Origin of the sequence: Pseudomonas sp. NY15435 (assembly GCF_048068295.1) — a bacterium.
GTDB lineage: Bacteria > Pseudomonadota > Gammaproteobacteria > Pseudomonadales > Pseudomonadaceae > Pseudomonas.
On the sequence record NZ_JBLUQA010000003.1, the window covers coordinates 113,455 to 167,905 of the forward strand.

The 54,451-nt window shown below is 64.7% G+C and carries 54 protein-coding genes and 5 tRNA genes (2 of these 59 running past the window's edge); 22 read left to right on the forward strand and 37 right to left on the reverse strand.

Annotation, left to right across the window (positions count from 1 at the left end; translation table 11 throughout):
- Nucleotides 1-2,863, forward strand: partial view of an EAL and GGDEF domain-containing protein gene (locus tag ACNFH5_RS07710; protein WP_416745051.1) — the 3' portion only. Its footprint begins 14 nt before the window's first position; the window shows 2,863 of its 2,877 coding nt (coding positions 15-2,877); its start codon lies beyond the left edge, outside the window; the stop codon is at nucleotides 2,861-2,863.
- A gap of 6 nt (nucleotides 2,864-2,869) precedes the next feature.
- On the opposite strand, the gene ACNFH5_RS07715 is transcribed toward ACNFH5_RS07710, so the two are convergent.
- Entirely contained in the window at nucleotides 2,870-3,493 is a 624-nt protein-coding gene (locus tag ACNFH5_RS07715) for a helix-turn-helix domain-containing protein (RefSeq protein ID WP_416745052.1), read from the reverse strand.
- Nucleotides 3,494-3,604: 111 nt separating this feature from the next.
- Between ACNFH5_RS07715 and ACNFH5_RS07720 the strand changes: the two genes are divergently transcribed.
- Genes ACNFH5_RS07720 through ACNFH5_RS07730 form a run of 3 tightly spaced genes read left to right on the forward strand, consistent with a single transcriptional unit; the run spans nucleotide 3,605 to nucleotide 6,231 of the window.
- Nucleotides 3,605-4,717 (forward strand): NAD(P)/FAD-dependent oxidoreductase, encoded by a 1,113-nt coding sequence (locus ACNFH5_RS07720; protein WP_416745053.1) that lies wholly within the window; start codon nucleotides 3,605-3,607, stop codon nucleotides 4,715-4,717.
- Between the two features lie 20 nt (nucleotides 4,718-4,737).
- Nucleotides 4,738-5,112, forward strand: coding sequence for a RidA family protein (locus ACNFH5_RS07725; RefSeq protein ID WP_416745054.1), 375 nt, complete (start codon nucleotides 4,738-4,740; stop codon nucleotides 5,110-5,112).
- 57 nt (nucleotides 5,113-5,169) lie between these two features.
- A complete protein-coding gene (locus ACNFH5_RS07730) occupies nucleotides 5,170-6,231 on the forward strand; it encodes a hypothetical protein (RefSeq protein ID WP_416745055.1) in 1,062 nt (353 codons plus the stop codon).
- Between the two features lie 89 nt (nucleotides 6,232-6,320).
- Here the strand turns inward: ACNFH5_RS07730 and ACNFH5_RS07735 are convergent, their stop codons facing one another.
- The gene (locus ACNFH5_RS07735) at nucleotides 6,321-6,767 is read right to left on the reverse strand and encodes an Hsp20 family protein (RefSeq protein WP_024766905.1); all 447 of its coding nucleotides are present in this window, start codon (nucleotides 6,765-6,767) and stop codon (nucleotides 6,321-6,323) included.
- 147 nt (nucleotides 6,768-6,914) lie between these two features.
- On the opposite strand from ACNFH5_RS07735, the gene ACNFH5_RS07740 reads away from it, so the two are divergent.
- A complete protein-coding gene (locus ACNFH5_RS07740; RefSeq protein WP_416745056.1) occupies nucleotides 6,915-7,661 on the forward strand; it encodes an SDR family oxidoreductase in 747 nt (248 codons plus the stop codon).
- A 122-nt stretch (nucleotides 7,662-7,783) separates the two neighbouring features.
- Here ACNFH5_RS07740 and ACNFH5_RS07745 read toward each other — a convergent pair whose 3' ends face one another.
- From ACNFH5_RS07745 to ACNFH5_RS07795, 11 genes are all read right to left on the reverse strand, one after another.
- Nucleotides 7,784-8,743 (reverse strand): tRNA dihydrouridine synthase, encoded by a 960-nt coding sequence (locus ACNFH5_RS07745; protein ID WP_416745057.1) that lies wholly within the window; start codon nucleotides 8,741-8,743, stop codon nucleotides 7,784-7,786.
- A gap of 76 nt (nucleotides 8,744-8,819) precedes the next feature.
- Nucleotides 8,820-9,275, reverse strand: coding sequence for an acyl-CoA thioesterase (locus ACNFH5_RS07750; protein WP_416745058.1), 456 nt, complete (start codon nucleotides 9,273-9,275; stop codon nucleotides 8,820-8,822).
- The gene (locus ACNFH5_RS07755) at nucleotides 9,272-9,922 is read right to left on the reverse strand and encodes a bifunctional 4-hydroxy-2-oxoglutarate aldolase/2-dehydro-3-deoxy-phosphogluconate aldolase (protein WP_416745059.1); all 651 of its coding nucleotides are present in this window, start codon (nucleotides 9,920-9,922) and stop codon (nucleotides 9,272-9,274) included. The genes ACNFH5_RS07750 and ACNFH5_RS07755 overlap by 4 nt, the downstream gene beginning before the upstream one ends.
- 167 nt (nucleotides 9,923-10,089) lie before the next feature.
- Nucleotides 10,090-10,929: an alpha/beta fold hydrolase gene (locus ACNFH5_RS07760; protein WP_416745060.1), complete on the reverse strand. Its 840-nt coding sequence runs from the start codon at nucleotides 10,927-10,929 to the stop codon at nucleotides 10,090-10,092.
- 13 nt (nucleotides 10,930-10,942) lie between these two features.
- On the reverse strand, nucleotides 10,943-11,482 hold the full coding sequence (locus tag ACNFH5_RS07765; RefSeq protein ID WP_416745061.1) for a TetR/AcrR family transcriptional regulator: 540 nt from the start codon (nucleotides 11,480-11,482) through the stop codon (nucleotides 10,943-10,945).
- 167 nt (nucleotides 11,483-11,649) lie between these two features.
- Nucleotides 11,650-11,725 (reverse strand) — tRNA-Glu (locus tag ACNFH5_RS07770).
- 58 nt (nucleotides 11,726-11,783) lie between these two features.
- A tRNA-Ala gene (locus ACNFH5_RS07775) sits at nucleotides 11,784-11,859 on the reverse strand.
- 44 nt (nucleotides 11,860-11,903) lie between these two features.
- A tRNA-Glu gene (locus ACNFH5_RS07780) sits at nucleotides 11,904-11,979 on the reverse strand.
- 53 nt (nucleotides 11,980-12,032) lie between these two features.
- A tRNA-Ala gene (locus ACNFH5_RS07785) sits at nucleotides 12,033-12,108 on the reverse strand.
- Between the two features lie 281 nt (nucleotides 12,109-12,389).
- Nucleotides 12,390-13,874, reverse strand: coding sequence for a glutamate--tRNA ligase (gltX, locus tag ACNFH5_RS07790; RefSeq protein ID WP_416745062.1), 1,485 nt, complete (start codon nucleotides 13,872-13,874; stop codon nucleotides 12,390-12,392).
- Nucleotides 13,875-13,937: 63 nt separating this feature from the next.
- Complete coding sequence (locus ACNFH5_RS07795; protein ID WP_416745063.1) at nucleotides 13,938-14,858, reverse strand: LysR family transcriptional regulator; 921 nt, start codon at nucleotides 14,856-14,858, stop codon at nucleotides 13,938-13,940.
- 109 nt (nucleotides 14,859-14,967) lie between these two features.
- On the opposite strand from ACNFH5_RS07795, the gene ACNFH5_RS07800 reads away from it, so the two are divergent.
- On the forward strand, nucleotides 14,968-16,002 hold the full coding sequence (locus ACNFH5_RS07800) for an HlyD family secretion protein (RefSeq protein ID WP_416745064.1): 1,035 nt from the start codon (nucleotides 14,968-14,970) through the stop codon (nucleotides 16,000-16,002).
- Between the two features lie 49 nt (nucleotides 16,003-16,051).
- Nucleotides 16,052-17,551, forward strand: coding sequence for an MDR family MFS transporter (locus ACNFH5_RS07805; protein ID WP_416745630.1), 1,500 nt, complete (start codon nucleotides 16,052-16,054; stop codon nucleotides 17,549-17,551).
- A gap of 117 nt (nucleotides 17,552-17,668) precedes the next feature.
- On the opposite strand, the gene uvrB is transcribed toward ACNFH5_RS07805, so the two are convergent.
- On the reverse strand, nucleotides 17,669-19,684 hold the full coding sequence (gene uvrB / locus ACNFH5_RS07810; protein WP_416745065.1) for an excinuclease ABC subunit UvrB: 2,016 nt from the start codon (nucleotides 19,682-19,684) through the stop codon (nucleotides 17,669-17,671).
- A 184-nt stretch (nucleotides 19,685-19,868) separates the two neighbouring features.
- Between uvrB and ACNFH5_RS07815 the strand changes: the two genes are divergently transcribed.
- Nucleotides 19,869-21,065, forward strand: coding sequence for an amino acid aminotransferase (locus ACNFH5_RS07815; protein WP_416745066.1), 1,197 nt, complete (start codon nucleotides 19,869-19,871; stop codon nucleotides 21,063-21,065).
- Between the two features lie 69 nt (nucleotides 21,066-21,134).
- A tRNA-Asn gene (locus ACNFH5_RS07820) sits at nucleotides 21,135-21,210 on the forward strand.
- Nucleotides 21,211-21,602: 392 nt separating this feature from the next.
- On the opposite strand, the gene ACNFH5_RS07825 is transcribed toward ACNFH5_RS07820, so the two are convergent.
- The 9 genes from ACNFH5_RS07825 to ACNFH5_RS07865 all read right to left on the reverse strand — a co-directional run bounded on the left by ACNFH5_RS07825 (nucleotide 21,603) and on the right by ACNFH5_RS07865 (nucleotide 29,270).
- Nucleotides 21,603-21,950, reverse strand: a complete 348-nt coding sequence (locus tag ACNFH5_RS07825) for a ComEA family DNA-binding protein (RefSeq protein WP_416745067.1) — start codon at nucleotides 21,948-21,950, stop codon at nucleotides 21,603-21,605.
- A 192-nt stretch (nucleotides 21,951-22,142) separates the two neighbouring features.
- Nucleotides 22,143-24,131 carry a polysaccharide biosynthesis protein gene (locus tag ACNFH5_RS07830; RefSeq protein ID WP_416745068.1) on the reverse strand — a complete coding sequence of 663 codons (1,989 nt, stop codon included), beginning with the start codon at nucleotides 24,129-24,131 and terminating at the stop codon, nucleotides 22,143-22,145.
- Nucleotides 24,132-24,202: 71 nt separating this feature from the next.
- Complete coding sequence (locus ACNFH5_RS07835; protein WP_416745069.1) at nucleotides 24,203-25,228, reverse strand: MraY family glycosyltransferase; 1,026 nt, start codon at nucleotides 25,226-25,228, stop codon at nucleotides 24,203-24,205.
- Nucleotides 25,225-26,187: a UDP-glucose 4-epimerase family protein gene (locus ACNFH5_RS07840; RefSeq protein ID WP_416745070.1), complete on the reverse strand. Its 963-nt coding sequence runs from the start codon at nucleotides 26,185-26,187 to the stop codon at nucleotides 25,225-25,227. The genes ACNFH5_RS07835 and ACNFH5_RS07840 overlap by 4 nt, the downstream gene beginning before the upstream one ends.
- Nucleotides 26,188-26,242: 55 nt before the next feature.
- A complete protein-coding gene (locus tag ACNFH5_RS07845; RefSeq protein ID WP_416745071.1) occupies nucleotides 26,243-27,337 on the reverse strand; it encodes a hypothetical protein in 1,095 nt (364 codons plus the stop codon).
- Between the two features lie 49 nt (nucleotides 27,338-27,386).
- Nucleotides 27,387-27,692, reverse strand: coding sequence for a lipopolysaccharide assembly protein LapA domain-containing protein (locus tag ACNFH5_RS07850; RefSeq protein WP_416745072.1), 306 nt, complete (start codon nucleotides 27,690-27,692; stop codon nucleotides 27,387-27,389).
- 33 nt (nucleotides 27,693-27,725) lie between these two features.
- Entirely contained in the window at nucleotides 27,726-28,010 is a 285-nt protein-coding gene (ihfB, locus tag ACNFH5_RS07855) for an integration host factor subunit beta (protein WP_015478091.1), read from the reverse strand.
- A 198-nt stretch (nucleotides 28,011-28,208) separates the two neighbouring features.
- Nucleotides 28,209-28,808, reverse strand: coding sequence for an FMN-dependent NADH-azoreductase (locus ACNFH5_RS07860; RefSeq protein WP_416745073.1), 600 nt, complete (start codon nucleotides 28,806-28,808; stop codon nucleotides 28,209-28,211).
- A 147-nt stretch (nucleotides 28,809-28,955) separates the two neighbouring features.
- Complete coding sequence (locus tag ACNFH5_RS07865) at nucleotides 28,956-29,270, reverse strand: 3-phosphoglycerate kinase (RefSeq protein WP_416745074.1); 315 nt, start codon at nucleotides 29,268-29,270, stop codon at nucleotides 28,956-28,958.
- Nucleotides 29,271-29,325: 55 nt separating this feature from the next.
- On the opposite strand from ACNFH5_RS07865, the gene ACNFH5_RS07870 reads away from it, so the two are divergent.
- From ACNFH5_RS07870 to ACNFH5_RS07885, 4 genes are all read left to right on the forward strand, one after another.
- On the forward strand, nucleotides 29,326-30,252 hold the full coding sequence (locus ACNFH5_RS07870) for a LysR family transcriptional regulator (protein ID WP_236198533.1): 927 nt from the start codon (nucleotides 29,326-29,328) through the stop codon (nucleotides 30,250-30,252).
- A gap of 29 nt (nucleotides 30,253-30,281) precedes the next feature.
- Nucleotides 30,282-31,073: an alpha/beta fold hydrolase gene (locus tag ACNFH5_RS07875; RefSeq protein ID WP_416745075.1), complete on the forward strand. Its 792-nt coding sequence runs from the start codon at nucleotides 30,282-30,284 to the stop codon at nucleotides 31,071-31,073.
- Between the two features lie 29 nt (nucleotides 31,074-31,102).
- Nucleotides 31,103-31,663 carry a peptidylprolyl isomerase gene (locus ACNFH5_RS07880; RefSeq protein ID WP_416745632.1) on the forward strand — a complete coding sequence of 187 codons (561 nt, stop codon included), beginning with the start codon at nucleotides 31,103-31,105 and terminating at the stop codon, nucleotides 31,661-31,663.
- A 77-nt stretch (nucleotides 31,664-31,740) separates the two neighbouring features.
- Complete coding sequence (locus ACNFH5_RS07885) at nucleotides 31,741-33,573, forward strand: ABC transporter ATP-binding protein (protein WP_416745076.1); 1,833 nt, start codon at nucleotides 31,741-31,743, stop codon at nucleotides 33,571-33,573.
- Nucleotides 33,574-33,798: 225 nt separating this feature from the next.
- Here ACNFH5_RS07885 and ACNFH5_RS07890 read toward each other — a convergent pair whose 3' ends face one another.
- The 3 genes from ACNFH5_RS07890 to zwf are packed head-to-tail and all read right to left on the reverse strand — an operon-like array spanning nucleotide 33,799 to nucleotide 36,636.
- Nucleotides 33,799-34,446, reverse strand: a complete 648-nt coding sequence (locus tag ACNFH5_RS07890) for a bifunctional 4-hydroxy-2-oxoglutarate aldolase/2-dehydro-3-deoxy-phosphogluconate aldolase (RefSeq protein WP_416745077.1) — start codon at nucleotides 34,444-34,446, stop codon at nucleotides 33,799-33,801.
- A 17-nt stretch (nucleotides 34,447-34,463) separates the two neighbouring features.
- Nucleotides 34,464-35,180, reverse strand: coding sequence for a 6-phosphogluconolactonase (gene pgl, locus ACNFH5_RS07895; RefSeq protein WP_416745078.1), 717 nt, complete (start codon nucleotides 35,178-35,180; stop codon nucleotides 34,464-34,466).
- Nucleotides 35,167-36,636: a glucose-6-phosphate dehydrogenase gene (zwf, locus tag ACNFH5_RS07900; RefSeq protein WP_416745079.1), complete on the reverse strand. Its 1,470-nt coding sequence runs from the start codon at nucleotides 36,634-36,636 to the stop codon at nucleotides 35,167-35,169. The genes pgl and zwf overlap by 14 nt, the downstream gene beginning before the upstream one ends.
- Before the next feature lie 186 nt (nucleotides 36,637-36,822).
- Between zwf and ACNFH5_RS07905 the strand changes: the two genes are divergently transcribed.
- Nucleotides 36,823-37,680: a MurR/RpiR family transcriptional regulator gene (locus ACNFH5_RS07905; protein ID WP_416745080.1), complete on the forward strand. Its 858-nt coding sequence runs from the start codon at nucleotides 36,823-36,825 to the stop codon at nucleotides 37,678-37,680.
- 166 nt (nucleotides 37,681-37,846) lie between these two features.
- Here ACNFH5_RS07905 and def read toward each other — a convergent pair whose 3' ends face one another.
- Nucleotides 37,847-38,386, reverse strand: a complete 540-nt coding sequence (def, locus tag ACNFH5_RS07910; RefSeq protein ID WP_416745081.1) for a peptide deformylase — start codon at nucleotides 38,384-38,386, stop codon at nucleotides 37,847-37,849.
- A 237-nt stretch (nucleotides 38,387-38,623) separates the two neighbouring features.
- Between def and ACNFH5_RS07915 the strand changes: the two genes are divergently transcribed.
- Complete coding sequence (locus ACNFH5_RS07915; protein ID WP_416745082.1) at nucleotides 38,624-39,178, forward strand: magnesium transporter; 555 nt, start codon at nucleotides 38,624-38,626, stop codon at nucleotides 39,176-39,178.
- Nucleotides 39,179-39,467: 289 nt separating this feature from the next.
- Nucleotides 39,468-39,881 carry a DUF5064 family protein gene (locus tag ACNFH5_RS07920; protein ID WP_416745083.1) on the forward strand — a complete coding sequence of 138 codons (414 nt, stop codon included), beginning with the start codon at nucleotides 39,468-39,470 and terminating at the stop codon, nucleotides 39,879-39,881.
- A gap of 2 nt (nucleotides 39,882-39,883) precedes the next feature.
- On the opposite strand, the gene ACNFH5_RS07925 is transcribed toward ACNFH5_RS07920, so the two are convergent.
- Nucleotides 39,884-40,720, reverse strand: coding sequence for a S1 RNA-binding domain-containing protein (locus ACNFH5_RS07925; protein WP_416745084.1), 837 nt, complete (start codon nucleotides 40,718-40,720; stop codon nucleotides 39,884-39,886).
- 153 nt (nucleotides 40,721-40,873) lie between these two features.
- Entirely contained in the window at nucleotides 40,874-42,646 is a 1,773-nt protein-coding gene (locus ACNFH5_RS07930) for an ABC transporter transmembrane domain-containing protein (protein WP_416745085.1), read from the reverse strand.
- 157 nt (nucleotides 42,647-42,803) lie between these two features.
- Between ACNFH5_RS07930 and ACNFH5_RS07935 the strand changes: the two genes are divergently transcribed.
- From ACNFH5_RS07935 to ACNFH5_RS07945, 3 genes are all read left to right on the forward strand, one after another.
- The gene (locus tag ACNFH5_RS07935) at nucleotides 42,804-43,004 is read left to right on the forward strand and encodes a hypothetical protein (RefSeq protein ID WP_024765957.1); all 201 of its coding nucleotides are present in this window, start codon (nucleotides 42,804-42,806) and stop codon (nucleotides 43,002-43,004) included.
- A 199-nt stretch (nucleotides 43,005-43,203) separates the two neighbouring features.
- Nucleotides 43,204-44,301, forward strand: coding sequence for an AI-2E family transporter (locus ACNFH5_RS07940; protein ID WP_416745086.1), 1,098 nt, complete (start codon nucleotides 43,204-43,206; stop codon nucleotides 44,299-44,301).
- Nucleotides 44,302-44,360: 59 nt separating this feature from the next.
- Complete coding sequence (locus ACNFH5_RS07945; RefSeq protein ID WP_416745087.1) at nucleotides 44,361-44,969, forward strand: DUF4893 domain-containing protein; 609 nt, start codon at nucleotides 44,361-44,363, stop codon at nucleotides 44,967-44,969.
- Between the two features lie 9 nt (nucleotides 44,970-44,978).
- On the opposite strand, the gene ACNFH5_RS07950 is transcribed toward ACNFH5_RS07945, so the two are convergent.
- On the reverse strand, nucleotides 44,979-45,602 hold the full coding sequence (locus ACNFH5_RS07950) for a hypothetical protein (RefSeq protein WP_416745088.1): 624 nt from the start codon (nucleotides 45,600-45,602) through the stop codon (nucleotides 44,979-44,981).
- A gap of 104 nt (nucleotides 45,603-45,706) precedes the next feature.
- Here ACNFH5_RS07950 and ACNFH5_RS07955 point away from each other — a divergent pair, with 104 nt between their 5' ends.
- Both ACNFH5_RS07955 and ACNFH5_RS07960 read left to right on the forward strand, forming a co-directional pair.
- The gene (locus ACNFH5_RS07955; RefSeq protein WP_416745089.1) at nucleotides 45,707-46,429 is read left to right on the forward strand and encodes an RNA pseudouridine synthase; all 723 of its coding nucleotides are present in this window, start codon (nucleotides 45,707-45,709) and stop codon (nucleotides 46,427-46,429) included.
- A 469-nt stretch (nucleotides 46,430-46,898) separates the two neighbouring features.
- Entirely contained in the window at nucleotides 46,899-47,165 is a 267-nt protein-coding gene (locus ACNFH5_RS07960) for a hypothetical protein (RefSeq protein WP_138215053.1), read from the forward strand.
- A 1-nt stretch (nucleotide 47,166) separates the two neighbouring features.
- Here ACNFH5_RS07960 and ACNFH5_RS07965 read toward each other — a convergent pair whose 3' ends face one another.
- The 3 genes from ACNFH5_RS07965 to ACNFH5_RS07975 form a co-directional block, all read right to left on the reverse strand.
- Nucleotides 47,167-48,003 (reverse strand): enoyl-CoA hydratase/isomerase family protein, encoded by an 837-nt coding sequence (locus tag ACNFH5_RS07965; protein WP_416745090.1) that lies wholly within the window; start codon nucleotides 48,001-48,003, stop codon nucleotides 47,167-47,169.
- Nucleotides 48,004-48,086: 83 nt separating this feature from the next.
- Nucleotides 48,087-49,901, reverse strand: coding sequence for a monovalent cation:proton antiporter-2 (CPA2) family protein (locus ACNFH5_RS07970; protein ID WP_416745091.1), 1,815 nt, complete (start codon nucleotides 49,899-49,901; stop codon nucleotides 48,087-48,089).
- A 58-nt stretch (nucleotides 49,902-49,959) separates the two neighbouring features.
- Nucleotides 49,960-50,673: a lipoate--protein ligase family protein gene (locus ACNFH5_RS07975; RefSeq protein ID WP_416745092.1), complete on the reverse strand. Its 714-nt coding sequence runs from the start codon at nucleotides 50,671-50,673 to the stop codon at nucleotides 49,960-49,962.
- 240 nt (nucleotides 50,674-50,913) lie between these two features.
- Here ACNFH5_RS07975 and ACNFH5_RS07980 point away from each other — a divergent pair, with 240 nt between their 5' ends.
- Nucleotides 50,914-52,116 carry a GGDEF domain-containing protein gene (locus ACNFH5_RS07980; protein ID WP_416745093.1) on the forward strand — a complete coding sequence of 401 codons (1,203 nt, stop codon included), beginning with the start codon at nucleotides 50,914-50,916 and terminating at the stop codon, nucleotides 52,114-52,116.
- A 135-nt stretch (nucleotides 52,117-52,251) separates the two neighbouring features.
- Here the strand turns inward: ACNFH5_RS07980 and ACNFH5_RS07985 are convergent, their stop codons facing one another.
- The 4 genes in view from ACNFH5_RS07985 to dsbE are tightly spaced (at most 23 nt apart) and all read right to left on the reverse strand, a layout consistent with a single transcriptional unit that may run on beyond the window.
- Complete coding sequence (locus ACNFH5_RS07985) at nucleotides 52,252-52,656, reverse strand: hypothetical protein (protein WP_416745094.1); 405 nt, start codon at nucleotides 52,654-52,656, stop codon at nucleotides 52,252-52,254.
- 23 nt (nucleotides 52,657-52,679) lie between these two features.
- Nucleotides 52,680-53,891: a c-type cytochrome biogenesis protein CcmI gene (ccmI, locus tag ACNFH5_RS07990; protein ID WP_416745095.1), complete on the reverse strand. Its 1,212-nt coding sequence runs from the start codon at nucleotides 53,889-53,891 to the stop codon at nucleotides 52,680-52,682.
- Nucleotides 53,888-54,358, reverse strand: a complete 471-nt coding sequence (locus ACNFH5_RS07995; RefSeq protein WP_416745096.1) for a cytochrome c-type biogenesis protein — start codon at nucleotides 54,356-54,358, stop codon at nucleotides 53,888-53,890. Before ACNFH5_RS07995 ends, ccmI begins: the two co-directional genes overlap by 4 nt.
- On the reverse strand, nucleotides 54,355-54,451 hold the 3' end of the coding sequence (gene dsbE, locus ACNFH5_RS08000) for a thiol:disulfide interchange protein DsbE (protein WP_416745097.1). 446 nt of this gene lie beyond the right edge of the window; only the last 97 of its 543 coding nucleotides appear in the window; its start codon lies beyond the right edge, outside the window; it ends in the stop codon at nucleotides 54,355-54,357. The genes ACNFH5_RS07995 and dsbE overlap by 4 nt, the downstream gene beginning before the upstream one ends.

Sequence of the window (54,451 nt, forward strand, 5' to 3'; positions counted from 1 at the left end):
GCGCACGCCTCCGTTCGCTACCGACGGCCAGGACCAGTTCGCCAAGGCCTTTCATACCGCACCTGATGCCATGGTCATCACCGACCGGGACAGCGGAAAATTCCTCGAATTGAATGCCAGTTTCGTCGACCGCTTCGGTTGGAGCCGCGAGGAAGCGCTCGGCCGTACATCGGTGCAACTCGGCCTCTGGCGCAGCCTCGACGAGCGCCAGCGAATGCTCGACAGGATCGCCGCCGAGCAGCAACTCGACGGCTTCGAAGTCACCTTGCTGACCCGCACCGGTGAAATCCGCAGCGCTCGCGTCTATGGCTGCCAGATTGAACTGGACGAACAGCCCTGCCTGGTGCTGACGGTACGCGACATCACCCACGTCCGAGCCCAGGAGCAGGCCCTGCGCGACAGCCAGGAGCGTCTGGACCTGGCGCTGGATTCGGCACAACTGGGCATCTGGGACTGGCACATTCCCAGCGGCCTGCTCTACGGTTCGGCCCGCGCCGCCGTTCTGCACGAATTGCCTGACCGAGATTTCCACGGGCCTTTCGGTGAATTCTTCGCCTGCGTCGACAAGACCGATCGCCAGCGCATGCGCCAGGCCTACGCCCGACTGGCCCGAGGGCCGGAGAACGACTACCAGTTCACCTACCGCGCGCAGCTGGACTCCGGTGAAGTGCGCTACCTGGAAAGCCGGGCGCGTCTCTACCGCGATGCTCGCAGCAAGCCCCTGCGCATGGCGGGCACCCTGCTCGATATCACCGAACGCGTGCTCCGCGAGCGCAGCCTGCAGGCCTCGGAGGAAAAGTTCGCCAGCCTGTTCCAGGGCAGCCCGGACCCAATCTGCGTGTCACGAGTACGCGACGGCGAGTTCGTCGAGGTTAACCCGAGCTTCTGCAGCACCTTTGGCTGGCTCGCCGAGGACATAATCGGCCGTTCGTCCCACCAGGTGACCTTCTGGGCCGACCATCACCAACGCTCGCGGCTGTTCGAGCAACTGATGCGTGACCACTCGCTGCAGAACGTCGAAGTGCAGTTCCTCACCCGCGATGGGCGGACCATCACCTGCATGGTGGCCAGCCGACTGATCTGGGTCGACCGCCAGTTGTGCATCCTCTCCAGCTTCCGCGATGTCACCCGGCGCCTGCAGGCCGAGGAAGCGCTCAAGGCCAGCCAGGAGAAGTTCGCCAAGGCGTTCCACTCCAGCCCCGATGCCATCACCATCACCGAGCGCGAGTCGGGCCGCTACATCGAGGTCAACGAAGGCTTCCACCGCCTCACGGGTTTCCGCCCCGAGGAGGTTCTGGGACAAACCTCACTGGAGATGAACATCTGGGCCGACCCGGACGAGCGGCTGAACATGATCGCCGCGCTGAACCGCGACGGCTTCGTCCACCACCTGGAAATGCGCGGCCGCCACCGCGACGGCACGATCAAGACGGTGGACGTGTCGGTGGAGCCGATCGAACTGGGTGGCGTGGACTGTCTGCTGCTCACCGCCCGCGACACCAGCGAGCTGCGTGAGGCCGAGGCGCGCATCCAGCACCTCGCATACCACGATGCCCTGACCGACCTGCCCAACCGCGCGCTGCTGATGGACCGCCTCAAGCAGCAGATCGCCCTGCTGCAGCGCCACAGCCTGCGCGGCGCCCTGCTGTTCCTCGACCTCGACCACTTCAAGCACATCAACGATTCGCTCGGTCACTCGGTCGGCGATTCCATCCTGCAGATGGTCACCGCGCGCCTGGAGGCCAGCGTGCGCCAGGAAGATACCGTGGCGCGCCTGGGCGGCGACGAGTTCGTGGTGCTGATCACCGGCATCGAGGGTAGCCGCCTGGAAACCGCCCAGCAGGTGCGCCAACTGGCGGAAAAACTGCGCGACCTGCTGGCCGAACCGATGTTGCTGGACGGCCACCGCCTGCAGATCACCCCGAGCATCGGCATCGCGCTGATCCCCGATGACGGCGCGACCCCGGACGACCTGCTCAAGCGCGCCGACATCGCCATGTACCGCGCCAAGGACGCCGGGCGGAACACCGTGCAGTTGTTCCACGAATCCATGCAGCAGGCCGCCAGCGAGCGCCTGCGCCTGGAGAACGGCCTGCGCATGGCCCTCGCCCGCCGCGAATTCAACCTGCACTACCAGCCGCAGGTGGACGCCCGCGATTCGCGCATCGTCGGCGCCGAGGCGTTGCTGCGATGGCGCCATCCGACCCGCGGCCCGCAATCACCGGCCAGTTTCATCCGCGTGCTGGAGGACAGCGGTCTGATCGTCGAAGTCGGCCAATGGGTCATCGAGGAAGCCTGCCGCACCGGCGCGCAGCTCCTCGCCGAGGGTCGCATCGACATCGAGAACTTCAGCCTGAGCGTGAACATCAGCCCTCGGCAGTTCCGCCAGAGTGACTTCGTCGAGCGCCTGCTGGCGCTGCTGCACAAGACCAGATTGCCGCCCAGCCTGCTGAAACTGGAGATCACCGAGGGCATTGTGATCCAGCAACTGGACGACACCATCGCGCGCATGGAGCGCCTGCGTGAAGCCGGTGTGCAGTTCGCCATGGACGACTTCGGCACCGGCTACTCATCGCTGACCTACCTCAAGCGCCTGCCGGTGGACAGCCTGAAGATCGACCAAAGCTTCGTGCGCGATGCGCCCAACGACAGCAACGATGCGGAAATCGTCCGCGCCATCGTCGCCATGGGGCACAGCCTGGGGCTGGAACTGGTGGCCGAAGGGGTGGAAACCCCAGAACAGTTGGCGCTGCTGGCCGAGCAGGGTTGCCACCTGTACCAGGGCTACCTGTTCAGCCGCCCAGTGCCGCTGGACGACTTCATCGCACTGCTGCCGCGCCGCGATACCCAGCAGGCAACCTGAGGCCCGCTATTCGGCGGGCCGCAGCTCTGACATCACCACCATCACCTGCGCCTCGTCGTCCTCGCCGTCATTGAGGTACAGATGGCCGACGCTGCTGTCGAAATAGGCCGTCTCACGCGTGCCGATGCTCACTGACTCGCCCGTCTCGAACTGGATACGCACCCGGCCGGCCACCACCATGGCGAACTCCTGGCCGGGATGACGGACGAAATCATCGAACTCACCGACCTCGCGGGCGAAAATGCGCGCGTACAGCGGCGTCATGCTGCGTTGTGGGAAATCACCGGCAATGGGGTAGTACTCATAGCCGCCGGTGTCGTAACCCGCGGTGTCATCCACCTGGGTTTTCACGAAAGTCTTCAGCCCCGCGAGCGCCCCGACGGGCGGCAGCGGACGGAACAACTGGGCGATGTCCACCTGCAGGGCGCGGGCGGCAGCGGCCAGCTTGTCGTAGCTCACCGCAACCTGCGCCAGCTCCATCTTCGACAGGGTGGAAACCGCCACGCCAGACAGGTCCGAGAGCTGCTTCAGGGTCAGCTTCTGCTGCTTGCGAACAGCCCGCAGGCGCGCACCGACTTCGTCTCGATCCAGTTGCTGGGGCTTGGGTAGTACTTGGGCGGTTTCGCTCATGGGACATCTCGTGAGGGGGCCGACGAAAGTTTACCGGGCCTTGCCTTTGGCGCAAAAATTCTCATATCTTAGATTTCTCACATACGAGAAAATCTGCAGAAGGCCCTTGCAGTGAGCCATTTCGATTTCGTCATCATCGGCGCCGGTATTGCCGGCGCCTCCCTCGCCTACCGTCTGAGCGAGACTCACAAGGTGCTGGTCCTGGAGCGCGAAGAGCAGCCCGGCTACCACTCCACCGGGCGCTCCGCCGCCATGTTCATGGAGGCCTACGGCACACCGCAGATCCAGGCGCTGACCCGCGCCAGCCGCGCCTTCTACGAGAATCCGCCGGCCGGCTTCAGCGAGCACCCGATCCTCACCCCGCGCGGCTGCCTGTACGTCGGCGGTCCGGAACACGTCGAACTGCTCAAGCAGGCCGAAGCCACGCCCGGCGTCGAACGAATCAGCACCGAGCAGGCGCTGGAATTCCTCCCTGTCCTGCGCGCCGACGCCATCATCGGCGCGCTCTACGAGCCGGACGCCCGTGATCTCGACGTGCACGCCCTGCACCAGGGCTACCTGCGAGCGCTGCGCCAGCGCGGCGGCGAACTGCGCTGCAACCGCGAGCTGCAGTCGGCTGAATATGCGCAGGGTGAGTGGACGCTCGAACTCAGCCAGAGCGAAACCGTTCAAGCCGCACAACTGATCAACGCCGCCGGCGCCTGGGCCGATCACGTGGCCGAGCGCTGCGGCATCCGCCCGGTCGGCCTGCAACCCTGTCGCCGAACCGCCTTCACCTTCCCGGTGCCCGACGGCCTGGACATCAGCCGCTGGCCAACAGTGATCGGCATCGACGAGAGCTTCTACTTCAAGCCGGACGCCGGCCAACTGCTCGGCTCGCCCGCTAACGCCGATCCGGTGGAAGCCCAGGATGTGCAGCCCGAGGAACTCGACATCGCCCTGGGCGTGTACCACATCGAGGAGCACACCACCCTGGCGATCCGCCGACCGAACCACAGCTGGGCCGGCCTGCGCTCCTTCGTCGCCGACGGCGACCTGGTGATCGGCGCGGATGCGCAGAACCCGGCGTTTTTCTGGCTGGCCGCCCAGGGCGGCTACGGCATTCAGTCCGCCGACGGCGTGTCGCGCCTGGCCCAGTCGCTGCTGCTCGGCCAGCCGCTCCCCGAATCCCTGCGCCAGGAAGGCGTCGATCCCCAGCGCCTGAGCCCGGCGCGCCTGCGTTGAATTTCCCCGGAGACTTTAGAATGAGCGATATCCAGCGTTATCCCAGCACCCTGCCCTTCCCCTTCTCCCGCGCGGTGAAAGCCGGCGGCTTCCTGTTCCTCTCCGGACAGATCCCGATGACCGCAGACGGCCAGGTGGTCAAGGGCGACATCCAGACCCAGACCGAGGCGGTGATGACCCGCATTGCCGAGAGCCTGGAAGCCTGCGGCGCCGACTACTCCCAGGTGGTGAAAGCCACTGTGTGGCTGTCGGACATGTCCCACTTCGCCGGTTTCAACGAGGTGTACAAGCGCTACTTCGAGCAAGGGCTGCCGGTGCGCTCCTGCGTGGCGTCGGCACTGGCGCTGGGCGTGGACGTCGAGGTGGAAGTCCAGGCCTACGTCGGCCAGGCGTGACCTTTCCGGCCCCGCCACGAGCGGGGCCGCTCTCATAACAACAACAGAGTCTCGATCATGAAAACCAGTCTCAAGCTCGGCGGTGCGTACATCGGCCTGGTGGTGGGCGTCGGCTTCGCCTCGGGCCAGGAGATCCTCCAGTTCTTCGGCGGTTTCGGCATCATGGGCCTGGCCGGCGCGGTGGTGGCGCTGGCACTGTTTGCCTTCCTGCTGATGAACCTCTACCAGATCGGCAGCCGCCTGCAGACCCAGTCGCACAAGGAGGCCATGGAGTACATCTGTGGCAAACCGCTGGGCCGCGTCGTCGACCTGATGCTGACTTTCTTCCTGTTCGGCACCATGGTGGTGATGTTCGCCGGCGCCAACTCCTCCTTTGAGCAGCAACTGGGCATCGGCCATTCCATCGGCGGCATCGTTCTCGGCGTGATGACCATCATCACCGTGTGCCTGGGCCTGAAGCGAGTGATCACCCTGATGAGCCTGATCACTCCGGTACTCATGGTCATCGTGGCGATCATCGCCATCTACGCGCTGACGCATATTCACAAGCCGCTGGCGGAGCTGGAGCAGATCGCCCTGGCCGTGCCGCACCCGGCGCCCAACTGGCTGCTCGGCGCATTGCTCTACGTCTCCTACAACGTCGCCGCCACCGCAGCGGCCGTGGTGGTGATGGGCGGCAGCGTGTCCAATCTGCGCACCGCCGCATTGGGCGGCGTGTTCGGCGGCATCGGTGTTGGCGTGCTGATCCTCGCCATGGCCCTGGTGATGCTGGTACAGGTCGACGTGATCGGCGACAGCGCCATTCCCACCCTGCTGCTGAGCAACAACATCGCGCCCTGGTTCGGCGATGTGATGCTCGCCCTGCTGCTGGTGAAGCTGTACTGCACCACCAGCGGCTTCGCCTACACCCTGGCCGCACGCTGCGCTGCCTACGGCGTGCCCTTCCGCGTGGCAACCGTCGTTGCAGTAGTACTCGCCTTCATCGCCAGCCAGGTCGGCTTCGTCAAGCTGGTGGGCCTGGTCTACCCGGCCATGGGCTACCTGGGCTTCGTGCTGATGGCGGCGATCGTCATCGCCTGGTGGCGCAACCGCTCGGCACCGCTGGGCCAGAACGCCTGATCCAGGCCCTCTGAAAAAGAAAACGCCCGCCTCTTTCGAGGCGGGCGTTCTTGTTTGCGGCTACGCCCCGGCTAGCGCCGGGACACTGCTCAGCCTTCGATGGCCGGGCGCTGGCCGTTGATGGCGATCCGCTTGGGCTTGGCTTCTTCCGGAACGATACGCACCAGTTCGACACTCAGCAGGCCGTTCTTCAGCGACGCGCCCTGGACCTCGATGTGGTCGGCGAGGCGGAACGACAGCTTGAAGGCGCGCTGGGCGATGCCCTGGTGCAGGTAGGTGACACTCTCGGAAGCCTTTTCGCGCTTGCCGCCATTGACGGTCAGCACGCCGCGCTCCACTTGCAGTTCCAGGTCTTCCTCCTGCAGGCCGGCAGCGGCGATGACGATGCGGTACTGGTCGTCACCATGCTTCTCGACGTTGTAGGGCGGGTAGGAACTGCCGCTTTCACTGCGCAGGGCGGATTCGAACAGATCGTTGAAACGATCGAAGCCGACGGACTGGCGGAACAGCGGGGCGAGGGAAAGGACGTTGCTCATTGCGAATCTCCTGAAATTTTCAGCAAGGTATGATCGGGAGCCTGTCTTCAGAACTCCGGTGCGGGACCCGTCTTCGGCCTCCCGCAGGGACATAGATAGGGATGGCAAAACCCGTTTCAAGCCCCGTCTCGCAAAAAGGATTCGCCCATGCAACCCGTCATGCTCATCACCGGCGCCAGCCGCGGGATCGGCGCCGCCACTGCGCTGCTCGCCGCCGAACGCGGCTATGCCGTAGCGCTCAACTATCGTCGCGAACGTGAAGCGGCCGCGGCACTGGTAGCGAAGATCACCGCCGCCGGCGGCACTGCGCGCGCCTTTGCCGCCGATGTGGCGAATGAAGACGACGTGCTGCGCCTGTTCGGCGAAGTCGACGATGCCTTCGGCCGTCTCGACGTACTGGTGAACAACGCCGGCATCCTCGAGCGCCAGATGCGCCTGGAAGACATGGACGTCGCGCGCCTGCAACGGGTGTTCGCGGTAAACGTCACCGGCACCTTCCTCTGCTGCCGCGAGGCGGTGAAGCGCATGGCCCACAAACACGGCGGCGACGGCGGGAGCATCGTCAACGTCTCGTCCATGGCGTCACGACTGGGCTCGCCCAACGAGTACATCGACTACGCCGCCGCCAAGGGCGCGGTGGACAGCCTGACCATCGGCCTGGCCAAGGAAGTGGCGAGCGAAGGCATCCGCGTGAATGCCGTGCGACCTGGGCTGATCAGGACCGAGATTCACGCCAGCGGCGGCGAACCCGGGCGTGTGGAGCGCCTGCAATCGGCGATCCCCCTGGGCCGGGGCGGCGAGGCGGAAGAAGTGGCGCGGGCGATCCTGTTCCTCGCCTCGGACGAGTCCAGTTATTCCACCGGCAGCTTCGTCGACGTCAGCGGCGGGCGCTGATCCGGCGTTGCCGTGCTGCACGCTGTTGTAGGAGCGAGCTTGCTCGCGAACCACCCAACGCCAGCGCATCGGGACGAGCCGCGTTCGCGAGCAAGCTCGCTCCTACGAAGGGCAGCTCGCAGTCAGGCTGCGACGTTGATCTCGACCTGCAGCATCCGATCCAGCACCTCGCAATCGTTCTCGCGCCGCACCTGGGCGAACAGCTCCACGGCTTCCGGATAACTGCGGGTGAGCATCCCCAGCCACTGCTTCAACCGCCCCGGTGCATAGCGCGGCGCCAGCTTGCGACGCGCCTGGCGCCAGAAGTCATCGAGCAGCACGCGCACTTCCGACCAGGGCATCGGCACTACTTCGCGACCGTCACGCCACGCAGCGATCTGCCGAGCAAGATCCGGGCGGGAAACCAGCCCGCGCCCGAGCATGATGTCCGCCACGCCGCTGATAGAGCGGCAGCGGTGGTAATCCTCGAGCGTCCAGACTTCGCCATTGGCGAATACCGGCACCTTCACTGCGTCCGCTACTTTCGCCACCCACTCCCAATGTGCCGGCGGCTTGTAGCCATCGGCCTTGGTCCGCGCATGCACCACCACATGGGCGGAGCCGGCGTCAGCCAACGCACGGGCGCAATCGATAGCCCCATCCGGACTGTCGTAGCCCAGGCGCATCTTCGAGGTCACCGGAATGTGCGCGGGTACGGCGCGGCGCACCGCCTCGATGATGCTGAACATCAGCTCGGGCTCTTTCAGCAGCACGGCGCCGCCACGGGAACGGTTCACGGTCTTTGCCGGGCAGCCGAAGTTCAGATCGATCACCGGCGCACCCAGCTCGCAGGCCTGCACGGCGTTCTCCGCCAACAGTTGCGGGTCGGAACCGAGCAGTTGCACGCGCATCGGCACGCCTGCGCGAGTGCGGCTGCCATGCGCCAGTTCCGGGGCGAGCGCGAGGAAGGACGACGGCGGCAACAGCCGGTCGTTGATGCGGATGAATTCGGTGACGCACCAGTCGATGCCGCCGACGCGAGTCAGCACATCGCGAAGGATGTCATCTACCAGCCCCTCCATCGGGGCCAGGGCGATCTGCACGGGAGAATCTCGGGCAATAACGAAGGCCGCGGATTGTAGGGAATGCGCCGCGCCGGGAAAAGCGCGGCACGACGGATCACGCGCCGGCGGCCACGGTTTCCGCAGAGAGCAATGCCCGGCCATATCCCTCGATGAACTCCACCGGCATGCGCTTGGGTTTACCAGTGGACAATTCGATACAGACGAAGGTGGTCTGCGCGCGCAGCAAGGTCACGGCATCTGCCGGCCGCACCAGCTGAAAGTGACGGGTCATCTTCAAACGCTGGTCGGATTCGACGATCCAGGTCGCCAGCTGCAACTGCTCGCCCTCGTAGGCAGCAGCCAGGTAATCCACTTCATGGCGCACCACGGCCATGGCGCGATCCAGCCGCCGATACTCGGCCAGGTCCAGCCCCAGATTTTGCGAATGACGCCAGGCGCAGCGCTCCAGCCAACTGACATAGACGGCGTTGTTGGCATGGCCGAGTCCATCGATGTCCTCGGACTTGACCTCGATGTCGATGACGAAGGGGTCGGGCAACTGCCAACTCATGCGGAATGCTCCAGGCTTGCGGCCAACGCGCGGGCTTCGGCGGCCAATTGGGTGATCTGATCCCAGGCGCGGGCGCGCACCAGGCTGGGCGGCGCAATCCAGGTGCCGCCTACGCAGGCGACATTGGGCAGGCGCAGCACGTTGAGCAGGTTTTCCTGGGTGATACCGCCGGTCGGGCAGAAACGGATACCGGCAAAAGGTGCTTTCAGGCTCTTAAGCATCTTGATCGCGGCATTGCCGTCGGCCGGGAAGAGCTTCAGCGAGCGGTAACCGTATTCCAGCGCCACCAGCACTTCCGAAGGCGTCATCACACCCGGCAAAAATGGCAGCTTGGCATCGTCGGCAGCTGCCACCAGTCGCGGCGTACAGCCAGGGCTGACAGCGAACTGCGCGCCGGCATCGCGCGCTTCCTGGAACTGCTCGGTGTGGATCAGCGTACCCGCGCCGACAATCATCTCCGGCAGCTCGCGGCGGATCTGCGCGACGGCATCCAGCGCCTGCGGAGTGCGCAGCGTCACCTCGAGTACCCGCACGCCACCCTCATATAGCGCGCGGGCCAGATCACCGGCCAGCGCCACATCGTCGATCACCAACACCGGCATGACCGGGCGCGCCTGCTGCAGCACCCAATCCAGCGACAGATTCATGCATTCCCCCAGTCGGCCACCCGCGTGCGCAAGACCTCGCTCCCAGGCCGGGGCAGCCGGAAATACCCGAAAGTCTACGCCAGCGCGCCAGATGTGGCGACCTGCAACGGGCCATCATGGAACGAAAACGGCGGCCCGTAGCCGCCGTTATCAAGCGGGTGAATGACTCAGGAAACCAATGCCAGGGGCAGCGGCTCCTCGGCCTCTTCCAGGAGTTCCAGAATCGCATCGATGACGACCGGGTCCGCCAGCACCCGGTGATGCCCGCCATTGGCAAGGCGCAGCAACCGGCTCTGCGGCCAGGCCTCGTGAATGGCCGCCGCCTCGCTGACCTTCACGTACCGATCATCTTCGGCGTGTACCACCAGTCCGGGGAAGTCCAGCTCATAACGCGCCACATCCAGCTGTTTGGCCGCGATCCCCGAACGGCTTTCGATCATCCGGATGAAGCGCGACCGCGCCACCGGCGGCAAGCCGACTACCTTGGAGAAGCCCCGCAGGACACCGAGCACGTTGCTGGGCGCACCGATGGACACCAGTGTTTCGGTGCGCAACCCCATCTGGGTGGCCAGCAATGCGCTGGCGCCGCCCATGGAATGGCCAATCACGGCGCGCAGCGGCGGTAATTCCCCGGCCGCTTCCAGCAGGGCGCGGGCGAACAGCACGATGTCCGCCTCCTGGCCGGGCGAGCGGCCGTGCCCAGGGCCATCGAGTGCGATGACGCCATAACCGGCGCCTACCAGATGCTCAATCAGCGTGGCGAACTGGGTGGGCCGCCCTTCCCAGCCATGCATCAACAGTACGGCCGGACCTTCCCCCCAACGCAGCGCCGACAGACCGAAACGCAGGGTGACACGTTCGGAACTGGCCAGCAGCGGCAGCTCCCACTCCCGCGGCGCATGCGCGTTGGGCGTCACGAACAGTTGCTGCATACGTCCAGCCGCCCATTGCGGCGCGACGCGGCCCAGGGTGGCGTTGATTCCTCGAACCCAGCTCAGACTGCTCATTTTCCGCACCTCCTCAGTTCACCGCCTTCTTCGCGGCACGCAGGACACGATCGGACAGGTCACCCGTCCCCAGGGCACGGGCCAGCGCCAATCCGCCAATCATCAGGGCCATGTCGCTGAGCACGGTGTCGATTTCCTCGGGGCGGCCGGCCAGCGCCGCCACCATCAGCTCCACGTGCTCTTCCAGGGTCTGGCGAAACGCTTCCGGCAGATTGGCCACCTCGTTCAGCGAACTGGGGATCGGGCAGCCTTCTTCCTCGGTATCGCGATGTTTGCGCGACAAATAGAACTGCGCCGTCAGCGCCCGGCGCTCAGCGAAACTCAATTGCGGATCGAAGCGCTTGAGCCCTTCGCGGCGCTTGGCGAGCAACTGGCGGAAGGCTTCCAGCATCAGCGCGTCCTTGCTCTCGAAGTGTGCGTAGAAGCCGCCCACCGTCAGTCCCGCCGCCGACATGACCTCGCCCACGCTGGGCCCGACCGGCCCGCGCTGCAGCAACGCACTGGTGGCGGCGGAAAGGATGCGTTCGCGGGTCTGGGCTTTCTTGTCGCTCATGGCGGACCTCGGCTCGAGAAATATTATGGAGAGAATATTATTCTCATAATAAAAATCGGCAAGCGCAAAGCGCGACCACTGGTCGGAGGGAAATTTTTTGAGCGTAAAAAAACAAAAGGGCCACTGAAAGTCTCAGTGGCCCTATAGGCATCGCAGAGCGATAAAAATGGCGTCCCCTAGGGGACTCGAACCCCTGTTACCGCCGTGAAAGGGCGGTGTCCTAGGCCACTAGACGAAGGGGACATATCCTTCGAAGAAACCCACCAGGTGGTGGATTCTGGCTTCATCCCGTATGGGAATTTGGTGGAGCTAGACGGGATCGAACCGTCGACCTCTTGCATGCCATGCAAGCGCTCTCCCAGCTGAGCTATAGCCCCAGATGACTCTGGCTGACGATGCGAACGCATCGTCGCTGGATAAGTGGCGTCCCCTAGGGGACTCGAACCCCTGTTACCGCCGTGAAAGGGCGGTGTCCTAGGCCACTAGACGAAGGGGACGCAAAACCTTCGATTTCAGCCTTGTCCGGACCAGACAAGACCTACTGGTAATTTGGTGGAGCTAGACGGGATCGAACCGTCGACCTCTTGCATGCCATGCAAGCGCTCTCCCAGCTGAGCTATAGCCCCAAAGTACCGCTGGATCTACCGTTCCGCTTCGCCCTATCAGTTCAGTTCGTCGCTGGAACGGGGCGCATCTTAGGGGTGAGGCGAACCCCTGTCAACAACATTTTTTCAGAAATCTTATTTTTTTCTCCCATAGAACAATCACTTATGTGACCGCCCCGGTTTCCGGCCGGCGAAATCCGCGGCCCGCCTGTCCTCCCCCGGCTCGTCCGCAACCCACGCCGCCAGCATGAAAAAGGCCGGACGCTTCGCAGCGCCCGGCCTTTTTCAGTGTAGGAAAGAACTCACGAGCCGATTGCGTCGCGAATCTTTTCCCACTCCTTGGCTTCTTTCTTCGACGCACCGCCCAGCAACTCCAGGGCCTGGCGCAGGCGATAGCGCGACAGGTCGGCGCCGAGGATTTCCATGGCGTCGAGCACCGATACCGAGCTGGCCTGGCCGGTGATGGCCGGGAACATCAGCGGCATCACGTCACGCAGCTTGAGACCCAGGTGCTCGGCGACGGCCTGGATGGTCGCGGTGATGCGATCCTTTTCCCACTGGCGCAACGCTTCGAGCTTCCACAGCACCAGTTGCAGCACCTGGCGAACCTGGGTGGCATCGAGCTTCTTGTGCTCGAACAGCTTGGCGTCCAGTTGCACGCCGCCGCTGAAGAAGAAACCGGCCAGCGGGGCGATCTGGCTGAAGTTCTCCACTCGGCCTTGCACGTGCGGGGCGATCTTCATCAGGTACTCGGGGTTGAGCGCCCACTTCTGCACTTCCTTGGCGAAGTCCTCCACCGATAGCTCGCGAATCCACTGACCGTTCAGCCAGGAGAGCTTCTCGATGTCGAAGATCGGGCCGCCCAGCGAGACGCGGGACAGGTCGAAGTGCTCGATCATCTCCGCCAGGCTGAACTTCTCGCGCTCGTCAGGCATGGACCAGCCCATGCGCCCGAGGTAATTCAGCAGCGCTTGGGGCAGCAGGCCCATGCGCTCGTAGAAGGTAATGGATGTGGGGTTCTTGCGCTTGGACAGCTTGCTCTTGTCCGGATTACGCAGCAGCGGCATGTAGCAGAGCACCGGCTGCTCCCAGCCGAAGTACTCGTACAGCTTGATCAGCTTGGGCGCCGAGGGCAGCCACTCTTCGCCGCGCAGAACGTGGGTGATGCCCATCAGGTGATCGTCGACCACGTTGGCGAGGAAGTAGGTGGGCAGGCCGTCGGCCTTCATCAGCACCTGCATGTCCATGCGGTCCCACGGGATTTCCACATCGCCACGGAGCATGTCCGGCACCACGCAGACGCCCTCGGTCGGCACCTTCATGCGCACGACGTGGGATTCGCCGGCGGCGATGCGCTGGGCCGACTCCTCTTTCGGGATGTGCATGCAGTGGCCGTCATAGCGCGGGGTTTCCTTGCGCGCCTGCTGCTCGGCACGCAGCGCGTCGAGGCGCTCGGAGGAGCAGAAGCAGGGGAAGGCGTGGCCCTTGTCGACCAGCTCATCGCTGTACTGCTTATAGATGGCGCCGCGCTCGCTCTGGCGATACGGGCCGTGCGGGCCGCCGACGTCCGGGCCCTCGTCCCACTCGATACCCAACCAGCGCAGTGCGTCGAAGATCTGCTGTTCCGACTCGCGGGTCGAGCGCACCTGGTCGGTGTCCTCGATACGCAGGATGAACTGACCGCCGTGCTGGCGGGCGAAGCAGAGGTTGAACAGCGCGATATACGCGGTGCCGACGTGCGGGTCACCGGTGGGAGACGGCGCGATACGGGTGCGGACTGTGGTCATGAAGGCTCTCGTGTGAAGCAATTCTTCGTGTGAAGCGGCGACAGCGCGCGACGGCGCGCGCGCTCATGGGTGCGATGGTATCAGGCGGGCCGCCTTCGGCTCCAGCCAACGACCGGGATCGATGGGCAGGTTGTTGATCAGGAAGTCGAGGAACGCCTTCACCTTCATCGCCTGGAAGCGCCGCGATGGGTAGACGGCATACAGTTCGCCCACCGGCAGCTGAACCTGCGGCAACACGCGTACCAGGCGGCCGCTGGCCAGTTCCTCGTCGACGATCAACTCCGGCAGCGAGGCGATACCCGCGCCCGCCAGCACGGTTTCGCGGGCGAAGGTGATGTTGTTGCACGACAGCACGCGGTGACACGGCACGGTCTCCCCGCGCAACGGCCAATAGCGCTGGGAATCGGCCTGCAGCAGCACGGCGCGGTGCCCGGCCAGTTCCTCGACGGTTTCCGGCCAGCCGTGCAATTTCAGGTATTCGGGGCTGGCGCACAGGCAGCGATTGGTGGTGAGCATGCGCCGGGCGATCAGGGTCGAGTCTTCCGGCTGACCGACCATGATGACGATATCCACGCCCTCCTCCAGCGGATCGACATTACGCGAGGTCAACTCGACCTCGGCTGTAATCTGTGGATAAAGATTCATGAAATCGCCGAGCACCTTGGCCAGGTACATCTGGCCGAACTCGATGGGCGCAGTGATCCGCAACAATCCCGAAGGCGCCTGCTGCAGTTGCATCACCGCCTGCTCGGCCTCGGCGAAGTCATGCATGATCTGCCGACAGCGGTCGTAGTAGGCCTGCCCCACTTCGGTCAGGCGCAGCTTGCGCGTGGTGCGATTGATCAGGCGCACGCCCAGGCGTTCCTCCAGCAGCGCGATACGCCGGCTCACGGTCGATTTCTGCATGCCAAGGCTCTGCGCCGCCTGGGTGAAACTGTGCAGCTCCACGACGCGGGTGAAGATCAGCGCATCATCCAGCCCCATGATTGTTCCCTATAAGCAACAAAGTTTCCGAAGTGTAGCGGCTACGTGCCGCCACGGAACACTGTTACATTGGCAAACATTTTTTGGCCAACCAAACGCTCGTTTACCTATGCCCGCACAATTACAACGCCGCCTGACCGTGTTCTTCGTCATCCTCGCCGTGGTTGCCCTCGCCTTCCTCGCGCGCTGGTACTTCATCGGCCGCTTCGTCGAGACCACCGACAACGCTTACGTGCAGGGCGAGATCACCCGCATTGCCAGCCAGCTCGGCGCCCGCGTCGACGAGGTGCTGGTGCAGGACAACCAGCACGTCGAGAAAGGCCAGTTGCTGGTGAAGCTCGAAGCCGCAGACTTCCAGCTCGCGCTGGACCGCGCCAAGGCCACCCTGGCCACCCGTGAGGCAGAACTGGAGCAGGCGCGCAGCAAGCTCAAGGGCCAGACCAGCATGATTGCTGCCAGTGCGGCGGACGTGAATGCCAGCCAGGCCACCCTCGGCCGCACCGAAGTCGACCTCGGCCGCGCCCAGGCGCTGCGCAAGCCCGGCTACGTGTCGGAAGAGCGCGTGACCACCCTGGCGGCCGACTCCAACGTCGCCCGCTCGCAAGTGGCCAAGGCCCAGGCCGATCTGCAGGCCCAGCGCGTACAGCGCGAAACCCTGGGCACCGACGTCCAGCGTCTGCAGGCGCAGATCGAAAGCGCTCGCGCCGACATCACCCAGGCCGAGATCAACCTCGCCCGCACTGAAATCCACGCACCGGTCAGCGGCCTGGTCGGCCAGCGCGGCGCCCGCGTCGGCCAGTACGTGCAGGTCGGCAGCCAGCTGCTGTCGCTGGTGCCGGATGATGGCATCTGGATCCAGGCCAACTTCAAGGAAACCCAGATCGGCAAGATGCGCCCAGGCCAGACCGCCAGACTGGTGTTCGATTCCTTCCCTGACCAGCCCATCGACGGCCAGGTACAGAGCCTGTTCGCCGCCTCCGGCGCGCAGTTCAGCCTGCTGCCGCCGGACAACGCCACCGGCAACTTCACCAAGGTGGTGCAGCGTATTCCGGTCAAGATCACCTTCGCCGACGAGAACCCGCTCAAGGGGCTGATCCGCCCCGGCATGTCCGTCGAGGCCGAGGTCGAGCTGCGTGTCCGCTGATGCCCTGGTGCGGCCGGTCGGGGAACCGACCCGCCGCGACTGGATCGCCGTGTTCAGCGCCATGCTCGGCGCGTTCATGGCGGTCCTCGACATCCAGATCACCAACTCCTCGCTGAAGGACATCCAGGGCGCGCTGGCCGCCACCCTGGAGGAAGGTTCGTGGATCTCCACCTCCTACCTGGTGGCGGAAATCATCATGATCCCGCTCACCGCCTGGCTGGTGCAGTTGCTCTCGGCGCGCCGGTTGGCCTGGATGATCTCGGTCGGCTTCCTGTTCTCCTCACTGCTCTGCTCGTTTGCCTGGAACCTGGAGAGCATGATCGTGTTCCGCGCCATGCAGGGCTTCACCGGCGGCGCGCTGATTCCGCTGGCGTTCACCCTGGCGCTGATCAAGTTGCCGGAGCACCACCGCCCCAAGGGCATGGCGCTGTTCGCCATCACCGCCACCTTCGCGCCCTCCATCGGCCCGACCCTGGGCGGCTGGCTGACGGAAAACTTCGGCTGGGAATACATCTTCTATATCAACATCCCGCCGGGCCTGCTGATGATTGCCGGGCTGCTCTACGGCCTGGAAAAGAAGCCGCCGCACTGGGAGCTGCTGAAGAGCACTGACTACGCCGGTATCGTCACCATGGCTATTGGCCTGGGCTGCCTGCAGGTGTTCCTCGAGGAAGGCCACCGCAAGGACTGGCTGGAATCGAACCTGATCGTCAGCCTGGGCAGCATTGCCCTGGTCAGCCTGATCCTCTTCGTGATCCTGCAGACCTCACGGCCCAACCCGCTGATCAACCTGGGCATCCTGCGCAACCGCAACTTCGGCCTGTCGAGCATCTCCAGCATCGGCCTGGGCATGGGGCTGTACGGCTCGATCTACGTGCTGCCGCTGTATCTCGCGCAGATCCAGGGCTACAACGCCATGCAGATCGGCGAGGTGATCATGTGGATGGGCGTGCCGCAGCTGTTCCTCATCCCGCTGATTCCCAAGTTGATGAAGATCATCGAGCCGCGCCTGCTGTGCGCCGTCGGCTTCGGCCTGTTCGGCATGGCGAGCTTCTTCTCCGGCGTGCTCAACCCGGACTTCGCCGGCCCGCAGTTCAATCAGATCCAGCTGCTGCGCGCCCTCGGCCAGCCGATGGTGATGGTCACCATCTCGCTGATCGCCACCGTCTACCTGCAACCGCAGGACGCCGGTTCGGCCTCCAGCCTGTTCAACATCCTGCGCAACCTCGGCGGTGCGATCGGCATCGCGTTGCTGGCAACCCTGCTGGATAGCCGCGCCAAGGTCTATTACGACTACCTGCGTGAAGCAGTGGTGCCGGTGAACGGTGCAGTGGACGAGCGCCTGGCGCAGCTGACCTCGCAGCTGGGAACGCAGCAGGCAGCGCTGGGCAAGATCAGCGAGATCGTCCACCAGCAGGCAGCGATCATGGCCTACAACGACGCCTTCCATGCCATCGGCATCGTGCTGGCAATCAGCATGGTGGCGGTGCTGCTGACGCGCCCGCTACCGGCAGGAGTAGGCTCGGGCGCAGCAGCCGGCGCGCATTGAGCCCTGCCCGCCAGGGCACTGTAGGAGCGAGCTTGCTCGCGAACGCTTTGTCAGCCGGCCACACCGGCATCGGGCGGTTCGCGAGCAAGCTCGCCCCTACAAGAATCGCCAAGTTGATCAGCCCATGGACACAATGCGGTCGCGCAACTTGCCGATCTCGTCGCGCACGCCGGCCGCGGCCTCGAACTCCAGGTCGCGGGCCAACTGGTACATGCGCTCTTCCAGCTGCTTGATGCGCTTGCCGATCTCGTCGGGTGTGCGCAGCTCGTTCTCGTAGCGCCCGCTCTCCTCCGCCACTTTCGCCAGGCTGCGGCGCTTACCCTTGGCCCCCGGCACCACGGCTCCTTCGAGGATGTCCTTGATGTCCTTCTTCACGCCCTTGGGCACGATGCCGTGCTTGGCGTTGAACTCCAGCTGCTTGGTGCGGCGACGCTCGGTCTCGTTGATCGCGCGCTGCATCGAGCCGGTCATGTTATCGGCGTAGAGGATCGCCTTGCCGTGCAGGTTCCGCGCGGCGCGGCCGATGGTCTGGATCAACGAGCGCTCGGAGCGCAGGAAGCCCTCCTTGTCCGCATCGAGGATCGCAACCAGCGCCACTTCCGGCATGTCCAGGCCCTCGCGCAGCAGGTTGATGCCGACCAGCACGTCGAACTTGCCCAGGCGCAGGTCGCGGATGATTTCCACCCGCTCCACGGTATCGATATCCGAGTGCAGGTAGCGCACGCGCACGTCGTGGTCGCCCAGGTAGTCAGTAAGGTCCTCGGCCATGCGCTTGGTCAGGGTGGTGACCAGCACTCGCTGGTCCAGCGCCACGCGTTTACCGATTTCCGAGAGCAGGTCATCCACCTGAGTGGTCGCCGGGCGGATTTCCACTTCCGGGTCGACCAGGCCGGTGGGACGCACCACCTGCTCAACCACCCTTCCAGCATGCTGATCCTCATAGGGGCCAGGCGTCGCCGAAACGAAGATGGTCTGCGGGCTGATCGCCTCCCACTCCTCGAAGCGCAGCGGGCGGTTGTCCAATGCCGAGGGCAGGCGGAAGCCGTACTCCACCAGGGTTTCCTTGCGCGACCGGTCGCCCTTGTACATGGCGCCGACCTGGGGAACGCTGACGTGGGATTCGTCGATCACCAGCAGCGAATCGGCCGGCAGGTAGTCGTAGAGGGTTGGCGGCGGCTCGCCGGGACCGCGCCCCGAGAGGTAGCGCGAGTAGTTCTCGATGCCATTGCAGTAACCCAGCTCGAGGATCATCTCCAGGTCGAAGCGGGTGCGCTGCTCCAGGCGCTGGGCCTCCACCAGCTTGTTGTTGGTACGCAGGTAGTCCAGGCGCTGCTTGAGTTCGGCCTTGATGTGCTCCACCGCCTCCAGCAGCGTCTCCCGCGGGGTGACGTAGTGACTCTTGGGGTAGAAGGTGAAGCGCGGCAGCTTGGTCAGCACCTCGCCGGTGAGCGGATCGAAAGCGGCGATATTCTCCACTTCGTCGTCGAACAGCTCGACGCGGATGGCCTCCAGGTCCGATTCCGCCGGGAAGATATCGATCACATCGCCTCGCACCCGGAAGGTCGCGCGGGCGAAATCCATGTCATTGCGGGTGTACTGCAGGCTGGTGAGGCGGCGCAGCAGTTCGCGCTGGTCCATCTTGTCGCCGCGATCCAGGTGCAGAACCATCTTCAGGTAAGACGCCGGATCACCCAGGCCGTAGATCGACGACACGGTGCAGACGATGATGGCGTCCTTGCGCTCCAGCAGCGCCTTGGTCGCCGACAGCCGCATCTGCTCGATGTGGTCGTTGATCGAGGAGTCTTTCTCGATGTAGGTGTCCGAGGACGGCACATAGGCCTCGGGCTGGTAGTAGTCGTAGTAGGAGACGAAGTACTCGACGGCGTTGTTCGGGAAGAAGGTCTTGAACTCGCCGTAGAGCTGTGCGGCCAGCGTCTTGTTAGGCGCCAGCACCATTGTCGGGCGCTGCACCTGGGAGATGACGTTGGCGATGCTGAAGGTCTTGCCGGAGCCAGTCACCCCCAACAGCGTCTGGTGCGACAGCCCGGCTTCCAGCCCTTCCACCATCTGTCGGATGGCTTCGGGCTGATCGCCGGCCGGCTCGAACCGCGAATCCAGCTGGAATAACGACATGGGAACCTCGCTTTGACGTGTGACGCTTCGGTCGCCAAAGCGTCATACCAGTCGAAAAGCATGCGCGACAACTCGCCGCCTGCCATAGAGGCCTATATAATACCGGCCCGTCGACGCAACCCCCAGCGCCGTGAGCGGGCGGGTTGCAATTGCACTTCACTCCCGCCTTAGAGCTGCTGCCAAAATGAGTCTGTTCTCCGCTGTCGAAATGGCCCCCCGCGACCCGATCCTGGGCCTGAACGAAGCTTTCAACGCCGATACCCGTCCGGGCAAGATCAACCTGGGCGTAGGCGTTTACTACAACGAGGAAGGCCGTCTCCCGCTGCTGCGCGCCGTGCAGGCCGCGGAGAAAGCCCGTATCGAGGCCCACGCTCCGCGCGGCTACCTGCCGATCGAAGGCATCGCTGCCTACGATTCGGGCGTGCAGAAGCTGCTCTTCGGCGCTGATTCCGAGCTGCTGGCCGAAGGCCGCGTGGTCACCACCCAGGCTGTGGGCGGCACCGGAGCACTGAAAACCGGCGCCGACTTCCTCAAGCGCCTGCTGCCCAACGCCACCGTCGCCATCAGCGACCCGAGCTGGGAAAACCACCGCGCACTGTTCGAAGCGGCCGGCTTCCCGGTTCAGAACTACCGCTATTACGACGCTGCCACCAACGGCGTGAACCGCGTAGGCCTGCTGGAAGACCTGAACGCGCTGCCTTCTCAGTCGATCGTCGTCCTGCACGCCTGTTGCCATAATCCGACCGGCGTCGACCTGACCATGGACGACTGGAAGCAGGTCCTGGACGTGCTCAAGGCCAAGGGCCACGTGCCGTTCCTCGACATCGCCTACCAGGGCTTCGGCGACGGCATCGACGAAGACGCTTCCGCTGTGCGCCTGTTTGCCAAGTCGGGCCTGAACTTCTTCGTTTCCAGTTCCTTCTCCAAGTCGTTCTCGCTGTACGGCGAGCGCGTTGGCGCCCTGTCGGTCGTGACTGACAGCCGCGAGGAAGCCACCCGCGTCCTGTCCCAGGTCAAGCGCGTGATCCGCACCAACTACTCCAACCCGCCGACCCATGGCGCCAGCGTCGTCGCCGCCGTGCTGAACAGCCCGGAGCTGCGTGCGGTCTGGGAAGAAGAGCTGGGCGAAATGCGCACCCGCATCCGCGCCATGCGCGTGGCCATGGTCGAGCAACTGGCCGCCCTGGGCGCCAAGCGCGACTTCAGCTTCGTTGCTCAGCAGCGCGGCATGTTCTCCTACTCCGGCCTGACCGCCGAGCAGGTCGAGCGCCTGAAGAACGACTTCGGTATCTACGCCGTCGGCACCGGCCGCATCTGCGTTGCCGCGCTGAACAACGGCAACCTGGATACTGTCACCCGCGCCATCGTCCAGGTGCTGTAAAAAATTAAGGGGAAGTCATCGGAACATTGTTGACTTCCCCTTTTTAATCAGTAAGATACGCACCGTTGTTCCGCGATAGCTCAGTCGGTAGAGCAAATGACTGTTAATCATTGGGTCCCTGGTTCGAGTCCAGGTCGCGGAGCCAAATTCAAAGCCCTCGGCATATGCCGGGGGCTTTTTCTTTGTGCCGCTGGACTCTCTCCAGGGACTGCGTCCCAGGTAATTCCCCCTTCGGGGCCGCGCTGAAGCGCGTTCGGCTGACGCCGTCGAGTCCAGGTCGCGGAGCCAATATTCAAAGCCCTCGGCACATGCCGGGGGCTTTTTCTTAGTGCCGCTGGACTCTCTCCAGGGACTGCGTCCCAGGTGATTCCCCCTTCGGGGCCGCGCTGAAGCGCGTTCGGCTGACGCCGTCGAGTCCAGGTCGCGGAGCCAAATTCAAAGCCCTCGGCATATGCCGGGGGCTTTTTTATTGGGCGCATGAAGGTCCTGAACGGAAAAGCCGGCCAACGACCGGCTTTTCCATTTCATAAGGAAGGCTCAGAGCGAAATCCTGTCGCGGTTCTTATCCAGGGTGCTCTTGCCAATCCCCTTCACTTCCAACAGCTGATCGACACTGGTGAACGGACCATTACTGGTTCGGTAGTCGACGATAGCCTGGGCCTTCACCTTGCCGATGCCCTTCAGCGACTTCTGCAGTTCTTCGATGGACGCCGTGTTGATATTCACCGACTCCACCTGGGAAACAGGCGCCTTGGCGGCGGGAGCCGGCGCTTCGGCCGCCGGCTTGGCGGCGGGCTGGGCGCTTGTGGCTGCCTGAGCCAGGCCGGCAAAGGAAAGGCTGGCAATCAGGAACACGCTGGCGATGGAAAGCAGCTTCTTACTCATGGGTTGTTTCCTTATTGAATGACTTTTAGGCAGGCGCGGCCGCGCCGCCTGAAAGAACATATCGCCAGGAATACCCTTGAAAACGCCGGTTTAGAGAGTCAGCGGCAGTTTCCGGCGCCGCTGACAGATCGGAAAGAAAGGACTGACAACGCTCGCAGATACGAATACAGCGCCGTCTGCTACGAACCTGATTCAGGGCTCCATCCGTCGCTGCTGGTGGATCAGGTCGACGATCTCGCCCTCGGGGCAATAGCCGCTGACGGTTTCCCGCAACAGTTGCCGGACCCGCGCATAATTACCCTGGTCCACCGCCATGAGCAGGTCTGCCAGCACCAGCTTGAAGCCCTCCCAGTGCATCAGCTCCTCATTGGCCTTCATGATCATCGGATGCTCGGTGGCGCTGACGTTGTCGCCAATCAGCAGCTCTTCGTAGAGCTTCTCGCCGGGCCGCAGACCACTGAACTCGATGGAGATGTCACCGTGCGGGGTACGCTCGGAGCGAACACTCAGGCCGGACAGGTGGATCATCCGCTCGGCGAGCTCGAGAATCTTCACCGGTTGCCCCATGTCCAGCACGAAGACGTCGCCACCGCGCCCCATGGAACCGGCCTGAATCACCAACTGGGCCGCCTCGGGGATAGTCATGAAGTAGCGGGTGATCCCCGGATGGGTCACGGTAACCGGACCGCCGCGTTTGATCTGCTCACGGAACAGCGGGATCACCGAGCCGGATGAGCCGAGCACATTGCCGAAGCGAACCATGGTGAAACGGGTCTTGTTGACCTGGTGCACGCCGGACTTGTCGCCGAACAGCACCGGCGCCGACTCCTGGCTCAAGGCCTGCAGGATCATTTCCGCCAGACGCTTGGTGCTGCCCATGACATTGGTCGGCCGCACCGCCTTGTCGGTGGAAATCAGCACGAAGTGCTCCACCCCCGCCCGCACCGCCACCTGGGCGGTATGCAGGGTGCCCATCACATTGTTCAGCACGCCTTCGGAAATATTGTGCTCGACGATTGGCACATGCTTGTAAGCCGCAGCGTGGTAGACGGTGGCAACCTTCCAGGTGCGCATGACGTCGAGAAGGCGCTCGGCACTGCGCACCGAACCCAGGATCGGCACCAACTGCACCGCGAGGGACTCACGCTTGATGCGATTCTCCAACTCCTGGTGCACGCGATAGAGGTTGTATTCGCTGTGCTCGAACAGCACCAGCACGGTCGGCCCCGAGCCGAGGATCTGCCGGCAGAGTTCCGAACCGATAGAGCCGCCAGCGCCAGTGACCATCACCACTTCGCCACGAATGCAGTGCTCGAACAGCTCCTTGCGCGGCTCAACCGGGTCGCGTCCGAGCAGATCGGCGATATCCACTTCCTGGATGTCATCCACCCGCACCCGGCCGTTGGCCAGTTCGATGAACCCCGGAACACTTCGCACGTGGACCGGATAAGGCTCGAGGAGACCGAGAATTTCGCGGCGGCGGGCGCGCGTTGCAGAAGGGACAGCCAGCAGCACTTCCTGCACGCCGGTCTCGTCGATCATCTGCTGGATATGTTTGGGCTTGTAGACGCGCAGCCCCGCAATGACGCGGTTGGCGATCTCGTCGTCGTCGTCAATGAACGCCACCGGGCGCATCGCGCGACCGAGGCGCAAGGCGGCAACCAGTTGGTTGCCGGCAGAACCCGCACCGTAGACGGCGACTTTCGGCAGGCCATCCTGCTGCTTGAGAAAAGGAACGGCTTGTACCGTGCTGTACCAGTCACCCATGAAGTACTGCCGCATGGCCAAGCGCAGGCCACCAATCATCAGCAGGCTCAACCACCAGTAGTTCAGCACCAGCGAGCGCGGTACCGCCTCCGTCACCGAGCGGTTCCAGTAGACCACCAGCGAAAGCAGCAAAGCCGAGATCGTGACCGCTTTCCAGATGGCAATCAGCGCGTCATTGCCGAGATAACGCATGACCGCTCGGTACATGCCGAAGCGGATGAACAGCGGAATGGCCACAGCCGGTGCTGCCACGAACAGCCAGCCGTGCACGCGGAAGGGATACTCCAGATCGTCCGTGCCCAACCGCACGATGAACGCCAACCACAGCGCGAACCACACGAGGAAGATATCGGTGGTGACCTGCAGTAACCGTTTATGTCGTCTCGGAAGCCTCAGTAGGCGTTCTCGGAGCATCAGCGCTTGTCCTTAATCCCGAGCGGAGGAAATCGTCCACCCGCTACATTGACCACCAAATCCGGCGGAGTTCAGCTCACATCCTGTTCATCCGGACGACCTGCGCCCTGATGAGCTACGACAAGCACCAAAGGAGCATAGGCCACAATGAGCGCCAGCAAACCCGAAACTTGCCCCAGCGCCACCAGCAATGCCAGCGGCATGAGCCACAGCACATTGATGGCGGTCACCGCCAGCGATACCCGCAGGTGGCTGCCGTAACGCCGTGACGCGCGCTGGTAGGCATGGCTGCGATGCGCCTCGTAGACGCGCTCGCCGCGTATCAGGCGACGAATCAGGGTGAAGGTGGCGTCCACGATGAACACACCAAGCAGGATCAGCCAGCTCCAGATCAGTGGCGACGCCACCGACCCCGCCTGCAATGCCAGCCCCCCAAGGATCAGCCCGAGGAAACCGCTGCCCGCATCCCCCATGAAAATGCGCGCTGGAGGGAAATTCCAGACCAGGAATCCTGCCGCCGCCAGGCCCAGGATCAAAGGCAGCCAGGCCAATTGCGATGTTCCGACTGCCCATCCGCAAAGGGCGCCACCCAGGCAGACGCTGATGGCTTCCAGACCGGCGATCCCGTCGATACCGTCCATGAAGTTGTAGAGGTTGAGCAGCCAGACCAGGAACACCAGCCCCAGGAAATCCCCCAGCAGGCCCAGATCCAGCATCCCCCAGGGCATCGGGAGCGGAGGTACTCCACCCAGCCAGCACAGCAGCCAGAGCGCGGCGACAAAATGCCCGAGCAGACGCCAGCGTGCGGGAATATGGCGATGATCATCGAGGAAGCCAATGGCCGCGATCAGGGCACCTGCTGGCAGCAGGGCCAACAGACTGCGCCCATCCACTGCGCCGAGCAGGCCAGCCAACGGCAGGCAGCCGAGGAATCCCAGGACAATCGCGACACCGCCGCCGCGCGGCGTGGGAATCTGGTGCGAACTGCGGGCGTTCGGAATGTCCATGATGCTGCGCGCCAGTGCATAGCGGCGCACGCCGGCAGTCATGGTCCAGGACGCGACGAACACCGCAACCAGCAGCAATACCATGCTCATCGTTTCTGCTCCTGACTGAATTCCTTGGCCGCTTCCTGCAGCGCCTGCTCGACGCTGACCGGCGGAATCCAGCCCAACTGACGGCGCGTCGCGGAAATATCCACCTGCAGCGATCCCAGCAGGCGCCGGACCTGTTGGCTCCGCCCGGTCAGCAGCCCCAGCAGATGCAACAGCCCTGACGGAACCGGCAGCAGGCGCGGGCGAACCCCCAGCGCCTTGCTCAGACCGCGACACAACTGCGCCGTGGACAGATCCTCGCCATCACTCACCAGGAATACCTGCCCTGCCGCCGCCGGATGCTGGGCACAAAGCAGCAGCAAGTCGACCAGATTGTCCCGAGCCACCAGGCTGCGACGATTATCGATGGCCCCGAAGGGCAACGGCAGGCGACGCTGCAAGGCACGCATCAGGCTGGCGAAGTTGGCCTTCACGCCCGGTCCATAGACCAGCGGCGGGCGTACCACGACCACTTCCAATCCGGTCTGCGCGGCAACCGCGAACAGGGCTTGCTCAGCTTCGAGCTTGGACTGCCCGTAAGGGTCCTGCGGTTGCGGAGCCGCATCGGCAGTGAAGGGAAGGCCCGGCGCGGTTTCCTCGCCATTGACCTTGATCGAGCTGACGAAAACGAAACGTTTCACTCCAGCGGCGGCCGCTTCCTGCGCCAGATGCCGGGTCGCCTCGACATTGACGGAGCGAAACTCGGCGAGCGGATCGGCCGCCCGCTCATCCATGACGTGGACGCGCCCAGCGCAATGGATCACCACATCGACTCCGCGCAAGGCCTGCGCCCAGGATTGCGCCACGCTCAGCCCATCGATCTGCGCCACTTCGACGCCATCGGGCCATTGCGCCGCGATGCCGCGCTGGGAGACACGCACCTGCACATCGTCTTCCTGACGCAAGCGCGCCAGCACGCCTCGGCCGACAAATCCAGTCGCGCCCGTGAGTAGAACCTTCAATCCAGTACCTGCCGAACCTGACGCCTACGGCGTCTTCCATGTATGAGCGAACGTGTCAGAGCGGCGAGATGACCGGCCGCAGGGCATTCCAAGCGTGGCAACTGGGGCATTGCCAATGAAGCTCGCGGCCGGCGAATCCACACTTGCCGCATCGATAGCGCGGCATTGTCTTATACAAACCGATGATTATTGGAGCGATTTTTCCGGCAGCCGAGTCTTTTTCGCGATCGCTGCCGACCACCTCAAGGTACTCGCCGACACCCTGCCAGGAAGGATGGCGCTCCACCCGCTCCAGCAGGCTGTGCCGCCAGGTGGTCGCCCCTTCCGCCGGCTCGCTCTCGGCCAGCAGCGCGAGGATCGCCGGAGGCACCTCTTCGCCCATGGCCAACTCACGCAAGCAGGCCAGTAGCTCCGGCCGGGCGAGGCCATCATGACGTCGCAGCAGCGGCACGATCTCGCCCAGAAAAGCCTTGGCATCGCTGGCCAGCTCGCCAATGGTGGCGACCGCCGCAACCTGATCCTTGCGCCACAGCTCGCAGTCCAGCCGCATCAGCAGCGCACGCACGCAGCGCCTGTCGACACGACGGGCCTCACGCAGCAGCTCCTGCATGGCGCTGCGATCCCCGGTCTTGCCTTTTTCCTGGGCCAGCTCGCAGTAATAGTTGGCCCAGGCGGCGCTCAATTCGGGGCGGTTCGGCACCAACCGGGCCGCCAGCTCGACGGCTCGCGACCAGTTCTTCTCGCGCTCGCAGATCAGCCGCTGCTCATCCAGCGCCTCGAGGGAGATGGGCTCGTCGCGCTGCTGCGTCAACTCGTCCAGCAACTCTTCGGCGCTGCCGAGCAGGCCGCCAGCGATGTAATCGCGCGCCAGCTCCAGACGCACCTGTGCAACCAGCGAACCATCCTCGCCAGCGCGGCCCAGCAGGTCCTGGTGGATATGGATGGCTTTTTCGATATCGCCGCGTCGGCGGAATAGATTGCCGACGTGCAGGTGGCTTTCAAGAGTCTCCGGGCTGACGACTAGGCCCTGGGACAGGCTCTCCAGCGCGTCGTCAGAATGCCGCTCCAGCAAGTTGTGCATGCTGTGGACACGGGTCCGGAGGTTCGAGTCGGACGCGGGCTGGTTTCGGGAAAGGGAGCGACGCCCCATCCACCAGCCGATGGCCAGGGCGCAGAAGAAGAACAGCGTGGCGATGACGCTAGGCATGGTCCGTCAGCGACTTTTCACGCAGCGCGTCATTCTCCTTACGGAAACGAGTGACTTCGGAGCGCAGCCCGGTCATGCGGACGTGCGCCTTAGCGCGGAACGGAATGCTCAGCAGCAGGCCGATCACGCCACCCAGGATGAAGGCCAGGGAAATGAAGACCACCAGCGGCCACTGCGGCGACTGCCAGCCAAGGAAAGTCAGTTGGGTCGATTGCAGGTTTTCCAGGACGAAAACCACGACGACGGCGGCCAGAACGACCAACGCCAGAATCAGCAGGAAACGCTTTGCCCGAAGCATGGACACTCCTTCTTGAAGACGGATACCCCGGGGTCACTCGGGTTCATTGACGCGGTCGCGCAGCTCCTTGCCGGGCTTGAAGTGCGGGACGAACTTGCCGTCCAGGCGCACGGACTCGCCGGTCTTCGGATTGCGGCCGGTGCGCGGCGCACGGTAATGCAGCGAGAAGCTACCGAAACCCCGGATTTCGATGCGATCCCCAGTGGCCAGAGCCTGGGACATTTGCTCAAGCATGGTCTTGATCGCCAGCTCCACATCCTTTGCGGAAAGCTGCCCCTGATGGGTGACGATTCTCTCGATCAACTCCGACTTGGTCATGGTTTTCCCTTCTTTTTCAAGCGGCTAGATCAGCTCTAGGTTCTTTTAGCATGCTGGTCATGCTTTGAACAGCCCGAACGGGAAGGATGTGTTTTCATCCGGTCAAGTAGTTGGCAAATAAAAAATGGCCGATCTCCGGCAGAGGAGATCAGCCACGGTCGCGTCCAGGAGCGGGAGGACGCGCAAACAGGAAACGGATCAGGCGATGGCGGCAAGCTGCGCCTTGGCCTTGGCCAGGCCCTTCTCGGCGAACTCACCGCCCATGTTCAGGCCCTCGGCGTGGATGAAGGTCACGTCGTGAATGCCGACGAAGCCCAGCGCCTGGCGCAGGTAGGGTTCCTGGTGATCCAGCGCACCGCCGGCATAGATGCCACCGCGGCTGGTCAGGACGAAGGCGCGCTTGCCGGTAAGCAGGCCCTGGGGGCCGGTCTCGGTGTACTTGAAGGTGACACCGGCGCGCAGCACGTGGTCCAGCCAGGATTTCAGGGTGCTGGGGATGGCGAAGTTGTACATCGGCGCGGCCAGCACCAACACATCGGCGGCTTGCAGCTCGGCAGTCAGTTGATTGGAGCGTTCCAGTGCGGCACGTTCGACTTCGCTGTGCTCCTGCGCCGGCTTCATCCAGCCGCCCAGCAGATTGGCGTCCAGGTGTGGCACCTGCTCGAGGGCCAGATCACGGACCTGGATATCGTCAGCCGGGTGAGCGGCCTGCCACTGGGCGATGAAATCGCGGGTCAGCTGGCGGGAAACGGAACCATCCTGACGGGCACTGCTCTCGATAACCAGAACGCGGGACATGGACTGGACCTCCATCGGTCGTTGAATGTGTCGATGGAGGCCATCCTAAATATGAACAAATCGATAAAAAAGCGTAAATACTCGCTTCTAATTATCGAATAAATTGATTTCTTTCGGAGCAGCTTCTAATCTTGTCCGGCAGAAGTGTCAGGACGGGTTACAGGTCAATTTGATCCGCAGCTTGATCACCGCACGACTGAAGCTGGAAGTCAGGTTGGCTTCCTTGCCCGGCGCGATGCTGGCCTTGCGTACATGGGGCGTCTCGGGCCCGTTGACGAAGACTGCAGTGCAGGTCACCGACTGCTGCCCGACGTTGCGCAGGATGATCGCGCCCATCTGGTCGCCTATGTCCTGGGTCTCGACATCCAGCTCGGCACCATTGAGGCTCTTCTGCACTTCGATGGGATAGGCCAGGGCGGTCAGCGGCAACAGTGCCAGAACGGCACAACAGATTTTTTTCATGGCGGTCTCTTGTTGGTCTTCTGCGGACCGCCAGATTAGACAAGAGGAAGCGAGGATGAAAGCGCCCCGCGTTACCCTGGATCAGTGGAGAACCCTGCAGGCCGTGGTCGATCACGGTGGCTTCGCCCAGGCGGCGGAAGCCCTGCACCGTTCGCAGTCGTCGATCAGCTATACCGTGGCGCGCATGCAAGAGCAGCTCGGCGTGCCGCTGCTGCGCATCGACGGGCGCAAGGCCGTGCTCACAGAGGCCGGCGAAGTGCTGCTGCGGCGCTCGCGGCAACTGGTGAAATCCGCCGGCCAGCTCGAAGAACTGGCCCATCACATGGAGCAGGGCTGGGAGCCGGAAGTGCGCCTGGTGGTCGATGCCGCTTACCCGACCGTGCGCCTGGTCCGTGCCCTCTCCGCCTTCATGCCGCAGAGCCGTGGTTGCCGCGTACTGCTGCGCGAAGAGGTGCTGTCGGGCGTGGAGGAAGCCCTAGTGCAAGGTCATGCCGATCTTGCCATCAGCGGCCTGAACATCCCCGGCCACCTCGGCGCCGATCTCTCCATCGTCGACTTCGTCGCGGTCGCCCATCCCGATCATCCGCTGCATCGCTTGCAGCGTGAGGTCACCCACCAGGATCTGGAAACCCAGATGCAGGTAGTGATCCGCGACTCCGGCCGCCTGCAGCCGCGCGATGTCGGCTGGCTCGGTGCCGAGCAGCGCTGGACAGTGGGCAGCCTGGCCACCGCCGCCACCTTCGTCAGCAATGGCCTGGGCTTCGCCTGGCTGCCGCGGCACATGATCGAGCGCGAATTGCGCGACGGGCAGCTCAAGCCGCTGCCGATGAAACAGGGCGGCGTGCGCGAGAGCCGCTTCTATCTTTACCCGAACAAGGAAAAGCCCCTGGGCCCGGCCACGCAGATCCTCGTGGAGTTGCTGACCACCTTTGCCAACGTGCCCCTCGACGCCCATTTCGCCGCCCCGGAAAGCCCGGCCTGAATAAAGGCCGTACGGAAAAGGAGCCCGTCATGCCGTTCTTCGACCACGCCGGTCATCGCCTGCACTATGAGGAAAGCGGATTCGGCACACCGGTTTTGCTGGTGCACGGGCTCGGCTCCAGCACCCGCGACTGGGAGTATCAGGTGCCGGAGCTGGAGAAGCACCATCGGGTAATCGCCCTCGATGTACGCGGCCACGGCCAGTCGGACAAACCCCGCCAGCGCTACAGCATCGCTGCCTTTGCCGAGGACGTGGTCGCCCTGCTCGACCACCTGAGCCTGGGCCGCGTGCACCTGGTAGGCATCAGCATGGGCGGCATGATCGGCTTCGAACTGGCCACGCGCTGGCCGGAACGGCTGAACAGCCTGACCATCGTCAACAGCGCCCCGGAAGTGAAACCGCGCAGCCTGCGCGAGCATCTCGAAGTCGCGCGCCGGCTGTTTCTCGCCCATGTACTGGGCCTGGATACAGTGGGCAAGGCGCTGGGCAAGATGCTCTTTCCCAAGCCCGAGCAGAGCGACCTGCGCCGCAAGATCCAGCAGCGCTGGCCGCAGAACGACAAACGCGCCTATCTTTCCAGCCTGCACGCCATCATCGGCTGGGGTGTGCAGGAACGCCTCGCGCGCATAACCTGTCCAACCCTGGTGATCAGCGCCGACCGCGACTACACCCCGGTTTCGCTCAAGCAAGCCTACGTCGGGCGCATGCCCAACGCGCGCCTGGTGGTGATCGAGGATTCGCGCCACGCCACGCCGCTGGACCAGCCGGAAAGATTCAATACCACCCTGCTCGGCTTCCTCGAGCAGGTCGACCATCCCTAGAACCTTCAGGAAACATCCGCCAAATGACCCTGTTCAAACGCTTCCTGCTCGCTGCCTGCTCCCTGGTCCTGGCCGGTTCGGCGCTCGCCGCCGACAGCAAGAACCCGCATGTACTGCTGTCCACCACCTCGGGCGAAATCGAAATCGAGCTGTACGCCGACAAGGCGCCGATTTCCGTGAAGAACTACCTGTCCTACGTCGATAGCGGCTTCTACAACGGAACCATCTTCCACCGCGTCATTCCCAACTTCATGATCCAGGGCGGCGGCTTCACCGAAGCCATGAAAGAGAAGGACACCCAGGCGCCGATCAAGAACGAGGCCGACAACGGCCTGCTCAACGAGCGCGGCACCCTGGCCATGGCACGCACCAGTGACGTGAACTCCGCCACCAGCCAGTTCTTCATCAACCTGACCGGCAACGACTTCCTCAACCACGGCGCCCGTGACTTCGGCTACGCGGTGTTCGGCAAGGTCGTGCGCGGCATGGGCGTGGTCGACCAGATCGCCGGCGTGAAGACCGGCAACCGCGGCATGTTCCAGGACGTACCGACCACCCCGGTGGTCATCCTCTCCGCCAAGCGTCTGTGATTGCGCGCAACCACGGCTGACGGAGGCCATTCAAGGCGGGCCCAGGACGGGCTCGCCGACACAACCCGAGACCCATCATGCTTTACCGTCGTTTCGAGCGTCTGATTGATCCCTTCCGCGACGTCCCCGAGCGCATGCCGCCCTCCGACGTCGTTCGCTTCTACGTCTACTACCTGCGCCAGGTCTGGCCGGTATTCCTCGCCCTGCTGTTCGTCGGGCTGATCGTCGCGCTGATCGAAGTCGCGCTGTTCAGCTACCTGGGGCGCATCGTCGACCTCGCCCAGGGCACCGCCCCCGCCGACTTCTTCAGCGTGCACGGCCGCGAGCTGATCTGGATGGCCGCCGTCGCGCTGATCCTGCGCCCGGTGTTCAACGGCCTGCACGACATGCTGGTGCACCAGAGCATCAACCCCAGCATGACCAACCTGATCCGCTGGCAGAACCATCGCTACGTGCTCAAGCAGAGCCTGGGCTTCTTCCAGAACGACTTCGCCGGGCGCATCGCCCAGCGCATCATGCAGACCGGCAACTCCCTGCGCGACTCCGCCGTGCAGGTGGTAGACGCCATCTGGCACGTGGTGATCTACACCGTCAGCGCCCTGGTGCTGTTCGCCGAAGCCGACTGGCGCCTGATGATCCCGCTGATCCTCTGGGTGATCGGCTACGTTGGCGCGCTGGGCTACTTCATCCCGCAGGTGAAGCACCGTTCCGTTGTCGCCTCCGACTCGCGCTCCAAGCTCATGGGCCGCATCGTCGACGGCTACACCAACATCACGACCCTCAAGCTGTTCGCCCACACGCGGCAGGAAGAGGACTACGCCCGCGAAGCCATCGACGACCAGACTCGCAAGGCCCAAAGCGCCGGCCGCGTGGTGACCTCGATGGACGTTACCATTACCGTCTTCAACGGCCTGCTGATCGCCGGCACCACCGGTCTTGCCCTGTGGCTGTGGACCCAGTCGCTGATCTCGGTCGGCGCCATCGCCCTGGCTACCGGCCTGGTCATCCGCATCAACAACATGTCCGGCTGGATCATGTGGGTGGTCGGCGGCATCTTCGAGAACGTCGGCCAGGTACAGGACGGCATGCAGACCATCGCCCTGCCCCGCCAGGTCGTCGATGCCCCTGACGCCAAACCGCTGCTGGTGAGCCGTGGCGAAGTGCGCTTCGACCAGGTGGACTTCAGCTACGGCAAGGGCGGCGGCCTGATCAGCGGGCTGGACCTGACCGTGCGCCCCGGCGAGAAGATCGGCCTGGTCGGACCGTCCGGCGCCGGCAAGTCCACGCTGGTGAACCTGCTGCTGCGCCTGTACGACCTGGAGGGCGGGCGCATCCTGATCGACAACCAGGACATTGCCCACGTGACCCAGGAAAGCCTGCGCGCGCAGATCGGCATGGTCACCCAGGACACCTCCCTGCTGCACCGTTCGATCCGCGACAACCTGCTCTACGGCCGCCCGGACGCCAGCGAGGCGGAGTTGCAGGATGCAATCCAGAAGGCGCGCGCCTCGGAGTTCATTCCGCAGTTGAGCGACGCCGAGGGCCGCTTCGGCCTCGACGCCCACGTCGGTGAGCGCGGCGTGAAACTCTCCGGCGGCCAGCGCCAGCGCATTGCGATTACCCGCGTGCTACTCAAGGATGCGCCGATCCTTATCCTCGACGAAGCCACTTCGGCGCTGGACTCGGAAGTGGAAGCGGCGATCCAGGAAAGCCTGGAAACCCTGATGCAGGGCAAGACAGTGATCGCCATCGCTCACCGCCTTTCCACCATCGCGCGCATGGATCGCCTGGTGGTACTGGAGCATGGCCGCGTGGTCGAGAGCGGTAGCCATGCGGAGTTGCTGGCCCATGGTGGGCTCTATGCGCGGTTGTGGCGGCACCAGACAGGCGGGTTCGTCGGGGTGGATTGAATCCGCCCTGGCAAAATCGGGAGTCACGCCCGGTCCTTTCGCGAACAGCCCCGCGTCGGGTTTGTTCGCGAGCAAGCTCGCTCCTACAGGGAGCAGTCCTGCGCCGGGCTCGCTTTTCTGTAGGAGCGAACTTGCTCGCGAACCCTCACGGCAACACTGCCCAGTAGCAGAAGCGCCCATAAAAAAGCCCGGCTCAAGGCCGGGCACGTCCAAATCCAGGACAGCTCAGTGTGTATCCAGAAGCGCCAGCGCCTCGCGGCTCAGGCGCTCGACCGCAGCCCAGTCGCTGCTGTCGATGGCAGCCTTGGGCAGCATCCAGCTGCCGCCCACGCACATCACGTTGGCCAGCCGGTAGTAGTCGTTGAGGTTGTCCGGGCCGACGCCGCCGGTGGGGCAGAAACGGATGTCCGGGAACGGCCCGCCGAAAGCCTTGAGCGCTTCCACGCCGCCGGCGACCTTCGCCGGGAACAGCTTGAAGCGACGCAGGCCATGGCGATAAGCGGCCATGATTTCCGACGCGGTGGCCACGCCCGGTAGCAGCGGCACAGGGCGCGTCACGGCATGCTGCAGCAGTTCCTCGGTGCAGCCGGGCGTGACGATGAACTTGGCCCCCGCCTCTTCCGCCTGGCGGAAGGTCTCAGAATCGAGCACGGTACCGGCGCCGACGATCAGCTCCGGGCGCTGCTCGCTCAACTGGTGAATGGCCGTGAGGCCCAGCGAGGTCCGCAAGGTCACTTCCAGAACGGTGATGCCACCGGCTGCCAGAGCATCCGCCATGGGCAGGATGTCCGCCTCGCGGTCGATGGTGATCACCGGCAGGATGCGTGCACGCTGCGCCAGGGCATCGATCTGCTGGATGTGTTGTTCAGACATTGCGGTAACTCCGTGCCTCAGGGGCACCAATGGATCGAAAGTGGTGAACGCAGGAATGCATTGATCGGCATGCGCTGGTCATCGTTGTCGCTCAGCGCCTGGCTCAGAGTGGCCAACTTGGACTCGCCCTGGATGGCCAGGATCTGCACCCGTGCGCCCTGCAGCACCGCGCGGGTCAGGGTCAGGCGCTGGTGCGGCACGGTCGGCGCCCACATCGGCAGGCAACGGCGCGTGCCGTCAGGGTCGAGCGCCTCGACCAGGTTGGTGCTGCCGGGGAACAGAGAGGCCGTGTGGCCGTCATCGCCCATGCCCAGCACCAGTACGTCGATTGGCAGCATCAGCTCGTGCAGGTAGCGGTCGGCCTTGTCGGCCGCCTCTTCCAGGCTGGCTGCCGGTTGGTAGATGCCAATGAACTGCGCCTTGGCCGCTGCCCCCTTGAACAGGTGGCGACGCAGGAGGCCGGCATTGCTGTCCGGGTGAGACTCGGGCACCCAGCGTTCGTCGGCGAGGCTGACGGCCACTTTTGACCAATCCAGCACCGCACCGCTCAGGGCCTCGAGGAAGGCCACCGGGCTGCGTCCACCGGACACCACCAGCAACGCGCGCCCACGCTCGATCAATGCCTCGCGCAGGCCATCGGCTACCGCTTCGGCCAGGCCGCGAGACTGCTCGGCGGCGTTGTTCCAGGTCTTCCAGGCCATGCCTTCTTTCAGAGTCGGTTCAAAGATCGCCATACCAGTCCCTCCCGTCGCGTGCGATCAGGGCAACCGAGGCCTGCGGGCCCCAGCTTCCGGCCGGATAGGGCTTGGGCTCCTCGCCCAGGCGCCCCCAGCCGTCGATCAGGCCGTCACACCACTTCCAGGCGGCCTCGATCTCATCCTTGCGGACGAACAGGTTCTGGTTGCCTTGCGTGACTTCCAGCAACAGTCGCTCGTAGGCATCCGGCGTCCGGGCGGTCTGGAAGGTTTCGGAGAAATTCAGCTGCAGCGGGCCGGTGCGCAGTTGCATGCCCTTGCCCAGCCCCTGGTCCTTGGTCATCACCTGCAGGGAAATACCCTCATCCGGTTGCAGGCGGATGATCAGCCGGTTGCTGATCAGCGAGCGCTGCTCCGGAGCAAAGATGTAGTGCGGCGGTTCCTTGAAGTGGATGACGATCTGCGAATGCTTCTGCGGCATGCGCTTGCCGGTACGCAGGTAGAACGGCACGCCGGACCAGCGCCAGTTGCGGATATCCACGCGCAGGGCGACGAAAGTCTCGGCATCACTGTTGGGGTTGGCGTTTTCCTCGGCGAGGTAGCCCGGCACGGCCTTGCCATCGATGTAGCCGGCGGTGTACTGGCCACGCACTACGCGGGTCGCCAACTGTTCGGGAGCAATGGGCTCCAGCGCGCGCAGCACCTTCACCTTCTCGTCGCGGATGCTGTCGGCGGTAAGGTCCGCCGGCGGGTCCATGGCGATCAGGCAGAGCAGTTGCAACAGGTGGTTCTGCACCATGTCGCGCAGTTGGCCGGCCTTGTCGAAGTAACCCCAGCGGCCTTCGATGCCGACCTTCTCGGCCACGGTGATCTCCACGTGGGAGATGTGATTCTGGTTCCACTGGGTCTCGAACAGGCTGTTGGCGAAGCGCAGCGCGATGAGGTTCTGCACCGTCTCCTTGCCCAGGTAATGGTCGATCCGGTAGATGCGGTTTTCCGGGAAGAAGCGCGCCACCGCATCGTTCACCGCGCGGGATGATTCGAGGTCGTGGCCGATGGGTTTTTCCAGGACCACCCGCGTGCGCTCGGCGAGGCCGGCAGCAGCAAGGTTCTCGCAGATGCCGCCGAATACCGAGGCGGCGGTGGCGAAATAGGCGACCAGGGTTTTCTCGTCACCCACCAGTTCGGCCAGCACCTGGTAGGAGCCGGCGTCGAGGAAATCCATGCTCAGGTGATGCAGGCGCGCCTGGAAGCGGGACCACACGGCCTCGTCCCACTCCTTCGCCGGTACGGCCTGACGCAGGCGGCGCTCGATGGTCGCCAGCGGAGCCTCGGTGGCGCCGTCATCGCGTGCCAGGGCGAGAATGCGGGTATCGCGGTGCAGCAGGTCTTCACGGTCGAGCTGATAGAGCGCCGGCAGCAGCTTGCGCAGGGCGAGATCACCCAGGGCGCCGAACAGCGCGAGGGTGCAGGGCAGAACGCGGACTTCAGGCATTTGTTGTTACCAACCAAATTTTGAACGATAGTTAGCCTTCCACGCCAACATTAAGGCAAATATGTAGTAATTAAACAACATATTTTTGCCGTTTCGCGCCGCTGTTGGTCGCCTGCCGGCCTGACGTTAGGATAGCGCCGCTGACCGTAACCAACCGGTCAACCGTCGATTGCCCAAGGAGCACGGATGAAAAACCTGCTGGAGCAGATCCAGAGCCGTCTGGAAGAGCTGAACAAGGCCGAGCGCAAGGTCGCCGAGGTGATCCTGCGCGATCCGCAGCAGGCCACGCGCTTCAGCATCGCCGCGCTGGCCCAGGCATCCAGCGTCAGCGAGCCGACGGTGAACCGTTTCTGCCGCTCCTTCGGCATGAGCGGCTATCCGGAACTGAAGATTCAGCTGGCGCAGAGCCTGGCCAGCGGTGCGGCCTTCGTGACCCAGGCGGTGGCCGCCGACGACGGCCCCGAGGCCTACACCCGGAAAATTTTCAGCAGCACCATCGCCTCGCTGGACAGCGCCCACAAGCAGCTCGACCCGAAGGTGATCGACCGTGCCGTCGACCTGCTGATCCAGGCCCGGCAAATCCACTTTTTCGGCCTCGGCGCCTCCAGCTCGGTAGCGCTCGACGCGCAGCACAAGTTCTTCCGCTTCAATCTCGCCGTGTCGGCGCAAAGCGACGTACTGATGCAGCGGATGATCGCCTCGGTGGCGCACACCGGCGACCTGTTCGTGGTGATTTCCTATACCGGGCGCACCCGCGAGCTGGTGGACGTGGCGCACCTGGCGCGGCAGAACGGCGCCTCGGTGCTCGGCCTGACTGCCGCCGACTCGCCGCTGGCCCGCGCCAGCACGCTGAGCCTGGACATACCGCTGCCCGAAGACACCGACATCTACATGCCGATGACCTCGCGGATCATTCAGCTCACCGTACTCGACGTGCTCGCCACCGGCGTGACCCTGCGCCGTGGCGTGGACTTCCAGCCACACCTGCGCAAGATCAAGGAGAGCCTGGTGCCGACGCGCTACCAACTCGACCAGGAAGATTAACGGCGACGCCGCCCTCTTCTCAGGAAGAAGCCCGCTCCTGCAAACGCGCACGGCACCATCACCTGCTGTAGGAGCGAGCTTGCTCGCGAATAAGTTCGCCGGCAGTTCCACAGCCCGGCGGGTTCGCGAGCAAGCTCGCTCCTACAGAGAACGGCTCGGGTTGCTGTCAGTCGTCCGCGCTCGGATCGAGCCCCGGGAACAGCACTTCGGTAAAACCGAACTTGCTGAAATCAGTGATGCGCGACGGGTACAGGCGGCCGATCAGGTGATCGCACTCGTGCTGCACCACCCGCGCATGGAAGCCTTCCACGGTACGGTCGATAGGCTGGCCCTGCGGATCGACGCCCTGGTAGCGGATGCTCTGATAACGATTCACCGCGCCGCGCAGGCCCGGCACCGACAGGCAGCCTTCCCAGCCCTCCTCCAACTCGTCACCTATGGGCGTGATCACCGGGTTGAGCAGGATGGTCGGCGGAACCGCCGGCGCATCCGGGTAGCGCTCGCTACGCTCGAAGCCGAATATCACCAGTTGCAGGTCGACGCCGATCTGCGGCGCAGCCAGGCCGACGCCGCCAACGTGGTGCATGGTCTCGAACATGTCGTCGATCAGCTCCTGCAACTCGTTGCTGCCGATCATCGACTCGGGCACTGGCGGGGCAATGCGCAGCAGGCGCTCGTCGCCCATCTTGAGAATTTCGCGGATCATCTCGGCCTCGTTCGCCGTTGTGTGAAAGCGGCATGCTTCCAATGAGAGCTGCATCCTCGGCCCCTGCAACCGGTCTGGCAAGCCCGCGACCGCCGGGCAGCGCCCCGGAAGCCGCAGCACCGCAGTGATAGACTGATCGACGACGACAACCATCGAACGACGGATATTTGCCGAATTTCACGGTAGATGGCGGTCGAACCCTGGGGGCGCTTTCATTCCGGGGGCGGGAGGTTCGTCATGAACAGGCATTACTACATCAGCGACAACCTGGACGACCTGGAACAGGTCGAGCAGGAGCTTTCCGAAAGCGGCATCGGCATCGAACAGATGCACGTGCTCAGCGACAGCGATGCGGAGATGGAAGAACACCGTCTCCACGAAGTGCCCTCGATGATGAAGAAGGACGTGGTGCACTGGGGCAAGATCGGCCTGATGATCGGCGCCGCGCTGGCGGTGCTGGTACTGGTGGTCGGCTACCTGAGCGGCTGGACGCAAACGGCGGCCGGCTGGATTCCCGTGGTGTTCCTTGCCGCGGTACTGCTGGGCTTCAGTCTGTGGGAAAGCAGCTTCTTCGGTCTGCAGCGCCCCAGCGGCGACGTGCGCCGCTTCCAGGACAACCTGCAGGAAGGCCGCCACGTGTTCTTCGTCGACGTGAAGCCCGAGCAGGAACCGGTGCTGGACATGGTGGTGCGCCATCACCCGCGCCTGGAAATCGCCGGCTTCGGCAGCGCCATGCCGGCCTGGTGGCTGTCCATCGAGCAGGCCTGGAATCGCTTCCGCCACATGATGTAGCGGCGCCTCTGCACGATCAGCGCCGCCAGCTCTCCCATCCGTGACTCCAGTCAGCGGCAGGTGCGTTGCGTGCCTGTCACTCGCCCCGCCAGCGGCGCGCCGGGCGTTGACTCATGTCATGCATCACCCCGCGCGAGCGTCTGAAACTTCCTACTGAACGCTCAACGAGCCGTTCTGCGACCTGCATCGGCAGATCGATGCGCGGACTTTCCCCGTATCACCTGGCTGTATCTCCTGCCGCCCGCTACGGTCCATCTACCCTTCAAGCTACTTGCCTCGAGGAGGAGCAATGGCTACCCCGGCTCAGGTCACCGTCCACTCGACTGCCGGCCTCGACCGCCAGCAATACCGCATCCGCCTGAGCTACAGCGTGGAGAACGCCGCTAGCCGCGATGCGCTGGTGAAGTTCGAACTGGAGGGGGAAATCGACGGCCAACCATTCAAGGACGGCTTCGACCTGCCCGGCGATCTCGCCTTCAATTTCGCCGGCAGCGCCACGCGCATCCTGCGGCGCCACGGCCTGCGGGCGTGCCGCGGGCCGGTACTGCGCTTTCGCAAGGAACATGACCGGGTATTCGACGACCTGCGTCGCCAGCTGAAGGCCGAGCCAGGCACACCGGTGGACCTGCAACGCATGGGTTCACTGGCCCCGGCCGAGCCTCGTTGCGCGGTGGCCGAGTCCATCGTCCGCGGTCGCGGCTAGCCTCAGGCCAGTTCGATACGGTCGTCGTGAATGACGATCAGGCCCTGCTTGAACAGGCCGCCGATGGCCTTCTTGAAGTTGCCCTTGCTGACGCCGAACTGCTGCGCGATCAGCTCCGGCGGACTCTTGTCGCTGATCGCCAGCGTGCCGCCGGCATCGCGCAGAGCCTGGAGGATCTTCTCGCTCAGGGCATCAGAGAGCCCCGCGCCGGCCGGTTGCAGGCTCAGGCTGATCTTGCCGTCGGCGCGCATTTCCTTGATGTAGCCCTTCTCACGCAGGCCGCCACGCAGGAACTTGAACGCTTCGTTCTTGTGGATCAGCCCCCAGTGCTTGCCTTCGATGATCGCCTTGTAGCCCAGGTCGGTGCGTTCGACGACCAGCAGGTCGACTTCCTGGCCGGCCTTGTAATTCGCCGGGGTGTTGTCCAGGTAGCGGTCCAGACGCGCGGTGGCGGTGATGCGGCGGCTGCGCTCGTCGAGGTAGACGTAGACCACGCAGTAATCGCCGACCTGCAGCGGGCGTTTCTCTTCCGAGTGCGGCAGCAGCAGGTCCTTGGGCAGCCCCCAGTCGAGGAACAGACCGATGCGATTGACCTCCACCACCTTCAGGCTGGCGAAGCCGCCGACCTGCACCTTGGGCTTCTGGGTGGTGGCGATCAGGCGGTCTTCGCTGTCCAGGTAGATGAACACGTTGAGCCAGTCACCCACTTCGGTGGGTTCGTTCTTCGGCACGTAGCGCTTGGGCAGCAGGATTTCGCCGTGGCTCTCGCCATCCAGGTAGAGACCGAAATCGGTGTGCTTGGCCACCTGCAACGAATTGAACCGACCTATAACTGCCATGACGCTTACCTCGTGAACGGGGCGGGCATTCTACGCGCATTGGCGCCAGGATGCGCCTTCAGCCGCCGAACGCCGCAGGATTGTAGGAGCGAGCTTGCTCGCGAACTCACACCGTCGGCTCCGGTATCAGACGGTTCGCGAGCAAGCTCGCTCCTACAGATTCTGTTCCGCCTGGCCGAACTGGAGCTCGGACAGGCGTGCATACAAGGGACTGCTGACCACCAGTTCGGCGTGCCGCCCCAGCGCCACCAGGCGACCATGCTCGATCACCGCGATGCGGTCGGCATTGAGTACCGTGGCCAGGCGATGGGCGATCACCAGGGTGGTGCGGTCACGCATCAGCCCCGGTAGCGCCTGCTGGATCAAGTGTTCGCTCTCGGCATCCAGCGCGCTGGTGGCTTCGTCGAGCAACAGGATAGGCGCATCCACCAGCAGCGCACGGGCGATCGCCAGTCGTTGGCGCTGGCCACCGGACAACCCCATGCCGCTCTCGCCCAGGTGCGTCTGGTAGCCCTGCGGCAGGCGCAGGATGAACTCGTGGGCATGGGCGGCGCGGGCGGCGGCCTCGACTTCCGCATCGCTGGCGCCGGGGCGGCCGTAGCGGATGTTCTCCTCCACCGTGCCGAAGAACAGCGCCGGGTTCTGCGACACCAGCGCGAAGCTGCGGCGCAGGTCCACCGGATCGAGTTGGGCGATGGGCTGGCCGTCGATCAGGATGCGACCCTGCTGCGGGTCGTAGAAGCGCAGCAGCAGGTCGAACAGGGTGGACTTGCCGGCGCCCGACGGGCCGACCAGCGCCAGGGTCTCGCCCGGCTCCACGCGCAGGTCGATATCGTCAATGGCCCACTGCTCCGGGCGCGAGGGATAGGCAAATCGCACGCCCTGCAGGTCGATGCTGCCGACGATACGTTCGGGCAGGCGCAGCAAGTCGCTGGCCGGCGCGTGGATTTCACTGCGCGCGCGCAACAGCTCGGCGATGCGCTCGGCGGCACCGGCCGCGCGCTGCAATTCGCCGATCACTTCACTGAGGGTGCCGAAGGCCATGCCGACAATCAGGCTGTAGAACACGAAAGCCGCCAGGTCACCGGGGCTGATGCGTCCGGCGATCACGTCCATGCCGCCGACCCAGAGCATCACGCCGACGGCGCCGAGCACCAGCAGGATCACCACGCTGACCAGCCAGGAGCGCTGCATGATGCGCTTACGCGCGGTATCGAAGGCGTCTTCCACCGTGCGGCCAAATCGCGCGCGATCCTGCGCCTGGTGGTTGTAGGCCTGCACCGTCTTGATCTGCCCGAGGGATTCGCCGACGTAACTGCCGACGTCCGCCACGCGGTCCTGGCTGAGCCGCGACAGGCTGCGCACGCGGCGGCCGAACAGCAGGATCGGTGCGATCACCAATGGCAGCGAGGCGACCACGATACTGGTCAGCTTGGCGTTGGTGAAGAACATCAGGATCACCCCACCCAGCAGCATCAGCACATTGCGCAGCGCCATGGACAGCGAAGAGCCGATCACCGACTGCAGCAGCGTGGTGTCGGCGGTCAGCCGCGACTGGATTTCCGAGGCGCGGTTGTTCTCGTAGAAACCAGGGTGCAGCTCGATCAAATGGTCGAACACGCGCTGGCGGATGTCGGCGACGAAGCGTTCGCCGATCCACGACACCAGGTAGAAGCGCACGAAGGTCCCCACCGCCAGGCACAGCACCAGGGCGAAGAAGATGCCGATGGCACGGGTGAGCAGCTGTTCGGACTGGGTGATGAAGCCCTGGTCCACCAGCAGGCGGATGCCCTGCCCCAGTGACAGGGTGATGGCAGCGGTGAACAGCAGCGCCAGCAAGGCGCCAAGGGCACGCCAGCGGTACGGTGCGAGGAACGAGCGGGCCAGGCGCAGGGCATTGCGCTGGCGGGACGACAACAGGGACATGGCGGGCTCTGAACGGCCGAAATGGGCAGAGGGTAGCACCGCCGCAGGACGCCACGCCAAGGACGATTCAGGCAGCCGAATGGGACCGTTCGTTCCATAACCGCCCCGAAAGGTGCTCGTTTGATGTACAATGGGCGGCCAATTTGCGCAGACAGGTATGGCAGATATGACTACCAAGCCCTCCACCCGCCAGAAAGCCGCCCCCAAAGCTCCCGCCGCGACCGCGACCAGCGAAGCTCTGGAAGCCCAGATCGCCGCCTTCCTGAACTCCGGCGGTGAGATCCAGCAGATCGCCAAGGGCGTGACTGGTCAGAACTACGGCGCACCGAGCCGCCACATCAGCCTCGGCAAGAAGTAATATCTCGCAGGCAAGCCTGCCGGCTCCCGGCAGGCTGCCCGCCTCCTCCGCACCACCTGTCCCGCACTGCTCCCGCCCCCGCTTTACACCAAAACCTCCGCAAATCCGCTGTTCCTGTGTTGCCGCCCACCTTGCACTCGGGCAGAGTCCGCCGATAGTTAGGACTTGGCCAATCCCAGCCACTCGCAAGGAGCACCCCATGCTGCCCTCTCCGGAAAAGCTACTGTCGCGCAACCTGCTCGATGTACTGATCCGCGCCGGTCTGATCCTGTTGCTGGCCGTATTCTGCTTCCGCATCTTCCATCCCTTCCTCGACCTGATGCTCTGGTCGGTGATCCTCGCCATCACCCTCTACCCGATGCACCAATTGCTCAGCGGCTGGCTGGGCGAGCGCCCGAACAGCGCCGCCAGCCTGATCGTGGTGCTGGGCCTGGTGATCCTGCTGGTGCCGGTGGTAGTGATCGGGTTGTCCATGGCCGATTCGGTACGCGACCTGGTGCACGCCATTCAGAACCGTACCCTGCAGATCCCGCTGCCACCGGACTCGGTGCAGAACTGGCCGGTGATCGGGCAGTACGTCTATCCCTTCTGGCAGCGCGTGGCCACTGACTTCATGGGCGTGGCACACCAGCTGGCGCCACACCTGCAGGGCGTGGCGAAGAAAGTCGCAGGGCAGGCGGCAGGCGTGGGCATGGGGCTGATGCAGTTCCTCGCCGCCTTCATCATCGCCGGAATCATCATGGCCTACGGCAAGCTTGGCAGCCGCACCGCCTGCGACATTGCCATCCGCATCTCCGGGCCGGACCGTGGCCCGGGCCTGGCCCAGCTGTGCACCGGCACCATCCGTGCGGTCGCCCAAGGCGTGGTGGGCGTTGCCTTCATCCAGACGTTGATCCTCGGCCTGGGCTTCATCGTCATGGGCATTCCCGGCGCCGGCCTGCTGGCCCTGGGCGTACTGCTGCTGGGCATCACCCAACTGCCGGTGGTACTGATCACCCTGCCGGCGATCGCCTACGTGTTCATGACCAACGACTCGCTGCTGGTGTCCATCCTGTTCACTGTCTGGACCGTCGCCGGCGGCCTCTCCGACAACGTGCTCAAGCCGCTGATGTTCGGCCGCGGCAGCAAGGTGCCGATGGCGGTGATCCTGATCGGCGCCCTCGGCGGCATGCTCAGCAACGGCATCATCGGCCTGTTCGTCGGCCCGGTGGTACTGGCCTTGGGTTACGAACTGTTCATGTCCTGGGTGCACGAACGCGAGGCGCCCGTGGCGCCGCCGGTCGAACCGACTCCCTAGCCTGGTCTCCCGCCCGCGGCACGGTCCGCGGACATTCACCCCGCAACGGAATGCATACGATGTCCAAACGCTGCTCCCTCACTGCCGCCCTGCTCACCGCCGGCCTGCTGCTCTCCCCGCTGGCCTTCGCCGAAGACGCTGCCGTTGTCTGGCCAGCCGCGGTCAACGCCGCCGACCAGCAGCGCCTGACGACCCTCGACGGCGAGGTCAAGCGCCTGCTCGACCAGCTCCAGCAGAGCGAAGACGAGACCACCCGCAACGAAGCGCTGAACCTCTACCGCATCGTGCTGGAAGATCCCGAACCACTGGCCGACACGGCCCTCACCGGCAACTGGAAATGCCGCTCGGTGCAGATCGAAACGGAAGCGCTGTACGGTTACCCGAACTTCAAGTGCTCGGTGCGGCAGACGCCCAAGGGCCTGTTCCTGGAGAAGACCAGCGGCTCGCAGCGAATCAGCGGCTATCTGCAGCGCCTGGACGACAAGCAGTTGGTCTTTGTCGGCGGTGCCTCGGTGAACGACGATCCGCAGGTTGGCTACAGCGGCCTGGAGCAGGCAGCGGCGCGCGAGACCGACGTGGTCGGCGTGGTACGCAATTCGTACGACGGCTTCGTGCTGCTGGTGCCGGAACAGCTGGGAGGCTACAACCTGTTCCGCTTCACCCGCTGAGGCAAGCACTCAAAGCAGCGCCACCATCTCCTTGAGCGTCACCGCCCAGGTGCCCTTCGCATTGAGGTAGCGATAGCCGAAGCGCGAGCCGTTGGCCTGGGTGGTGAGCACCGCGTTCCACGCCAGTCCGCGCTGCAGGTCGTGAGCCGGATCAAGGAGGAAAAAGGCGTCGTCGCTCATGCCCACCGCCAGGCACCAGTGGCGGATATCGCTGTCCTTGCGGCCGTGGAAGCCCAGCACCACCGGGATGTTGTCGTCCAGATGGCGCCGGGTCAGTTCCACCATCCGCGTACCGTTGCCGCGCTCGACGCGGTATTCCTTGTCGCTGATGACCTTCAGCAGTTCCAGCAGGTCGGCGCCCGTGGTGCCGACGCGCACCAGAGTCTCGTGCTCGTTCAGCGCCTCCATCAACCGCCCGTAGCGGGTCCGCGAATCCACCGGCGCCAGCCCCTTGGCCTGGCGCCGCGCCAACTGGTTGCGGGCGAGCATGGCCATCACCAGGCAGTAGGGCCCGCAGGCACCGTCCATGTCGCCCTGGCGCAGGTGCACCTTTTCGCCGCGCCGATTGATCAGGCCACCGGTGCCGCGCTCGTCCAGGTCCCAGCCCAGGCCGTCGATCAGGGTGATCCGCATCGCTCTTCCTCGTTGCTTGGTCAGAGGTTGTGACCGGACACCGCGCGGATCATTCCGCCGGCTTGCGGTTACAATGGACGTTTTCCCCTGCCTGGTTACCCGAAATGTCCGAAGCCATCCGCCTGTCCAAGCGCCTCGCCGAGCTGCTGCCCTGTTCGCGCCGCGACGCCGAGCTGTATATCGAAGGTGGCTGGGTCACGGTGGACGGCCAGCGCGTGGAGGAACCGCAGTTCAAGGTCGATACCCAGCGCATCGAGCTGCTGCCGGGCGCCTCTCCCGACCCGATCCCGCCGGTGACCATCCTCGTGCACAAACCTGTCGGCCTGGGCAGCGGCAACGGCGCCAACTCCGCCCAGCAACTGCTGACGCCGGACAAGCGCTGGAGCGAGGACAACCTGCAGCAGCGCCTGCTGCGCAAGCACTTCGGGCACCAGTTCAACACCACCGTGCTGGAGACCGATGCCAGCGGCCTGCTGGTCTACACCCAGAGCCGCGGCGTGCAGCGCCGACTGGTGGACGAGGCGGACAACATCGAGCACGAATACGTGGTCGAGGTTAGCGGGCAACTAGCCGACAACGGTTTGAAACGCCTGTGCCGTGGCATGGTCATCGACGGCCGCGAGCTGCCGCCGCTGAAGGTCAGCTGGCAGAGTGAGAACCGCCTGCGCTTTGCCGGCAAGCAGTTCCGCCCCGGCCAGATAGCCGCCATGTGCCGTGCAGTCGGCCTGCACGCCGTGTCGATCCGTCGCCTGCGCCTGGGCGGCGTGGCCATGGGCAAGCTGCCCGTCGGCCAATGGCGCTTCCTGCAGCCCGGTGAGAAGTTCTGACCTGGGCTCCCCTCTCCCCCGCCCTGGCTGCGCGCCCCGCTCCGTAGGGAGAGGGGGCCGTTCGAAGTTGCCGGCCCGCCCGGTGTTCCGCCTGACGCCGCTTAGTCCCCCTTCCCTTCGAAGCAGGGCCCGCAGCCAGGTTAAGGAAGAGGGCCGGCCCCGCGCAGATATTCATGTAGGAGCGAGCTTGCTCGCGAACAAGCCCCTGCTCCGATGCCAGCTCACGAGCAAGGACCAGGCGTCCCCTCGATCCAACGAAAAGCCCAACCGCTCTGCCACGCGGCTTCCCGCCGTTATCGATAACGTCGATAGTCACCAGTCGACGCATTCAGTTCTCTTGATAGTCCGCGCGCGGCATCTTTGCCCCATCAACTCGCTGGCAGGAGATTCGCCGGCCCCGCAGTCGGGCCGCAGGGGCGAACAAGCTACTCGCGAGACGCCCCCAACGGATCGTCAAGAGGACACCACCATGCAAGTCATTCTCGATTTCCTGCTGCTCGTTGGCTCACTGGTAGAGCTGCTGCTGTACGTCGCACTGGCCAGCGTCGTGCTCGCCACCACGCTGCTGGCCGGCGGCATCGCCGTGCTGACCCTGCGCTCGCCAGGCTCCGCCGTGGTGATCCCCGACCGTCGCCCCTCGGTCAGCCGCCAGCCGCGCCCGGCGGTGAAACACCAACTGGCACGGCCGGTACTGGTCGCCGTAGCGAACGAACCGATCCTGGCGAAGACCGCGTGAATCAGTCCTCGATCCGCTTGGGAAAGTGCCCGAGCGCGGCCCCCAGGTCGCGCTCAAGCTCTGCGTCCTGCTGCCCACCGTTGTCCATCATCCAGCGCACCCGCTCCAGCGTTTCCGGCGCCGACATGTCACCGACGAAGCGTTGCGATTCCTCCACCAGCGCTGCCTGATCCGCTGCCGTCACCTGCTCCACCACCGCCTTGACATGGGCGATGCCCGCCGCCGGGAAGGCCGCCATGCGTCGCGCCAGTGTCTCGCAGAACCCTTCAAGCTCCGCATCCGCCAGCGCGCGATTGATCCAGCCGTAGCGCTCCGCCGTATCCGCATCGAAATCCTCGCCGCCCAGGCAGACTTCCAGCGCCCTGCCCCGCCCCAGCATTTGGGCCAGACGCACCGTGCCGCCCGCACCGGGCAACAGGCCGACTGCCACTTCCGGCTGGCCGAGCAGTGCGCGCTCGCGTGAAGCGAAGCGCATATCCAGCGCGAGGAGGAATTCACTGCCGGCGCCCCGCGCACGACCGCGCAGCTCGCCGATGGTCACCTGCGGTAGCCGGCTGAAGCGACTGAACAGCGCGCTGAGCGGGCTGGCCATGCCGGCAGGCAGCTTCATCGGCGGCGCGTCCAGCTGGCTACCAAGGTCGTAATGGGCGAGGAAGAAGTCCGGGTTGGCGCTGCGGAACAGCACCACACGGGTATCGCTGTCGCGCTCCAGTTCATCGGCCAGGTGCAGCAGGTCAATGACCATGGCGCGGTCGACCAGGTTGATCGGCGGGTGAGCGAAGCTCACCACGGCAACGCCGTCGCGGTCTTCACGGGTGAAAGTGCGGTAGTCGCTCATCACTGGGGCCTCCGTTGCGAAGGCCCGAGGATGCGCCGGGGCGCGAGCTGCGCCCCAGCACTATCGATGCGCGGAATGGCCCGTCAGTGGTGGCCGATGCCCTGGTCTTCCAGATGGTCCGCCTCGAACAGGGTCTCCAGCTCCTTGCGGGCCTCGCGGGCGGTCTGGATCACTGCGGTCTCGTCGTCGTAGACACGGTACTGGGCCATCAGCACCGCTTCGTCGTGGCGCTTGAAGCGGCGGATGCGCGCGGCGACCTGCTCCTCGTTGAGGCCCAGGCCGGTGAGCAGCAGGCGGCTCATCTCCAGGCTCGAGTGGAAGGTCTCGCGCACCGGCGTCGCGTCAGCGTCCAGCAGGTGGTAGACGTGCTGGCGGTTTCGCGCCCGGCCGATGACCTTCAGATGCGGGTAGAGCTTGCGCACCAGGCGCGCGGTCTCGATGTTGGTCTGCGGATCGTCCGTGGCGACGACGAAGAACTCGGCCTTTTCCACCTGGGCGGCACGGAGGATTTCCGGGCGCAGCGGGTCGCCATAGAAGATCGGGATATTGCCGTAGCTGCGGGTCAGTTCGATGGTGTCCACCGAAGTATCCAGCGCAACGAAGGGCACGCCCTGGGCGCGCATGATACGGGCAACCACCTGGCCCATCCGGCCCATGCCGGCGATCACCACGCGCGGTGCGTCGTCCGGAAGCTGGCGGTATTCCGGCGGAGGCTCACGCAGTACAGCAGGCTTGGGCTTGATGCTGCGCGCCAGGGCCAGCACCAGCAGCGGCGTCATCGCCATGGACAGGGTGATGCACAGCACCAGCAGCGAGTGCAGCTTGCCGTCCATCAGCCCCTGGGCCAGGGCGAGCTTGAACACCACGAAGGCGAACTCGCCGCCGGCCCCCAGCAGCACACCCAGGCGGATCGCCGAGACCTTGTCCAGGCCGCCGGCCAGACGGCCGATGAGGAACAGTAAGGGCAGCTTGATACCCACCAGCAGCAGAGTCAGGCCGAGTACCACGAACGGCTCGCTCTTGAGCAGGCCGAGGTCGGCGCTCATGCCCACGCTGATGAAGAACAGGCCGAGCAGCAGGCCCTTGAAGGGCTCGATCTGCGCTTCCAGCTCGTGGCGGTACTCCGAGTCCGCCAGCAGCAGGCCGGCGAGGAAGGCGCCCAGGCCCATGGACACACCGGCCCACTCCATCAGCCAGGCAGTGCCCACCACCACCAGCAGCGCTGTGGCGGTGGACAGGTCAGCCTGGCCAGTGCGGGCCACCGAGCGGAACACCGGGCGCAGCAGGAAGCGCCCGCCGATGACCACGACGGCGATGCTGCCGACCACTTCCATGACGTGGGCCAGATCGCCACCAGGCGCGGCCGAGTCGGCGCGCGCGCCCAGCAGTGGAATCATGGCGATCAGCGGGATTGCGGCGATGTCCTGGAACAGCAGGATGGCGAAACCCAGGCGGCCGTATGGGCTGTTCAGCTCCTTGCGCTCGGCGAGAATCTGCAGGCCGAAGGCGGTGGACGACAGCGCCAGGCCGCCGCCCAGCACGACCGAGGTGTTCACCGGCATATCGAAGGCCAGCACCGCGACGCTGCCAATGGCCAGCGCGGTGAGCAGCACCTGCGCCAGGCCGACGCCGAACACCTGCTTGCGCATGACCCACAGGCGCTTGGGCGAGAGCTCCAGGCCAATGATGAAGAGCAGCAGCACCACCCCCAGCTCGGACAGGCTGGCGACGCTTTCGGGATTGTCGATCAGCCCCAGCAGCGACGGGCCGATGAACACCCCGGCGAGCAGGTAGCCGAGCACCGCGCCCAGCTGCAGGCGCTTGGCCAGCGGCACCATGAACACCGCCGCGAGCAGGAAGACCACTGCCGACTGCAGGTAATTCGTCCCATGTTCCATCTATCAAGACTCCTTGGAAGGGTTGGGGCGAAGCAAAGATCCACCCACGTCGTTCATCTCACACGTCCAGCGCCACGCCCTCGGCCAGCAGGTGCCGCTGGAACTGCCCGGCCAGGGCGTCCACCTGGTTCCAGGGCTGCTCGTAGCGCTCTTCCAGCGCCACGTGGCTACTGGCACGCACGCGAGCGTCGAGCCCGCAGTTCTCGTAGAACGCATTCACCGCGGCAACCATCGGCTCGCGCTGGTTCTCCATCAGGATGGCGCCGTGGGCCAGCACCACGTAGCGCCCGTCGCTGGGCCGGCGGCGCCAGCGCTGGGCGGTGCCCACCAGCTTGCGACCGCCCAGGTTGACGTTGTAGCGGCCATCACAGAAGGCACCCTCCACTTCTCCCAGGCCCGGATCGAGGCCGAGGGCGGCCAGCCAGTCGCAGAGCGGCTGGCACAGGCGAAGGTAAGCGGTCTCGATGCGCGTCTGCTCGTTGTCGCCCGGCGGGATGGCATAGACCAGCGCGACGTTGAGCACCCCGGCGGACTGCGGCACCGGCTCACCGCCAGTATCGCGCAGGGCAATCGGCCAGCCGAGCCCGGCGCAGGCCGCTTCGGCAGCAGGGAAGCCGTCCAGGCGGCTCAGTCGCCGGGGCATCACCAGCGACTGCTCCAGCGGGCTCCAGAACAGCAGGCCGCTGTCGCGTTCACCGGCGAAGGTGGCATCGAGCAGCGCGCGCTCGGCGTCCAGGCCCTGCTGCGCCGACAGTCGTTGCACTTTATTCATGAAGGCGTCCTGGGATTCATGACAGCGTCCTTGGAAGAACGGGGTTGCGGACTATGCCCGCCGAGGGCTTATCCGACAATGTTCCAGGCCAATTTACTGCCTGGATCAGAAATTTCAGCGTAGCGACCTGTGACAGCCCGCGCGTGTAGCCGGGTCACGTCGCGTCTGATCGCCACGACAGCAAGGCGGTGGCTGACTATTCTGCAAATGCCCGGCACTTTGCGCAGGAGGCCAGAGACCGTGTCCAGGACGTTGCTCCAGCGTCTGTACCACGCCATTGCCGTCAACGACGCGCTGGCGCTGCCCATTGCCCGGGAAAACCTGCGACGCCTGTACTTTTCCGCCTTGCTGGCGGTGCCCTTCGACCTGATTCACATCCTGGTCTTCCGCCTCAACCTGCAGGGCTCCAGCCCCGAATACGACGGCTGGCGGCTGGACATCATCCGAGTCCACGCCGTGGTCGCGGTGCTATTCAGCCTTCTCGGTCTCCTCGCATGGCTGGCCTCGCCGCCGCGCCGCAGCATGCCATTGTGGTACATGCAACTACTCACAATGCTGGGCAGCGCCCTGGTCCTGGGGTTCGGCATCGCCATCACCGGCGCCGACCAGCAGGTAACCAGCAGCATCACGCCCTTCCTCATGGCCTCGGTGGCCACCGCCCTGCTCATCCTGCTGCGCCCGAGCCTCGCCGTCATCCTCTATATCCTCGCCCTGGCCGCCTTCGAGCTGACCATGGCGCTGACCCAGGCCAGCCCGCAATTGCGCCTGTCGAACCAGATGGGCGGGTTGACCATCTGCGGCATCGGCCTGGTGCTGTCATTCATCCTCTGGCATGGCCATGTGCGCAACCTGCGCCAACGCGAGTTCCTCCGCCAGCAACGGCTGGAGCTGGAGGAAAAGAACCGCCAGCTGGAATACCTCGCCGGCCACGATCCCCTGACAGGTTTGTTCAATCGCCGCCAGTTCGACCAGCTGGTGGGTATGGAGCTTTCGCGCGCCGCCCGCCAGCCTGCGCCGATCAGCCTGCTCATGGTGGACCTGGATCATTTCAAGTTCATCAACGATCGCTACGGCCACCCGTTGGGCGACGAAGTCATCCGCCACACCGCCAACCTGCTGCGCAACTACACCCGTACCGGCGATAGCGTGGCGCGCCTGGGCGGCGAGGAGTTCCTGCTGCTGTTGCCCGACACCTCCCAGCCGCAGGCACGGGTGATCGCCGAGAAGGTGCGTCGGCTGCTGGAGGAAACCCCGCTGCCGATGAAGGATGGCCTGCTCTACCTTACCGCGAGCTTCGGCATCGCCTGCCTGGAGGCTGGCGTGCCGGGCACCTACGAGGGGCTCTACGCGGCGGCGGACAAGGCGCTGTACAGGGCCAAGGCGAGCGGACGCAATCGGGTAGAGGTGATTGAGCTGGGGACGGAGATGGGGACGTTCGATTGAACGCAGCCAGAGAGTCCCTGTAGGAGCGAGCTTGCTCGCGAACCGCTTGACGCTGGCACCACCGGAGAGCCCGTTCGCGAGCAAGCTCGCTTCTACAAAGCTGACAAACAGCTCGCGAATGGCGATATCGGCGCGTTACTGCGCGTACTTGCGGGTAAGCCCCGGCGGAACGCCGCTGCTGTCGGTTTCAGTCCAGGGACCTTGCGGGCCGACGCCCCAGTACCAGCCGTTTTCCCAGTGGTAGTAGGTGCGCTGGCGGTAGTAGAGGTCCTTCTGCCCCTGGATCACATAGACGCCGAGACTGGCGTCCCAGCGGCCCTTGCCGCCAGGCGGCGGGGCGAACTGAGTCGGGCGTTTGGCAGCCGGCGCAGCGCTGGGCTGCGGGGTGATGGGCGAGCTGGAGGTCTTCGCCGGCGGGATCGGCTTGCTCGGCTGCGAAGGCGGCGGCGTATGCTCGGGCGGTTGCTCCGGCTGTTGTGGCTGCACCACGCAACCACTCAGTACCAGCATGGCGCCCAGCGCCAACACTCTGCCCTTCATCGCTCAACCCTCTCTTGTCGTGATTACTTCTGATCCGGGCTGTCGATTGTCACGCTCTGTTCGCCCGCCTGGGAAGTAGACAACGAAGCGCTTCGTCCGATCCATTCCCCAGCGGTGGCATTGCCGGCGCGGGAGATCCGGGCGACGAGCTGCACCTGCGGATGCTGCGACAACTTGAGCTGCGGCATCATTGCATCGGCGTCGCTCAACGAAACTTCGCTGGGCAGGTCGGAGACCTTCAGGCGCTTCACCGCCAGCGGCATCGGCGGGCCGCTTACGGCGCGGGCGAAGACGAACACGCTGTCGTCCGGCTTGACCTGCCCCTTCACCGCGGCGGTCAGGTCGACCTTCACCTTCAGGGTCACGCCAGCGGTGGTGGCGGCAACCGGCGCCTCCGGCGGGGTCTGGCCCTTCTCGATCATGCGCTGGCGGGCACGCTCGACACCACCGGCAATGGCTTCGCGGGACGGGTCATCCTGCGGCAGCACAGCGACCAGGCGGCCCCAGTAGTCGATGGCGTCGGCGTACTTCTCGTCCTCGAACGCAGCAATGCCGAGCAGGCCGAGGGTGGTGACTTCCTGTGGGTCCTTCTTCAGGGCTTCATCGGCCAGGGCGCGTACCTCGGGGGTCAGCGCCTTGTCACCGGCGAAATACAACGCCTGGGCCCACTGACCGAGCACTTCCGGCTGGCGGCCGGACAGGCGCGCGGCCTGCTCGAAGGCCTTGGCGGCATCGGCGGCGCGGTTCTGCGTCATGTAGGTGCGACCGAGGAAGTACCAGCCTTCGGCGGAATCCGGCTGGGCCTGCACGGCGCGCTCCAGGCGCGTGGTCATCTCTTCCATGGAATGCGGCGCCGTGGCGAACTCGCGGGCCAGGGCGACCTTGTCGCTGGCGCCCCAGTGCAGGTACAGACCCAGGGCAAGGAACGGCAGGACCAGCGCCACGATCATCGGCGCAGCACGACCAAGACGTGAACGGCGATCCTCGCTGGCACCTTCGGTGTCGGAGAGGAGCTCGCGGGCCGCTTCGGCGCGGCCGGCTTCGAGCTGGGCATCGTCGAGGGTCCCGGCGTCACGCTGGGTGGTCAGTTCGGCCAGGCGCTCCTGGTACAGGGCGACGTTGAGGGCGGTGCGGTCTTCCTCGGCCTGGGCCTTGCGGCCGCGCAGCAGAGGGACAAGGAGGAATGCCAGGGCCACCAGCAACAGCAGGCCGGCAGCGAGCCAGAAATCGATCATTTGTCTTGGTTATCCAGCAATTGGTCGAGACGCGCCTGCTCCTCGGCGGACAGCGTGGTGGAGGTGGCAGCGGCCGGGCGACGGCGGCGCACGACGATGGCGCCAATGACGATCACGCCCAGACCCAGCAACGCGGCGGGGCCGAACCAGAGCAGCCAGGTGCGCTCGCTGACTTCGGGCTTGTAGCGCACGAACTCGCCGTAGCGGTCGACCATATAGTCGACGATCTGCTGGTTGCTCTTGCCGGCCGCCATCTGGGTGTAGATCTGCTTGCGCAGGTCGGCGGCGATCGGCGCGTTGGAGTCGGCGATGTCCTGGTTCTGGCACTTGGGACAGCGCAGCTCGGTGGTCAGGTCGCGGAAGCGCGCGCGCTCGGCGTCATTTGCAAACTCGTAGGTGTCGATGGCGGCGTGGGCGATGCCGGTGAGGGCAAGACCTAGCGCTGCGGCAGCTAGCAGACGCTTCATTTGCCCTCCGCTTCGTCGACCAGGCCCTGGTAGATCGGCGCCAGCTGATCACGCCAGACCTTCTCGTCGACGGCGCCGACCAGCTTGTGGCGG

What these genes read in the sequence shown, in the direction of transcription:
- ACNFH5_RS07715 (WP_416745052.1), bottom strand. Translation starts at nt 3,493, where the DNA reads ATGAGCGAAACCGCCCAAGTACTACCCAAGCCCCAGCAACTGGATCGA.
- ACNFH5_RS07725 (WP_416745054.1), top strand. Translation starts at nt 4,738, where the DNA reads ATGAGCGATATCCAGCGTTATCCCAGCACCCTGCCCTTCCCCTTCTCC.
- ACNFH5_RS07730 (WP_416745055.1), top strand. Translation starts at nt 5,170, where the DNA reads ATGAAAACCAGTCTCAAGCTCGGCGGTGCGTACATCGGCCTGGTGGTG.
- ACNFH5_RS07735 (WP_024766905.1), bottom strand. Translation starts at nt 6,767, where the DNA reads ATGAGCAACGTCCTTTCCCTCGCCCCGCTGTTCCGCCAGTCCGTCGGC.
- ACNFH5_RS07740 (WP_416745056.1), top strand. Translation starts at nt 6,915, where the DNA reads ATGCAACCCGTCATGCTCATCACCGGCGCCAGCCGCGGGATCGGCGCC.
- ACNFH5_RS07750 (WP_416745058.1), bottom strand. Translation starts at nt 9,275, where the DNA reads ATGAGTTGGCAGTTGCCCGACCCCTTCGTCATCGACATCGAGGTCAAG.
- ACNFH5_RS07755 (WP_416745059.1), bottom strand. Translation starts at nt 9,922, where the DNA reads ATGAATCTGTCGCTGGATTGGGTGCTGCAGCAGGCGCGCCCGGTCATG.
- ACNFH5_RS07760 (WP_416745060.1), bottom strand. Translation starts at nt 10,929, where the DNA reads ATGAGCAGTCTGAGCTGGGTTCGAGGAATCAACGCCACCCTGGGCCGC.
- ACNFH5_RS07765 (WP_416745061.1), bottom strand. Translation starts at nt 11,482, where the DNA reads ATGAGCGACAAGAAAGCCCAGACCCGCGAACGCATCCTTTCCGCCGCC.
- gltX (WP_416745062.1), bottom strand. Translation starts at nt 13,874, where the DNA reads ATGACCACAGTCCGCACCCGTATCGCGCCGTCTCCCACCGGTGACCCG.
- ACNFH5_RS07795 (WP_416745063.1), bottom strand. Translation starts at nt 14,858, where the DNA reads ATGGGGCTGGATGATGCGCTGATCTTCACCCGCGTCGTGGAGCTGCAC.
- ACNFH5_RS07800 (WP_416745064.1), top strand. Translation starts at nt 14,968, where the DNA reads ATGCCCGCACAATTACAACGCCGCCTGACCGTGTTCTTCGTCATCCTC.
- uvrB (WP_416745065.1), bottom strand. Translation starts at nt 19,684, where the DNA reads ATGTCGTTATTCCAGCTGGATTCGCGGTTCGAGCCGGCCGGCGATCAG.
- ACNFH5_RS07815 (WP_416745066.1), top strand. Translation starts at nt 19,869, where the DNA reads ATGAGTCTGTTCTCCGCTGTCGAAATGGCCCCCCGCGACCCGATCCTG.
- ACNFH5_RS07825 (WP_416745067.1), bottom strand. Translation starts at nt 21,950, where the DNA reads ATGAGTAAGAAGCTGCTTTCCATCGCCAGCGTGTTCCTGATTGCCAGC.
- ACNFH5_RS07830 (WP_416745068.1), bottom strand. Translation starts at nt 24,131, where the DNA reads ATGCTCCGAGAACGCCTACTGAGGCTTCCGAGACGACATAAACGGTTA.
- ACNFH5_RS07835 (WP_416745069.1), bottom strand. Translation starts at nt 25,228, where the DNA reads ATGAGCATGGTATTGCTGCTGGTTGCGGTGTTCGTCGCGTCCTGGACC.
- ACNFH5_RS07845 (WP_416745071.1), bottom strand. Translation starts at nt 27,337, where the DNA reads ATGGGGCGTCGCTCCCTTTCCCGAAACCAGCCCGCGTCCGACTCGAAC.
- ACNFH5_RS07850 (WP_416745072.1), bottom strand. Translation starts at nt 27,692, where the DNA reads ATGCTTCGGGCAAAGCGTTTCCTGCTGATTCTGGCGTTGGTCGTTCTG.
- ihfB (WP_015478091.1), bottom strand. Translation starts at nt 28,010, where the DNA reads ATGACCAAGTCGGAGTTGATCGAGAGAATCGTCACCCATCAGGGGCAG.
- ACNFH5_RS07860 (WP_416745073.1), bottom strand. Translation starts at nt 28,808, where the DNA reads ATGTCCCGCGTTCTGGTTATCGAGAGCAGTGCCCGTCAGGATGGTTCC.
- ACNFH5_RS07865 (WP_416745074.1), bottom strand. Translation starts at nt 29,270, where the DNA reads ATGAAAAAAATCTGTTGTGCCGTTCTGGCACTGTTGCCGCTGACCGCC.
- ACNFH5_RS07870 (WP_236198533.1), top strand. Translation starts at nt 29,326, where the DNA reads ATGAAAGCGCCCCGCGTTACCCTGGATCAGTGGAGAACCCTGCAGGCC.
- ACNFH5_RS07875 (WP_416745075.1), top strand. Translation starts at nt 30,282, where the DNA reads ATGCCGTTCTTCGACCACGCCGGTCATCGCCTGCACTATGAGGAAAGC.
- ACNFH5_RS07885 (WP_416745076.1), top strand. Translation starts at nt 31,741, where the DNA reads ATGCTTTACCGTCGTTTCGAGCGTCTGATTGATCCCTTCCGCGACGTC.
- ACNFH5_RS07890 (WP_416745077.1), bottom strand. Translation starts at nt 34,446, where the DNA reads ATGTCTGAACAACACATCCAGCAGATCGATGCCCTGGCGCAGCGTGCA.
- pgl (WP_416745078.1), bottom strand. Translation starts at nt 35,180, where the DNA reads ATGGCGATCTTTGAACCGACTCTGAAAGAAGGCATGGCCTGGAAGACC.
- zwf (WP_416745079.1), bottom strand. Translation starts at nt 36,636, where the DNA reads ATGCCTGAAGTCCGCGTTCTGCCCTGCACCCTCGCGCTGTTCGGCGCC.
- ACNFH5_RS07905 (WP_416745080.1), top strand. Translation starts at nt 36,823, where the DNA reads ATGAAAAACCTGCTGGAGCAGATCCAGAGCCGTCTGGAAGAGCTGAAC.
- def (WP_416745081.1), bottom strand. Translation starts at nt 38,386, where the DNA reads ATGATCCGCGAAATTCTCAAGATGGGCGACGAGCGCCTGCTGCGCATT.
- ACNFH5_RS07915 (WP_416745082.1), top strand. Translation starts at nt 38,624, where the DNA reads ATGAACAGGCATTACTACATCAGCGACAACCTGGACGACCTGGAACAG.
- ACNFH5_RS07920 (WP_416745083.1), top strand. Translation starts at nt 39,468, where the DNA reads ATGGCTACCCCGGCTCAGGTCACCGTCCACTCGACTGCCGGCCTCGAC.
- ACNFH5_RS07925 (WP_416745084.1), bottom strand. Translation starts at nt 40,720, where the DNA reads ATGGCAGTTATAGGTCGGTTCAATTCGTTGCAGGTGGCCAAGCACACC.
- ACNFH5_RS07930 (WP_416745085.1), bottom strand. Translation starts at nt 42,646, where the DNA reads ATGTCCCTGTTGTCGTCCCGCCAGCGCAATGCCCTGCGCCTGGCCCGC.
- ACNFH5_RS07935 (WP_024765957.1), top strand. Translation starts at nt 42,804, where the DNA reads ATGGCAGATATGACTACCAAGCCCTCCACCCGCCAGAAAGCCGCCCCC.
- ACNFH5_RS07940 (WP_416745086.1), top strand. Translation starts at nt 43,204, where the DNA reads ATGCTGCCCTCTCCGGAAAAGCTACTGTCGCGCAACCTGCTCGATGTA.
- ACNFH5_RS07945 (WP_416745087.1), top strand. Translation starts at nt 44,361, where the DNA reads ATGTCCAAACGCTGCTCCCTCACTGCCGCCCTGCTCACCGCCGGCCTG.
- ACNFH5_RS07950 (WP_416745088.1), bottom strand. Translation starts at nt 45,602, where the DNA reads ATGCGGATCACCCTGATCGACGGCCTGGGCTGGGACCTGGACGAGCGC.
- ACNFH5_RS07955 (WP_416745089.1), top strand. Translation starts at nt 45,707, where the DNA reads ATGTCCGAAGCCATCCGCCTGTCCAAGCGCCTCGCCGAGCTGCTGCCC.
- ACNFH5_RS07960 (WP_138215053.1), top strand. Translation starts at nt 46,899, where the DNA reads ATGCAAGTCATTCTCGATTTCCTGCTGCTCGTTGGCTCACTGGTAGAG.
- ACNFH5_RS07965 (WP_416745090.1), bottom strand. Translation starts at nt 48,003, where the DNA reads ATGAGCGACTACCGCACTTTCACCCGTGAAGACCGCGACGGCGTTGCC.
- ACNFH5_RS07970 (WP_416745091.1), bottom strand. Translation starts at nt 49,901, where the DNA reads ATGGAACATGGGACGAATTACCTGCAGTCGGCAGTGGTCTTCCTGCTC.
- ACNFH5_RS07975 (WP_416745092.1), bottom strand. Translation starts at nt 50,673, where the DNA reads ATGAATAAAGTGCAACGACTGTCGGCGCAGCAGGGCCTGGACGCCGAG.
- ACNFH5_RS07985 (WP_416745094.1), bottom strand. Translation starts at nt 52,656, where the DNA reads ATGAAGGGCAGAGTGTTGGCGCTGGGCGCCATGCTGGTACTGAGTGGT.
- ccmI (WP_416745095.1), bottom strand. Translation starts at nt 53,891, where the DNA reads ATGATCGATTTCTGGCTCGCTGCCGGCCTGCTGTTGCTGGTGGCCCTG.
- ACNFH5_RS07995 (WP_416745096.1), bottom strand. Translation starts at nt 54,358, where the DNA reads ATGAAGCGTCTGCTAGCTGCCGCAGCGCTAGGTCTTGCCCTCACCGGC.